This is a genomic window from Veillonella sp. 20925_1_51 (genome assembly GCF_041431445.1).
Lineage (GTDB): Bacteria > Bacillota > Negativicutes > Veillonellales > Veillonellaceae > Veillonella > Veillonella nakazawae.
Genome location: NZ_JAPVXT010000004.1, coordinates 115343 through 173013 on the forward strand (window position 1 = coordinate 115343; position 57671 = coordinate 173013).

The 57671-nt window shown below is 38.8% G+C and carries 57 protein-coding genes and 4 tRNA genes (2 of these 61 running past the window's edge); 49 read left to right on the forward strand and 12 right to left on the reverse strand.

The window, feature by feature from the left end; all coding sequences use genetic code 11:
• Both O3607_RS05890 and O3607_RS05895 read right to left on the reverse strand, forming a co-directional pair.
• On the reverse strand, positions 1–788 hold the 5' portion of the coding sequence (locus tag O3607_RS05890) for an FprA family A-type flavoprotein (RefSeq protein WP_371443543.1). Its footprint begins 448 nt before the window's first position; only the first 788 of its 1236 coding nucleotides appear in the window; its start codon is at positions 786–788; its stop codon lies beyond the left edge, outside the window.
• Between the two features lie 162 nt (positions 789–950).
• Positions 951–4691, reverse strand: a complete 3741-nt coding sequence (locus O3607_RS05895; RefSeq protein WP_371443544.1) for a phosphoribosylformylglycinamidine synthase — start codon at positions 4689–4691, stop codon at positions 951–953.
• Between the two features lie 268 nt (positions 4692–4959).
• On the opposite strand from O3607_RS05895, the gene O3607_RS05900 reads away from it, so the two are divergent.
• The 18 genes from O3607_RS05900 to O3607_RS05985 all read left to right on the forward strand — a co-directional run bounded on the left by O3607_RS05900 (position 4960) and on the right by O3607_RS05985 (position 23304).
• Positions 4960–5865: a LysR family transcriptional regulator gene (locus tag O3607_RS05900; RefSeq protein ID WP_024064082.1), complete on the forward strand. Its 906-nt coding sequence runs from the start codon at positions 4960–4962 to the stop codon at positions 5863–5865.
• A gap of 247 nt (positions 5866–6112) precedes the next feature.
• The gene (locus O3607_RS05905) at positions 6113–6688 is read left to right on the forward strand and encodes a xanthine phosphoribosyltransferase (RefSeq protein WP_105085269.1); all 576 of its coding nucleotides are present in this window, start codon (positions 6113–6115) and stop codon (positions 6686–6688) included.
• 26 nt (positions 6689–6714) lie between these two features.
• On the forward strand, positions 6715–7161 hold the full coding sequence (locus O3607_RS05910; RefSeq protein ID WP_024064651.1) for a hypothetical protein: 447 nt from the start codon (positions 6715–6717) through the stop codon (positions 7159–7161).
• Between the two features lie 11 nt (positions 7162–7172).
• Entirely contained in the window at positions 7173–7613 is a 441-nt protein-coding gene (locus tag O3607_RS05915) for a hypothetical protein (RefSeq protein WP_024064650.1), read from the forward strand.
• A gap of 435 nt (positions 7614–8048) precedes the next feature.
• A complete protein-coding gene (gene purE, locus O3607_RS05920) occupies positions 8049–8540 on the forward strand; it encodes a 5-(carboxyamino)imidazole ribonucleotide mutase (RefSeq protein ID WP_371443545.1) in 492 nt (163 codons plus the stop codon).
• Between the two features lie 66 nt (positions 8541–8606).
• Positions 8607–9335 carry a phosphoribosylaminoimidazolesuccinocarboxamide synthase gene (purC, locus tag O3607_RS05925; protein ID WP_229025353.1) on the forward strand — a complete coding sequence of 243 codons (729 nt, stop codon included), beginning with the start codon at positions 8607–8609 and terminating at the stop codon, positions 9333–9335.
• Positions 9336–9344: 9 nt separating this feature from the next.
• Entirely contained in the window at positions 9345–10763 is a 1419-nt protein-coding gene (gene purF / locus O3607_RS05930) for an amidophosphoribosyltransferase (protein ID WP_371443546.1), read from the forward strand.
• On the forward strand, positions 10750–11811 hold the full coding sequence (gene purM, locus O3607_RS05935) for a phosphoribosylformylglycinamidine cyclo-ligase (RefSeq protein ID WP_371443547.1): 1062 nt from the start codon (positions 10750–10752) through the stop codon (positions 11809–11811). The genes purF and purM overlap by 14 nt, the downstream gene beginning before the upstream one ends.
• The gene (gene purN, locus O3607_RS05940; RefSeq protein WP_371443548.1) at positions 11804–12421 is read left to right on the forward strand and encodes a phosphoribosylglycinamide formyltransferase; all 618 of its coding nucleotides are present in this window, start codon (positions 11804–11806) and stop codon (positions 12419–12421) included. Before purM ends, purN begins: the two co-directional genes overlap by 8 nt.
• Before the next feature lie 24 nt (positions 12422–12445).
• Positions 12446–13975, forward strand: coding sequence for a bifunctional phosphoribosylaminoimidazolecarboxamide formyltransferase/IMP cyclohydrolase (gene purH / locus O3607_RS05945; protein WP_371443549.1), 1530 nt, complete (start codon positions 12446–12448; stop codon positions 13973–13975).
• A gap of 131 nt (positions 13976–14106) precedes the next feature.
• Complete coding sequence (gene purD / locus O3607_RS05950; protein WP_371443550.1) at positions 14107–15369, forward strand: phosphoribosylamine--glycine ligase; 1263 nt, start codon at positions 14107–14109, stop codon at positions 15367–15369.
• A 298-nt stretch (positions 15370–15667) separates the two neighbouring features.
• On the forward strand, positions 15668–16810 hold the full coding sequence (locus O3607_RS05955; RefSeq protein ID WP_371443551.1) for an isochorismate synthase: 1143 nt from the start codon (positions 15668–15670) through the stop codon (positions 16808–16810).
• Between the two features lie 39 nt (positions 16811–16849).
• Positions 16850–18535, forward strand: a complete 1686-nt coding sequence (gene menD / locus O3607_RS05960) for a 2-succinyl-5-enolpyruvyl-6-hydroxy-3-cyclohexene-1-carboxylic-acid synthase (RefSeq protein ID WP_316066209.1) — start codon at positions 16850–16852, stop codon at positions 18533–18535.
• Positions 18532–19392, forward strand: a complete 861-nt coding sequence (menH, locus tag O3607_RS05965; protein WP_316066210.1) for a 2-succinyl-6-hydroxy-2,4-cyclohexadiene-1-carboxylate synthase — start codon at positions 18532–18534, stop codon at positions 19390–19392. The genes menD and menH overlap by 4 nt, the downstream gene beginning before the upstream one ends.
• 4 nt (positions 19393–19396) lie before the next feature.
• Entirely contained in the window at positions 19397–20239 is an 843-nt protein-coding gene (menB, locus tag O3607_RS05970; RefSeq protein WP_316066211.1) for a 1,4-dihydroxy-2-naphthoyl-CoA synthase, read from the forward strand.
• Positions 20240–20385: 146 nt separating this feature from the next.
• Positions 20386–21771, forward strand: a complete 1386-nt coding sequence (menE, locus tag O3607_RS05975) for an o-succinylbenzoate--CoA ligase (protein ID WP_371443552.1) — start codon at positions 20386–20388, stop codon at positions 21769–21771.
• 7 nt (positions 21772–21778) lie between these two features.
• Positions 21779–22930 carry an o-succinylbenzoate synthase gene (gene menC, locus O3607_RS05980; protein WP_371443553.1) on the forward strand — a complete coding sequence of 384 codons (1152 nt, stop codon included), beginning with the start codon at positions 21779–21781 and terminating at the stop codon, positions 22928–22930.
• Positions 22927–23304, forward strand: a complete 378-nt coding sequence (locus O3607_RS05985; RefSeq protein ID WP_314096733.1) for a PaaI family thioesterase — start codon at positions 22927–22929, stop codon at positions 23302–23304. The genes menC and O3607_RS05985 overlap by 4 nt, the downstream gene beginning before the upstream one ends.
• A 128-nt stretch (positions 23305–23432) precedes the next feature.
• On the opposite strand, the gene O3607_RS05990 is transcribed toward O3607_RS05985, so the two are convergent.
• Entirely contained in the window at positions 23433–24050 is a 618-nt protein-coding gene (locus O3607_RS05990) for a hypothetical protein (protein ID WP_371443554.1), read from the reverse strand.
• 258 nt (positions 24051–24308) lie between these two features.
• Between O3607_RS05990 and O3607_RS05995 the strand changes: the two genes are divergently transcribed.
• The 6 genes from O3607_RS05995 to O3607_RS06020 all read left to right on the forward strand — a co-directional run bounded on the left by O3607_RS05995 (position 24309) and on the right by O3607_RS06020 (position 28347).
• Positions 24309–25523, forward strand: a complete 1215-nt coding sequence (locus tag O3607_RS05995; protein ID WP_227283578.1) for an inverse autotransporter beta domain-containing protein — start codon at positions 24309–24311, stop codon at positions 25521–25523.
• A 374-nt stretch (positions 25524–25897) separates the two neighbouring features.
• Positions 25898–25973: transfer RNA gene (locus O3607_RS06000), tRNA-Asp, on the forward strand.
• 21 nt (positions 25974–25994) lie between these two features.
• A tRNA-Phe gene (locus tag O3607_RS06005) sits at positions 25995–26070 on the forward strand.
• A gap of 12 nt (positions 26071–26082) precedes the next feature.
• Positions 26083–26168, forward strand: a tRNA-Leu gene (locus O3607_RS06010).
• 78 nt (positions 26169–26246) lie between these two features.
• On the forward strand, positions 26247–27695 hold the full coding sequence (locus tag O3607_RS06015) for a hypothetical protein (protein ID WP_371443555.1): 1449 nt from the start codon (positions 26247–26249) through the stop codon (positions 27693–27695).
• Between the two features lie 130 nt (positions 27696–27825).
• Positions 27826–28347, forward strand: a complete 522-nt coding sequence (locus O3607_RS06020) for a DUF4178 domain-containing protein (protein ID WP_178884496.1) — start codon at positions 27826–27828, stop codon at positions 28345–28347.
• Between the two features lie 53 nt (positions 28348–28400).
• Here O3607_RS06020 and O3607_RS06025 read toward each other — a convergent pair whose 3' ends face one another.
• Positions 28401–29774 carry an MFS transporter gene (locus O3607_RS06025; protein ID WP_060924140.1) on the reverse strand — a complete coding sequence of 458 codons (1374 nt, stop codon included), beginning with the start codon at positions 29772–29774 and terminating at the stop codon, positions 28401–28403.
• Positions 29775–30302: 528 nt separating this feature from the next.
• On the opposite strand from O3607_RS06025, the gene relB reads away from it, so the two are divergent.
• The 3 genes from relB to O3607_RS06040 are packed head-to-tail and all read left to right on the forward strand — an operon-like array spanning position 30303 to position 31003.
• Positions 30303–30524 carry a type II toxin-antitoxin system RelB family antitoxin gene (gene relB, locus O3607_RS06030; protein ID WP_005387906.1) on the forward strand — a complete coding sequence of 74 codons (222 nt, stop codon included), beginning with the start codon at positions 30303–30305 and terminating at the stop codon, positions 30522–30524.
• A complete protein-coding gene (locus tag O3607_RS06035) occupies positions 30514–30780 on the forward strand; it encodes a type II toxin-antitoxin system RelE/ParE family toxin (protein ID WP_024066463.1) in 267 nt (88 codons plus the stop codon). Before relB ends, O3607_RS06035 begins: the two co-directional genes overlap by 11 nt.
• Positions 30781–30790: 10 nt before the next feature.
• Positions 30791–31003, forward strand: a complete 213-nt coding sequence (locus O3607_RS06040; RefSeq protein ID WP_024066462.1) for a hypothetical protein — start codon at positions 30791–30793, stop codon at positions 31001–31003.
• Positions 31004–31157: 154 nt separating this feature from the next.
• Here the strand turns inward: O3607_RS06040 and O3607_RS06045 are convergent, their stop codons facing one another.
• A complete protein-coding gene (locus O3607_RS06045) occupies positions 31158–31949 on the reverse strand; it encodes a carbon-nitrogen family hydrolase (RefSeq protein WP_371443556.1) in 792 nt (263 codons plus the stop codon).
• 318 nt (positions 31950–32267) lie between these two features.
• Between O3607_RS06045 and O3607_RS06050 the strand changes: the two genes are divergently transcribed.
• From O3607_RS06050 to O3607_RS06105, 12 genes are all read left to right on the forward strand, one after another.
• Positions 32268–33071, forward strand: coding sequence for a polysaccharide deacetylase family protein (locus tag O3607_RS06050; protein WP_024066460.1), 804 nt, complete (start codon positions 32268–32270; stop codon positions 33069–33071).
• Between the two features lie 11 nt (positions 33072–33082).
• Complete coding sequence (locus O3607_RS06055; protein ID WP_039969603.1) at positions 33083–34021, forward strand: phosphodiester glycosidase family protein; 939 nt, start codon at positions 33083–33085, stop codon at positions 34019–34021.
• A gap of 8 nt (positions 34022–34029) precedes the next feature.
• Positions 34030–34971: a hypothetical protein gene (locus tag O3607_RS06060; protein WP_005387918.1), complete on the forward strand. Its 942-nt coding sequence runs from the start codon at positions 34030–34032 to the stop codon at positions 34969–34971.
• A gap of 69 nt (positions 34972–35040) precedes the next feature.
• Positions 35041–36213, forward strand: coding sequence for a glycosyltransferase family 9 protein (locus O3607_RS06065; RefSeq protein ID WP_371443557.1), 1173 nt, complete (start codon positions 35041–35043; stop codon positions 36211–36213).
• Positions 36200–36526 carry a hypothetical protein gene (locus O3607_RS06070; protein ID WP_005387920.1) on the forward strand — a complete coding sequence of 109 codons (327 nt, stop codon included), beginning with the start codon at positions 36200–36202 and terminating at the stop codon, positions 36524–36526. Before O3607_RS06065 ends, O3607_RS06070 begins: the two co-directional genes overlap by 14 nt.
• A gap of 529 nt (positions 36527–37055) precedes the next feature.
• Positions 37056–38408 carry a pyruvate carboxylase subunit B gene (locus O3607_RS06075; protein WP_060924133.1) on the forward strand — a complete coding sequence of 451 codons (1353 nt, stop codon included), beginning with the start codon at positions 37056–37058 and terminating at the stop codon, positions 38406–38408.
• A 321-nt stretch (positions 38409–38729) separates the two neighbouring features.
• Positions 38730–40070, forward strand: coding sequence for a sensor histidine kinase KdpD (locus O3607_RS06080; protein ID WP_060924132.1), 1341 nt, complete (start codon positions 38730–38732; stop codon positions 40068–40070).
• On the forward strand, positions 40067–40756 hold the full coding sequence (locus O3607_RS06085) for a response regulator transcription factor (protein WP_005387927.1): 690 nt from the start codon (positions 40067–40069) through the stop codon (positions 40754–40756). The genes O3607_RS06080 and O3607_RS06085 overlap by 4 nt, the downstream gene beginning before the upstream one ends.
• Before the next feature lie 663 nt (positions 40757–41419).
• Complete coding sequence (locus tag O3607_RS06090) at positions 41420–42514, forward strand: S1C family serine protease (RefSeq protein ID WP_178884513.1); 1095 nt, start codon at positions 41420–41422, stop codon at positions 42512–42514.
• 337 nt (positions 42515–42851) lie between these two features.
• The gene (locus O3607_RS06095; protein WP_295200764.1) at positions 42852–43181 is read left to right on the forward strand and encodes a PadR family transcriptional regulator; all 330 of its coding nucleotides are present in this window, start codon (positions 42852–42854) and stop codon (positions 43179–43181) included.
• A complete protein-coding gene (locus tag O3607_RS06100; RefSeq protein WP_295200761.1) occupies positions 43168–43743 on the forward strand; it encodes a DUF1700 domain-containing protein in 576 nt (191 codons plus the stop codon). Before O3607_RS06095 ends, O3607_RS06100 begins: the two co-directional genes overlap by 14 nt.
• A 9-nt stretch (positions 43744–43752) precedes the next feature.
• Positions 43753–44199 (forward strand): transcriptional regulator, encoded by a 447-nt coding sequence (locus tag O3607_RS06105; RefSeq protein ID WP_129823790.1) that lies wholly within the window; start codon positions 43753–43755, stop codon positions 44197–44199.
• A 190-nt stretch (positions 44200–44389) separates the two neighbouring features.
• On the opposite strand, the gene pyrE is transcribed toward O3607_RS06105, so the two are convergent.
• Together pyrE and pyrF are read right to left on the reverse strand one after the other, a co-directional pair.
• Positions 44390–44977, reverse strand: coding sequence for an orotate phosphoribosyltransferase (gene pyrE / locus O3607_RS06110; RefSeq protein ID WP_371443558.1), 588 nt, complete (start codon positions 44975–44977; stop codon positions 44390–44392).
• The gene (pyrF, locus tag O3607_RS06115) at positions 44974–45693 is read right to left on the reverse strand and encodes an orotidine-5'-phosphate decarboxylase (protein WP_227283764.1); all 720 of its coding nucleotides are present in this window, start codon (positions 45691–45693) and stop codon (positions 44974–44976) included. Before pyrF ends, pyrE begins: the two co-directional genes overlap by 4 nt.
• A 203-nt stretch (positions 45694–45896) precedes the next feature.
• Between pyrF and O3607_RS06120 the strand changes: the two genes are divergently transcribed.
• Genes O3607_RS06120 through O3607_RS06135 form a run of 4 tightly spaced genes read left to right on the forward strand, consistent with a single transcriptional unit; the run spans position 45897 to position 48985 of the window.
• Positions 45897–46526 (forward strand): 3'-5' exonuclease, encoded by a 630-nt coding sequence (locus tag O3607_RS06120; RefSeq protein WP_005387936.1) that lies wholly within the window; start codon positions 45897–45899, stop codon positions 46524–46526.
• 14 nt (positions 46527–46540) lie between these two features.
• Complete coding sequence (deoC, locus tag O3607_RS06125) at positions 46541–47203, forward strand: deoxyribose-phosphate aldolase (protein WP_295804327.1); 663 nt, start codon at positions 46541–46543, stop codon at positions 47201–47203.
• A 53-nt stretch (positions 47204–47256) separates the two neighbouring features.
• Positions 47257–48558, forward strand: coding sequence for a pyrimidine-nucleoside phosphorylase (locus O3607_RS06130; protein WP_024066041.1), 1302 nt, complete (start codon positions 47257–47259; stop codon positions 48556–48558).
• 10 nt (positions 48559–48568) lie between these two features.
• The gene (locus O3607_RS06135) at positions 48569–48985 is read left to right on the forward strand and encodes a cytidine deaminase (RefSeq protein WP_227283761.1); all 417 of its coding nucleotides are present in this window, start codon (positions 48569–48571) and stop codon (positions 48983–48985) included.
• A gap of 41 nt (positions 48986–49026) precedes the next feature.
• Here O3607_RS06135 and O3607_RS06140 read toward each other — a convergent pair whose 3' ends face one another.
• Together O3607_RS06140 and menA are read right to left on the reverse strand one after the other, a co-directional pair.
• Complete coding sequence (locus O3607_RS06140) at positions 49027–49848, reverse strand: MetQ/NlpA family ABC transporter substrate-binding protein (protein ID WP_039969612.1); 822 nt, start codon at positions 49846–49848, stop codon at positions 49027–49029.
• Between the two features lie 252 nt (positions 49849–50100).
• The gene (gene menA, locus O3607_RS06145) at positions 50101–50997 is read right to left on the reverse strand and encodes a 1,4-dihydroxy-2-naphthoate octaprenyltransferase (protein WP_371443559.1); all 897 of its coding nucleotides are present in this window, start codon (positions 50995–50997) and stop codon (positions 50101–50103) included.
• A 240-nt stretch (positions 50998–51237) separates the two neighbouring features.
• Here menA and O3607_RS06150 point away from each other — a divergent pair, with 240 nt between their 5' ends.
• From O3607_RS06150 to O3607_RS06165, 4 genes are all read left to right on the forward strand, one after another.
• Positions 51238–52182 carry a hypothetical protein gene (locus O3607_RS06150; protein WP_287512094.1) on the forward strand — a complete coding sequence of 315 codons (945 nt, stop codon included), beginning with the start codon at positions 51238–51240 and terminating at the stop codon, positions 52180–52182.
• Position 52183: 1 nt separating this feature from the next.
• Positions 52184–52960, forward strand: coding sequence for a hypothetical protein (locus tag O3607_RS06155; RefSeq protein WP_178884532.1), 777 nt, complete (start codon positions 52184–52186; stop codon positions 52958–52960).
• A 116-nt stretch (positions 52961–53076) separates the two neighbouring features.
• The gene (locus O3607_RS06160) at positions 53077–53448 is read left to right on the forward strand and encodes a RidA family protein (protein ID WP_005387948.1); all 372 of its coding nucleotides are present in this window, start codon (positions 53077–53079) and stop codon (positions 53446–53448) included.
• Between the two features lies 1 nt (position 53449).
• A complete protein-coding gene (locus O3607_RS06165; protein WP_371443560.1) occupies positions 53450–54697 on the forward strand; it encodes a serine dehydratase subunit alpha family protein in 1248 nt (415 codons plus the stop codon).
• A gap of 37 nt (positions 54698–54734) precedes the next feature.
• Here O3607_RS06165 and O3607_RS06170 read toward each other — a convergent pair whose 3' ends face one another.
• On the reverse strand, positions 54735–55922 hold the full coding sequence (locus O3607_RS06170; RefSeq protein WP_316109817.1) for an MFS transporter: 1188 nt from the start codon (positions 55920–55922) through the stop codon (positions 54735–54737).
• 261 nt (positions 55923–56183) lie between these two features.
• Here O3607_RS06170 and O3607_RS06175 point away from each other — a divergent pair, with 261 nt between their 5' ends.
• Positions 56184–56414, forward strand: coding sequence for a hypothetical protein (locus tag O3607_RS06175; RefSeq protein WP_005387959.1), 231 nt, complete (start codon positions 56184–56186; stop codon positions 56412–56414).
• A gap of 307 nt (positions 56415–56721) precedes the next feature.
• On the opposite strand, the gene O3607_RS06180 is transcribed toward O3607_RS06175, so the two are convergent.
• Both O3607_RS06180 and tadA read right to left on the reverse strand, forming a co-directional pair.
• A tRNA-Ser gene (locus O3607_RS06180) sits at positions 56722–56812 on the reverse strand.
• Positions 56766–57311, reverse strand: coding sequence for a tRNA adenosine(34) deaminase TadA (tadA, locus tag O3607_RS06185; RefSeq protein ID WP_197718130.1), 546 nt, complete (start codon positions 57309–57311; stop codon positions 56766–56768). Before tadA ends, O3607_RS06180 begins: the two co-directional genes overlap by 47 nt.
• Positions 57312–57394: 83 nt before the next feature.
• Here tadA and O3607_RS06190 point away from each other — a divergent pair, with 83 nt between their 5' ends.
• Positions 57395–57671, forward strand: partial view of a trimeric intracellular cation channel family protein gene (locus tag O3607_RS06190; RefSeq protein WP_371443561.1) — the 5' portion only. It continues 371 nt past the right edge of the window; 277 of the gene's 648 nt are visible here — the first part of the coding sequence; its start codon is at positions 57395–57397; the stop codon falls past the right edge of the window.

Here is a 57671-nt window from a genome sequence, read left to right on the forward strand (position 1 = left end):
CCGAAGGCAATAACAACACCTTTTTTACAAGCTGTGTAGCTGGACCAGTGCAAGTATTTGCGCAAGATATAATCGATAGTTTCAGGTGTACGCCAGATAGGACCATGAAGTGGAGCAATACGCTTGATGTCAAGACCAGAAACTTTACGGATTGCATTTTGTACTTGAGGACCGTATTTACCAACTATATTTGTGTAGTAACGACGAGCTTCATCTTCGTAGGTAGCAACGTAATCAGTTTGGTCTGCAAAGATGTTACCGTTAACTGTACCGAATGTACCGAAAGCATCTGCAGAGAATAATGTACCAGTAGATTTTTCATATGTACAAGTTACTTCTGGCCAGTGAACCATAGGCATAGTGTAGGAAACAAGAGTATGTTTACCTAGGCAAATTTCATCGCCCTCTTTAACTGTGTAATATTGGTCAGGTTTTGGAGTATTGTAGAATTGTTCAAACATGCGGAATGTTGTAGCGTTACCAACCATTTTACAGTTTGGATAGCGTTCCAATGTGTCTAACAATGTTTGGCAATGATCTGGTTCCATATGGTTTACAATGATGTAATCAAGGTCGCGACCATTCAAAAGATGAGTCAAGTTATCAAAGTATTCTTCGCGAATTTCTGCATCAACAGAGTCTACAACACAAGTTTTTTCATCATCGATGAAATAGCTGTTATAGCTAACACCATTTGGAATAGGGAATAAGTTTTCAAAACGTTCTGTAGTCCAGTCATTACTACCAATCCAGTAGATATTATGGGTCATTTTCTGAGCACAATGCATAATAAAATCCTTTCTTAACTCACATTTGTTATGTATAGGTTTACACGAATTCTCATGTTCGTAAATATATCATCAACTTATAATACTAATATTTTCGAAAAAAATCAATATTGAAAAGCCTACCCCAAGGAGTAGGCTTTCACATGAAAGAATAGTCATAAATTATTTAAAGTATTTTACACCAGATGTAAAGATTGGCATCTCTAATTGACCAGGAATATTTTTGCTAATTCCTGTACCACAGCGTTCGGAGTGTGCCATTTTACCAAATACGCGACCATCAGGACTATAAATACCTTCGATAGCAGCTACAGATTGGTTAGGGTTGAAGCGGCTATCCATGGATGCAATACCATTAAAGTCTACATATTGTGTAGCAATTTGACCAGTTTTATTGAATTCCAATACTTGTTGAGGGGATGCAATGAAGCGACCTTCCCCGTGAGAGATAGGTACAGTGTATATTTCGCCTGCTTTAGCATCGCTCATCCAAGGAGATTTTGTAGAAATAACTTTAGTGTTAACCATACGAGACAAGTGACGACCAATTGTGTTGTACGTCAAAGTAGGATGGTCAGCAGTTAAGGTTTCAATATGGCCACCTGGCAACAAGCCTAATTTGATAAGTGCTTGGAAGCCGTTACAAATACCAAGTACAAGGCCATCTTGTTTGTACAAGAGATTTTCTAGGCCTTCAGCAAGGTATGGATTACGGAAGAGGGTAGCCATAAATTTGCCAGAACCATCTGGTTCATCGCCAGCACTGAAACCACCAGGGAACATAAGAATTTGAGATTCTGCTAATTTAGCTTTGATTACATCGATAGATTCTTTTAATTGTTCTGGTGTTTGATTACGAATGACTACAATATCTGTTTCGGCCCCAGCTCGTTCGAAGGCACGAGCCGCATCAAATTCGCAGTTTGTACCAGGGAATACGGGGATGAGAACCTTTGGTTTGGCACCTAAGGATGTACTGCGAGGTTTAGCGTGTTGATCATGAATGTACGCTACTGCTTCTCCAGAGCCATTTGGAGCATGCATAGGGAATATATCGTTGAGTGGAGCTTCATAAGTTGCTTGGATCTCCTTGAGTGATACGGATTGATCCGCCCATTCAATAACTGGATTTGCTTGTGTTACACCGATTACTTTTAAACCTGGTAACTCTAAGAGATAGTTAACAGCTTTAATGTCTACCTCTACGATAAATGCACCAAGAGCAGGTTGGAAAATACCTCGTTCAGCATATTTATCGAATTTAACACCGATGTTGTTGCCAAGAGCCATTTTTGTTACAGCTTCAGGGATGCCGCCTTGGTCAACTACATAAGCAGAGTAAACACGACCTTTTTCAATTTGTTCTTGCAAGGTATCGCAATTTTCTTTGAAACAATCCCAATCTGGAGTGTCGTCGTACATGCGAGGCACATCGAAGAATACGAGGCGATGATCTACGCCTTTAAGGTCCTGACTTACGATATTGTCTACATGAGCTGTACCAACTGCAAAGGATACGAGCGTAGGAGGAACTGTAAGGTCCATAAATGTACCGCTCATAGAGTCTTTGCCACCAATAGCGCCAATTTCAAGTTCTTTTTGTGCTTTATAAGCACCGAGAAGGGCTGCTACAGGTTTGCCCCAAGATTCCTTAGAGTTAAGGCGTTCAAAGTACTCTTGTAATGTTAAGTATGCATCTTCACGACGACCACCGAGAGCTACTAATTTAGCGACAGATAAAAGTACAGCATATTGTGCGCCATGGTATGGGCTCCAAGCAGATAATTCTGGTACAAAGCCATGTGTCATGATACTAGCTGTAGTAGTTTCACCATTTAATACAGGTAATTTTGCGATCATACCTTGAGTCGGTGTTTTCTGGAATTTGCCACCAAATGGCATGAGCACAGTATTAGCACCCACAGTGCTGTCAAAGCGTTCTGCTAAGCCCTGTTGGGAAGCTGTATTTAAATCGGATACGGCTGCGAGCCATTTTTCTTTAAAGTTATCTGCACTAGAAGAACCACGTAAGAAGTAAGAGCGATCCGCTGGAGCTGTTATTATAGCTTCTTGCTGTTGGCTTGCACCATTTGTATTTAAGAAGTCTCGGCTAATATCTACAATTGTTTCGCCATTCCAGTTCATGACTAGACGATTTGTATCAGTTACATCAGCTACAACTGTACATTCTAAGTTTTCTTCGTCGCAATATGCTTTAAATGCATCTACATCGGTAGCGGAGATAACGCAAGCCATACGTTCTTGAGATTCAGAAATCGCCAATTCTGTACCATCAAGGTCAGCGTATTTTTTAGGCACTAAATCAAGGTTAATAGTTACGCCATCTGTTAATTCGCCGATGGCAACGGATACACCGCCAGCACCAAAGTCATTACAACGTTTGATAAGGGTAGTTACTTCACCACGACGGAAGAGACGTTGAATTTTGCGTTCCGTAAGGGCGTTGCCTTTTTGAACCTCTGCACCACATGTAGAAAGGGATTCTACCGTGTGCTCTTTAGAGGAACCTGTAGCACCACCACAACCATCGCGACCAGTTTTACCACCAAGCAATACTACAACATCGCCTGGAACTGGTACTTCGCGGCGTACTTGATTACGTGGAGCTGCACCGATAACAGCGCCAATTTCCATGCGTTTTGCTACGTATCCAGGATGGTAATATTCTTTTACTTCACCTGTAGCAAGACCGATTTGATTGCCATAAGAGGAATAGCCACGAGCTGCTTCTTGAGTGATTTTCTTTTGTGGTAATTTACCTTCTAATGTATCTTCGAGACTCGTATGTGGATCGCCAGAGCCGGTGATGCGCATTGCTTGGTATACATAGGCGCGGCCGCTCAATGGATCGCGGATACAACCGCCTAAGCAGGTAGCAGCACCGCCGAATGGTTCGATTTCAGTAGGGTGGTTATGGGTTTCATTTTTGAATAATAACAACCATTCTTCAGTCTTTCCGTCTACATCGACAGGAACGATGATAGTACATGCATTGATTTCATCGGATTCATCGAGATTTGTTAAACCACCAGCATGGCGCAATTCTTTTACGGCTAGTGTAGCCATGTCCATGAGGGAACGAGCTTTTTTCTTAGTTGTATAGAGCTCAGCACGACCTTCCATGTATTCTTCGAGGGCTTCTTCAATAGGGCCTGTGAAGCGACTCGCTTCGATAGAGATATCCGTTAACTCTGTCATAAATGTGGTATGACGGCAGTGGTCGGACCAATATGTATCGAAGAGGCGAATTTCTGTAATCGTAGGATCCCGGTGTTCTACCTCTGCATATTGTTGTCTAATCATTTGAAGGTCCGCCAATGTCATAGCAAGACCATAGTTTTTGATAAGTCCTTCTAACTCAGCATCGCTCATTGTCGTAAAGCCATTAATTGTTTCTACTGGTTTTGGGTCCTCTAAATTGAGAGCCAAAGTGTTAGGTAATTCAAGGCTTGCTTCACGAGAATCAACAGGGTTAATGTAGTATGCTTTGATGGCATTTTCTTGTTCTTTTGTGAAAGTACCTTCGATAGCAAATACACGGGCACAGCGAACAATATGGCCAGAAGTAAGGGTTAGCATAGAAATACATTGCTCAGCACTATCGGCGCGTTGATCGTATTGACCTGGTACATATTCAACAGCGAATACGAAACCTTGTACAGCGGGAATTTCTTCTAATACTGTATCCACAGGAGGTTCGGAGAAGATAAGATTTTTTGCAGCCTCTAAATCTTTTGCATCTACATGTTCGATATCATATCGCTCGTAGATGGTTACTCCTGTAGCAGGCATAGATAATTCCTGTTGTAAGGTTTGTAACATGCGTTGTGCTTCTTGGTTGAAAGATTCTCGTTTTGTTACGAATAATCGTTGTATAGCCATTGTAGCCTCCTGTAATGTATATAATTCCCTATGGGATATTGACAAATTAAGTATAGTCGGTCTAGACTTATAAGTAAAGATAATCTTACTTATGAAAAGATTAGAAATACTAATAAATATGAAAGGTTCATGAAGGTCATAGGACCTGGATTTCATGAAGATTTCTACATATTCATTATATATTGAGAGTTCATCGTTATAATATAATAAATGATATGTATAGTTAAAAGTAAGACGTTACTATTAGTATATAACAGAGGTGAATAAAATGGCAGTATCTGCAGATTTATATAGAACCTTTTTAGGGGTAGGCTTATATTTATCCTTTTCTCGTGCCGCAAAAGAACTAGGTGTGTCTCAATCCGCCATCAGTCAAAGCATTAAACAATTAGAAGGGGAACTGAATATGCCTCTTTTCGTGCGTACTACAAAATCTGTAGGATTCACGCCGGAAGGTAAAGAATTGTTTGATACGGTAGCTAAAGCGTTCTCCATCCTTGATAATGGGGTGACTCAATTACAAGAACGTGTTAGCCAAGCTTATGAAAGTTTAAACCTTGCTGCTACAGATACATTATGTCGCCATTTCTTATTACCATATTTCCATAAATGGCAATTGCAAGAAAGTGAAATCGGATTGCATATCATTAATCGTCCATCCCCTGATTGCGTAGAGTTGGTACTCAATAAAGAGGCTCAGTTAGCGGTGGTTAATGATTATGAAGGCTTGCGTGATAATCCTCAATTAGAGGTCACTACATTGGCTACAATTCAAGATGTATTTGTTGGTGGCCCTGACTATAAAGGGGCAGGGTTCTTTGATCAAGGTCGCTTGCTTAACGAGCCTATCTTATTATTACATAAGGGATCTGCAAGCCGTACCTTCTTTGATGAAGTAACACATGGCGCATGCCGTAAACCGCGTTTTGAACTTGGTAGCGTCGATGTATTGCTCGATCTTGTAGAAATTAATATGGGCATTTCCATGTTGCCTAACCATGTGGTGCAACAAAAGATGCAAGAAGGCTCCATCGTGCGTATCGATACAGATATCCCTGTACCGACCCGTGATATTGTACTTGTCCGTTCTCGTTTGGTACCTCAATCTGAAGGGGCTGCGCGCTTCACATCCTTGCTTATTAATCGTGAAAGCACTCGTGATAAGGTCTTATAATTATAAGACACACTTTTTGATAAATTTCAGAAAGTGTGTCTTTTTATATTTTAGACTAATCTTATCTATGCTATATTATATTGTTATAAACCTGTTGAATTTTATAATTCAGAGTTGAAAGTTTTTAAGTCTCTTTGATCGTTATTGTATTAGTCATATTGTTAAGGCTTTTACTTGATATAGGTTGACCCTAAGGGGTTATTTACGTTAAAATTTAAAGATAGTTATACTGCGGAGGTAAGAGCACATGGAATTATTAAAACAACGCATTCGTGAAGAGGGGATTGTCCTCAATAATCGCGTGCTAAAAGTCGATGGTTTTTTAAATCATCAAATCGATCCACAATTGTTTAAAGCAATCGGTAAAGAAATTGCTGATCGTTACCGTGATGCAGGGGTACAACGTATTGTTACTATTGAGGCATCTGGCATTGCATTGGCATTGATGGCTGCGCTTGAACTTGATGTGCCATTAGTATTTGCACGTAAGAAAAAATCTATTCTTATGGTAGACGATGTATATCATAGTGTGGTGTACTCCTACACAAAAGAAGAAAACTACGATATTACTATTTCTAAAAAATTCTTGCCAGCTGGTGAAAAAGTGTTAATCATCGATGACTTCTTGGCATCTGGTGAGGCGGCTATGGGCCTTGCTAAATTGGTAGAAGACGCAGGTGATGAAGTGGTAGGTATGGCTATTGCTATCGAAAAATCCTTCCAACCTGGTCGCGAACGCCTTGAACATGCAGGTTATCGTGTAGAGTCTTTAGTTCGTATTAAAGAATTTAAAGACAATGGTTGTGTATTTATCGAAGACTAATAGTCTGATTATTTGTAGAGGGAATTATGAATCAAAAAGCAGAAAAATTCGACTTACTCATCGCTGACCTAAACAAAGGTGGTAACTCTTGGTTTACAAAGGAAGAAATGACAGATGATCTTCATACAGTCGTTTATCACGGCCGTTTGGATGTTCATGAGCATAGCTTGCCTGTATTCATCGTTGTGGATGATTCTGCATTCTCCTATGCTCGCATAGCTATCACAACAACATCTATTGATGAAAAAGTGATTCCTGCTGTGTTAAAAGAACTTAACACATTAAATCAAGATTATAAAGTATCTAAATACTATGTAAGCAATGAAGATAATAACATCTATATGGATGTATCTGTTCCTGGTTTGACAGAACAGTTTGATCCTACAGTAGTAGTTAATTTATTGCTTGAAGTTGTTCAACCACACTTAGATGCTGTGCATAAAGGCATTCTTAAAGTAGCTGGTTTAGCTTAATAGAGGTTGTTATGAATCCTAAAGCGTTATTATTTGATAAATTTTTAAAAGACGAAGAAATCACATCCTTTGAACGTAAGGATTTTGATGATGAAGACGGTACTGTTGTATACCGTTCTTACATTAAATCCCCGTTGTGGGATATGCCGTTATTTGTCATTCTTGATAACAGTATTTACAGTGTTATTCGTTTAGTGTTGGGCCCTGAAAAGGTAACTGCACAAAACATGGCTGCCTTAAATGCGTTGATCAATCGAGATAATGCGACATACAAAAACTATAAACTTTATATTGATGAACAAGACTCCAGCCTATATTTGGACTGCGTATATATGTGTGGTGATGATGCGTTTGAACCTGCATTAATGTATGCATTAATGTCTTCTATTGTAGATTATGTACCTGAAGCTGTAGGTGAGTTGAAAGCTGCTTTTGAAAGTGGTACTCACTAATCAATAACAAATATAGATTAACTGGCATAATGTTCGGAAATTAAATAAAAGAGGGTGTCCTATCTTTATAGATAGGATACCCTCTTTTTACTGTGTAGAAAACATATATGAATATTATAAAGTAAAGAGTTTACTGAAGGAATGGCTTTGTATAAAATGTGTAGATTTTTGTAATCAACCAATTTGAATAAAGTAGATATAATTGAATTCAATATTTTTAAATAGTTCGGAATATAACGAATAATAAAAATAATTAATTAAATAATATTCGAAAATAGTGTTGATTTTGTAAATGTTAGGTGTTACAATTTGTGTACAAGAAGGAGGTAGCACCGTGAACTATGCAAATCAACAAACTCAAAGCAAGTCTACGGCGGCTATTTGTGCGCATTTGACCCAGTCTGTTTCGGCTGGGCTTTTTTATTAGGAGGATCTATGAAGGTCGGTATTATTATGGGCAGCAAGTCTGACCTAGACACAATGAAAAAGGCATCTGCCGTACTTGATGAATTTAACATTCCTTATGAAATGGTTATTGCTTCAGCTCATCGTACACCTGAAGCTGTAAAGGATTTTGTTACACGACTTGAAGATGAAGGGGCTATCGCTTTTATAGCTGGTGCTGGTGCAGCGGCCCACTTACCAGGTGTAGTAGCTAGCTTCACTACATTGCCTGTTATCGGAATTCCTCTTAATGCAACAGCTTTAAAAGGTATCGATTCCTTGCTTGCTATTGTTCAAATGCCATCTGGTATGCCTGTAGCAACTATGGCTGTAGATGGTGCTAAAAATGCAGCACTTTTTGCAGTCCAAATTGGAGCAGCTTTCAACAAAGAATTGAAAGACCGATATGTACAGTATCGCAAAGATATGGCTGAAAAAGTATTAGCGGACAATGCTAAATTACAAGGTGCCATTAAACTATAATCGTTTGAAGCGTTTACATCATCATTTATACATCTTTGAGTAGATAAGAGTAAAAGGAGACACATCATGGCTAACATCAACTTGGAAACATTAACATTATTGTATGAAGGTAAAGCAAAACAAGTATATCAAACAGATAACAAAGACGAGTACATCGTTCATTACAAAGATGATGCTACTGCATTTAACGGTGAAAAGCATGATACCATCCTTGGCAAAGGCGTATTGAACAATAAAATCTCTTCCTTCTTCTTTGAATTATTGAAGAAAGAAGGCGTACCTACTCACTTCGTTCGTCGCGAAGATGATCGTAATCAAACAGTACTTACATTGAATATCATTCCTCTAGAAGTTATCGTTCGTAACATTGCAGCTGGTTCTATGGCTAAACGCTTTGGCATTGAAGAAGGTACTCCTCTTAAACATCCAATCCTTGAATTCTGCTACAAAAATGATGAATTAGGTGACCCATTTGCTAATGAATCCCAAATCACAGCACTTGGCTGGGCTACTCAAGAACAACTTGATGTAATCTCTACTATCACGTTAAAAGTAAACGATATTTTGAAAAAATTCTTGGCTACTAAAAATGTAACCCTTGTAGATTTTAAATTAGAATTTGGTACACATAATGGTGAAGTATTATTAGGCGATGAAATCTCTCCTGATACATGCCGTTTCTGGGATGCTACAACAGGTGAAAAACTCGACAAAGACCGTTTCCGTCGAGATCTTGGCAATATTGAAGAAGCGTACAAGGAAATGTTATTCCGTCTTACTGGCGAACGCGCCTAAGGGGGCACAATGAACTACGATCCAGTTTTTGATAAATGGCATGAAGAGTGTGGTGTATTCGGTATCTATGATAGAACCGTTGATGTAGCACGCTATGTATATTGGGGCCTCTTTGCGCTCCAACACCGTGGTCAAGAAAGCGCGGGCATTGCCGTTACCGATGGTCATGATGTAGAACTAAAAAAAGGTATGGGCTTGTTGACTGAGGCCATTAAAGAACTACCATCCTTACCAAGCCATATGGGGACTGGTCATGTGCGGTACTCTACAACAGGTTCCAACAATCCACGCAATATCCAACCTTTAGTAATTCATTACCAAGGCGGTCAAATTGCAGTGGCTCACAATGGTAATTTAACGAATGCCCTAGCCATTCGTAAACGTCTTGAAGCGGATGGTTCCATTTTTCAAACGACAATGGATTCTGAGGTTATCGTAAACCTCATTGCTCGCTCTAAAGCTGAGACACAAGAGGAACGCATTGCCGATGCAGCACGTCAAATTGAAGGAGCCTTCTCTCTCGTTATTACTACGAACGACTCCTTGGTAGGTGTGCGTGATCCCCAAGGCTTTAGACCTCTTTGTTTAGGTAAAACGGAAAATGGCTATGTTCTCTCTAGTGAAAGCTGTGCCTTAGATGCTATAAAAGCCGAGTTTATTCGTCACATCGATCCAGGCGAAATGGTAATTATCGATGACTCTGGTGTACGTAGTGTTATCTATGCAGAACCAGAGAAAATTGATAAAAAGCTTTGTGTCTTTGAATATATCTATTTTGCCCGTGGCGATAGCCATATCGATGGTCAATCGGTATATCAATCTCGTCTTAATATGGGGCGTGAATTATATAATGAAACTAAATACGATGCAGATATAGTTATGTCTATTCCTGACTCTGGCACTACAGCTGCACTAGGCTATGCTCGTGCATCGGGCATACCATTTGCAGAAGGCTTAGTGAAAAACCGATATAGCGGTCGTACCTTTATCAAGCCAAATCAAGAGGAACGGGAATTAGCTGTTCATATGAAGCTTAATGCATTGCCCCACATTGTAGGGGGCAAACGGATTGTCCTTATCGATGACTCTATTGTACGCGGTACTACGAGTGGTATTATCGTTAAAATGCTAAAGGAAGCAGGCGCAAAAGAGGTTTACATGTGTGTAAGCTCACCAACAATTGAGTATTCCTGTCACTATGGTATTGATACGTCGGTGCGTAAAGAGCTCATTGCTGCTACACATACAGTAGATGAAATAAAAGATTATATTCATGCTGACAAATTACATTATTTATCTCGTGAAGGCTTATGTCGCGCTGTATCTGATATAGCGCCTAATGATTTATGTTTTGCTTGCTTTAATGGTGATTACAGTGTAGAGGTTCCTGCGGAACAAGAGGAAGGGGTCAAATATGTACTCGAATAAAACTAGTTTAACCTATCGCGATGCAGGCGTTGATATTGATGCAGGTAATCGCGCAGTAGAATTGATGAAAGAATCCGTAAAACGCACCTATACACCTGGTGTTGTAGGTGATTTAGGTGGTTTTGGGGGCCTCTATTCCTTAGCTGGTCACTCTATGTCTGACCCTATGCTCGTATCCGGTACAGATGGGGTAGGTACCAAATTACGTTTAGCTATCATGATGGATAAGCATGATACAATTGGGCAAGATTGCGTAGCCATGAGTGTTAACGATATTCTTGTGCAAGGTGCAACGCCTTTATTCTTCCTCGACTACATTGCAGTGGGTAAACTTGATCCTGTGAAAGTAGCAGATATTGTGCGCGGTGTGGCAGAAGCTTGTGAAGAGTCCGGCTGTGCTTTACTAGGCGGTGAAACTGCTGAAATGGCGGGATTCTACGATAACGATGATTACGATGTGGCTGGTTTTGCCGTTGGTATCGTTGATCGTCCTAAATTGATTACCGGTGAAAGTATCAAAGCTGGCGACGTAATTTTAGGTCTACCATCGTCTGGTGTACATTCTAATGGCTTCTCCTTGGTTCGTAAAATTGTATTTGACCATAAACAATTATCTATGGATACAAAAATTCCAGAGTTTGGTAAAACCTTAGGCGAAGAATTATTGACACCTACTCGTTTATATCCTAAAGCTGTATTGCCATTGATTGAACAACAGCTTGTAAAAGGTATGGTTCATATTACCGGCGGTGGCTTCTACGAAAACATTCCTCGTGTATTGCCAAAAGGTGTTACTGCAGAGGTAGATATCACTACATGGCCACGACTACCTGTATTTACAAAACTACAAGAATGGGGCAATGTTGCCTGGCCTGAAATGTACCGTACGTTCAACATGGGCATTGGTATGATTGTTATCGTTGATCAAAAGGATGTAGAAACAGTTAAAGAAAACCTTTCTAGTCGTGGTGAAACGGTATATGAAATTGGCTGCATTGTAAGTGGTGATGGCCCTGTTGTCCTTAAAGGGGCTGAGTTCGATGCGTAATTCTAAAAAGAGATTAGCCCTCTTTGCCAGTGGTCGTGGTTCTAATGGTGAAGCACTGTATAAGGCCATGCAAGAAGGCTATATTAATGGTGAATTTGTTGTAATCATTACAGATCACGGCAATGCAGGAATTGTGGAACGCTCTAAATCTTGGAATATTCCACTTATTGTTATGGAACGTAGCGACTATGATTCTAAAGCTAGCTTCGAACAGGCTCAACTAGATGCTTTAGAGCCTTATAAGATTGATGGTATCGTCTTGGCAGGCTATATGCGTATTGTAGGTGCTCCTTTGATAGAGCGATATGAACATCGTATATTAAATATTCATCCTGCTCTGTTACCATCGTTTCCAGGCCTTCATGGTCATCAACAAGCCATTGACGGAGGCGTAAAAATTACGGGCTGTACGGTACACTTTGTTGATGTGGGAATGGATACGGGGCCTATCATTATGCAGAATACGGTTCCTGTATTACCCGATGATACAGAGGATACTTTGAGTGATAGATTATTACCTATCGAACATAAAACGTATAAAGAGGCATTGCAACTATTTTGTGAGGATAAGCTCACCATAAAAGGTCGCGTTGTATATATTGAAGATTGATGTGTAAGCAAAGGAAGACGTTAGATGATTAAAAATGCACTTCTTAGTGTTTCTGATAAAACAGGTATTGTAGACTTTGCAAGGGGATTAGTTGAATTAGGTGTAACCATTTATTCCACAGGTGGGACCCTTAAAGCCATAACCGATGCAGGCATTGCAGCAAAAGCAGTTGAGACTTTGACTGGTTTTCCTGAAATGATGGACGGCCGTGTAAAGACATTGCATCCCAAGGTTCATGGTGGTATTTTGGCAATTCGCGATAATACTGAACATCAAAAAGCTATGACTGATCATGGTATTGAACCAATTGACCTAGTAGTAGTCAATCTCTATCCATTCCGTGAAACCATTGCCAAACCAAATGTATCCTTAGAGGAAGCTATTGAAAATATCGATATCGGTGGCCCTACCATGGTGCGCTCTGCTGCGAAGAACCATGCGTACGTGGGTATCGTTGTAAATCCAAATCATTATGATGAAATCTTAGCTATGCTTAAAGAACATGGTGAATTGCCTAAAGAATATCGTTTTTGTCTTGCAAAGGAAGCCTTTGCTCATACTGCAGCTTATGATGTAGCCATTGCTAACTATATGAGTGGTGTCTTAGACGAAGGTCCTACACCACCTGAATATTTAAGTGCTTATGAAAAGGTAACTGACCTTCGGTATGGTGAAAATCCGCATCAAAAAGCAGCATTCTACAAAGAAATTGGCAAAGCTCATGGCATGGGGGCCTTGAAACAACTCCATGGCAAAGAGCTTTCCTATAACAACATCGTAGATATGGAAGCGGCCTGGAATATGGTGTGGGAATTTACCGATCCTGCAGCATGTATCATTAAGCATACAAATCCATGTGGCGCAGCTACAGCAACAACATTGCATGATGCTTATGTAAATGCCTACGAAGCAGACTCTGTATCTGCCTTTGGTGGTATCGTTGCTTTAAACCGTGAAGTAGATGCTGCTACGGCAGAAGAAATGAGTAAAATTTTCTTAGAAGTCATTATGGCACCTGCTTTCACAAAAGAAGCATTAGACATCCTTGAAGGAAAGAAAAATATTCGCCTCATCGAGTTATCTAAACCTGAATCTGGCCAAGTAACAGTGAAAAAGGTTTCTGGTGGTCTATTAGTGCAAACAGAAGATGATATTCAAGAAGACCGCGCTAACTATAAAGTGGTTACAAAGGTACAGCCAACAGAGGAACAATGGAAAGCTCTTGAATTTGCTTGGAAGCTCGTAAAACACGTAAAATCCAATGCGATTTTGATTTCCAATGAAAAACGTACCCTCGGTGTTGGGGCGGGTCAAATGAACCGCGTTGGTTCTGCAAAAATTGCTCTTGAACAAGCTGGTGAAGCCGCTAAAGGGGCCGTATTAGCATCTGATGCATTTTTCCCATTTGGGGATACTGTAGAAACAGCAGTAAAACATGGTATTGCAGCCATTATTCAACCGGGTGGCTCTATTCGAGACGAAGAATCCATCAAGGCGGCCGACGAAGCAGGCATTGCTATGGTATTTACAAGCATTCGTCACTTTAAACATTAATTTGTTTAGCCTGATTGAGGGTTACAGTCGAGCACTAGCTCGTAATCATTGATGTGTAATGATGGTTATAGAGGATATAGGTGCTTACATAAATGATGTATTGATGGCGTTTAGGCGTCGATGGAGGATTTATGAAAGTATGTGTAATCGGTAGCGGCGGCCGCGAACATGCATTGGCATGGCGATTGTCCATCAGCCCTAGCGTAACAAAGGTATATGCCATTCCTGGCAGTGCGGCTATGTCAGATTGTGCAGAGCTAGTCGGTATTGATTGGCAGCAAAGCGATCATTTAATTCGTTTTTTGAAAGATAGTCACGTTGATTTAGTCGTTGTTGGTCCAGAGGCTCCTCTTGTAGCAGGACTAGCAGATGCACTCAATGCAGCTGGAATTCCTGTATTTGGCCCATCTAAAGCAGCTGCTCAACTAGAGGGCTCAAAGGTATTTGCCAAAGACCTTATGAAAAAATATAACATACCGACTGCTGCCTATGGTGTATTCCACAAGGTGGATGAAGCAAAAGAATTTATCGGTCAAACAGGTGCTCCTATCGTGGTGAAAGCTGATGGCTTGGCGGCTGGCAAGGGCGTTGTGGTGGCTATGACCATCGAAGAAGCGAATGCAGCTGTAGAAGACATGCTTAGCGGTAATCGCTTTGGGGACGCTGGTAGCACCGTTGTTATCGAAGAATTCATGGAAGGCGAAGAGGCTAGCTTGCTTGCCTTTGTAGATGGCAAGACGGTAGTGCCTATGATTGCTTCCCAGGATCATAAACGTATCTATGATGGTGATGAAGGCCCTAATACAGGGGGCATGGGCACCTATGCACCAGCGCCAGTGCTCACTGATGCATTGCGGGATGAAGCGATGAAGACAATTTTAGAACCTATGGTAGCTGCCATGGAGAAAGAGGGAATGCCTTATGTGGGCTGTCTCTATGCAGGTCTTATGATTACATCTCAAGGCCCTAAGGTTGTAGAATTTAATGCCCGCTTTGGCGATCCTGAAACACAAGTAGTATTGCCATTACTCGATAGTGACTTAGGTCAAATTATGATGGCTTGTGCCACAGGCACATTAACAGCTAATATGGTGAAATGGAAAGACTCCTCGGCAGCTTGTGTCATTCTTGCTTCTAAAGGGTATCCTGAAACATCCTCCAAGGGTGATATGATTCATGGTGATATTAAACAACATGATACAACCATCGTATTCCACTCTGGTACAAAACTTATTGGAGACGAATATGTCACAAATGGCGGCCGCGTTCTTGGCATTGTAGGTCTTGGTAAAGACCTTAGAACAGCGCTCGATAGAGCTTATGGACGTATAGAACACATTGATTTTGAGGGCATGCAATACCGTACAGATATTGGGGCGAAAGCTTTCAAATAAACTAAAGGTCTTTTAAATTATGTAAATATGTATTTAAAATAGTACAATAGCATTTCAAAAATATAAAAACCTCTACATTTATGCATAGCGCATGTGGTGTAGAGGTTTTTATTTTCTACCTTTTAATGGTTACCTATGTTATAATAATGTAGATATAAAGAGGGCCCATCGACGTGTGATGGCGTTAGGCTCATCTCAAAATTTTGAAACCTATTGATGGCGCCTAATATGTAGAAGTACATCTTCTACATATTAGGTGTTTTTACTATAGTCTATTTTTGTATAGCGACATACAACTATGAAATATAACAAAGAACCGTTAAAACTGAATAGTCCGGTATCATTTTGGATGAATTTCCCCAATGAAGAACGTGTGTTTTGGGTGGATCGCCAAAGTGACCGCATCGTTGTGGGCGCTAAACGTCTAGCGACGGTTAAAGATGATAACGATCGCCATAATTACGCTTATGTATTTTATGGGGATACTTTTTTTGATACTGTAAAAGACCCTAAATGGTCTAATATGGGCCATGAAATGATTGCTTTTACCCATTATTACATCGTAGAAAATGGAGAGTCCTTCTATCTACATGCTGGTGAAAGTGTACCTATTGAGAATTATGAGGTACCTCGAGTTCATCATAACTACAATGAAACCAGTGATGATAAGGCGGATTGGAACCGTTTGATGAATGCTATTGCCAATGGTATTAACAGCGGTGAGATGACTAAGGTCGTCTCCTCTCGTGAGGTCGAATTCACTAGCGAAACACCATATAATGTGTCAAGTATCTTGGCTAACTTAGTGGATAATAATCCTAATTGCTTTATCTTTGGCTATGAAAAGGATGGGCGTACCTTTGTAGGGGCATCGCCAGAAATTTTAGTCCGCCATCGTGGCAGTGAAATATTAAGCTATGCCTTAGCGGGCACTGCTCCAAAGGATGGTCCTAATGCGTGGACTAAGGAACAATTACTAACTAATAAGAAAAATCTTGTAGAACATAATATCGTTCGCGATCGTATCGTGAATACGATGAGACAAATTACTCCACATGTTACGGTGGGGGAAACCGGCATTATGGAGTTGTCGCACCTCTATCATTTGCGTACCATAATTACCGCAAAGGATAGTACAAAATCTCTTGTGGATTGGGCTAAGTTATTACACCCTACACCAGCCCTTGGTGGTGAACCTCGAGAAAAGGCGCTAGCCTTATTACAAGAGTATGAATCTCATGAACGTGGCATGTACGCAGCCCCTTTTGGCTTTATGAAAGATATGGGGGACGGCATCGTTGTAGTTGCTATTCGATCTGCTCTTATCATGGATAATGTATTGTATGCCTATGCAGGATGTGGTGTTGTAGCCGATTCTGATGCGGATGAAGAATACGCTGAAACTAATAATAAAATGCGCACCATTCTTGATGCCTTATAATTGTTTCCGTACCTTTAGGGGTGTTTGAAAGGGAATATAATGAATGAATATATTGCTGCCTTGGTAGACGAGTTCTATCAACTCGGCGTCCGTCATGCGGTGTTTAGCCCTGGTTCTCGTTCTACGACGATGGCCATGCTGTTCAAGGAGCATGAAGGATTTGAAACCTATATGAATATAGATGAGCGCTCTGCTAGTTTTATGGCTCTAGGCATTGCAAAGGCACATAAGGAACCAACTATACTCGTATGTACTTCTGGTTCTGCTGTGGCTCATTATTTGCCAGCTATTTTGGAAGCTCAATATAGCGGGGTACCGCTCATTGTACTATCTGCTGATAGACCTCATACATTATTGCATGTAGGGGCTCCTCAGACTGTAGATCAGCACAAAATCTTTGGCACTGCGGTCAATTATTTTGAAGAATTAGCTGTGCCTCAAGAGGCTCATTACTATACATATCCTCGCCAAGTGGCTCGTAAATCGTATATGAAAGCGATGGATACTAAAAAAGGGCCAGTCCATATTAATGTGCCTCTCTTTGAACCATTGGTGCCAGAATTGAGCCGTAACCATTTTGAGGCTGGTCGCAGTTCCTTTAAAGTGGTTAAGCCAAACTATAGTGACATATTTGCCTGTGGTGAGGGAAATAACTTGCTTGAAAGGTATGAGCGTATCCTTATCCTAGCAGGCCCTCAAATTGATGTAGATGAGGCTGATATGATTCGTTCCTTCGGGGAGGCTTTACAAGCTCCTATTTTGGCGGATCCCCTATCTAATGTACGGGGATGCGGTACATCTAAAGTTGTGATTTCTACATATGATGCGTTGTTAGCAGGGAAAGCTCTTTGGCATGAGTTAAAACCAGATTGTGTGATTCAGTTTGGCCAAATTGTTGTGTCAAAACGAGTGCAACAGATGATTGCTAGCTGGACTGATGTGGAGTACATCGAGGTTAACTCTACAATGGACTCCATGAATCCTACAGGTAAAACTACGATGCATGTGCAAGCTAGTATTGATGTCTTTACCCATGTATATGGAAAAAACAATAACTCTGATACGTACTTAAACATATGGCGACGTTTAGATCAAGCTGGTAAGAAACAACTAAGCTCGACTATCGATGAGCCTCATTGCTTTGAAGGCCGAACCATACGGGAGCTACAAAAACAGATTCCTGAAGATGGACAAATTTTTGTTGCCAATAGTATGACCATTCGGGACTTTGATTACTTCTGGTTTAGTGGAGAATCTAAGGCGGTTCTTTACGGAAATCGAGGCGTCAATGGTATTGATGGCACTATTTCTACGGCTCTAGGGCTAGCAGCAAATGGTAGACCTACATATTTAGTAACTGGGGATTTATCCTTGTTCCATGATTTGAATGGATTGGCTGTAGCTAAAACTCATAATTTAAACTTAACCATTATTTTGCATAATAATGATGGAGGCGGTATTTTTGAATACTTACCTCAAAAGGGGACAAAGCATTTTGACTATTTGTTCTCCACATCACAAGGCTTAGATTACAGTGGGGCTGCCAAACTCTATGGCTGTGGCTACACAAAAATCTCCAGCCCCGATGAGTTGAGTTCTGTATTGGCTAAGATTGGTCAAGAATCAGGCGTTCATATCATTGAAATTCCTACAAATAGGGAATATAGCAGAGAATTGCATAAAAAATATACGAAGGTTTCAGTTGATATGGAGGCATTACTATGAGTCAGTATTTTTGCAGTATTGTAGATAATGCTCTACGCAATCCCGCGCAACGTATGTATTTTGATTTAGGCGACTATCGCTATGGCTTGACTGTGGTAGGCGATGGGGAGCCTATCGTGTGTTTTCATGGATTTTCTGAATCTAGTTATACTTGGGATTCCATTAACTTGCTAGGCTATCGTTTAATCCGTATCGATTTGATTGGTCATGGTGATTCTGATATTCCTGAAGAGGGTGAGGCTTATACAATTCCTAAAATGATAGAGGATTTGCATACTGTTATCTATCATATGGTAGGTGATAGATATTATCTCATGGGCTACTCCATGGGGGCCCGCATAGCGCTTTCTTATGCCTTGGAATATGAAAGTGAAATCAAAGGGCTCATCCTTGAAAGTGGCTCTGTAGGCATCGCCTCTGATGATGAGCGAGCAGAGCGTCGTAAGGCCGATGAAGACCTAGCAATTCGCATCGAAGACCATGATGGTGCTTGGTTTGCTACACGTTGGGCGGAGGCTCCTATTTTTGAAAGTCAAAAGCAACTTTCAGAGGGCGTAGAGGAATTAATCTATCTACGTCGTTCCAATAATAGTACGTACGCCTTAGCCTGTACCTTGCGTGGCTCAGGTCAAGGTGTGATGCTGTATGTGGGGGATAAATTAGAAAAATTCTCTGTTGAAGGCTTATATGTGAGTGGCGCATTAGATACAAAATATACTACAATAGGAAGAGATGTATTTGGCAAGTTGCCAAACTTTAAACATGTCATCGTCGAAGGGGCGGGGCATAATGTACATATAGAAAAACCGCAGATGTTTGAACAAGCGGTATTAGATTTTTTACAGAAGAAAGGTTAAGTCCATGAGCAAATTTGATTGGAAAGTATTGGATCGTAATTATGAAGATGTGATTTACGAAACATATAATGGTATTGCAAAGATTACTATAAATCGCCCACAGGTACGTAACGCGTTCCGTCCTAAAACTGTTATGGAGTTAATCGATGCTTTCACAGTAGCTCGTGAAGATAACGAAGTAGGCGTAATTGTATTGACTGGTGCAAACCACGGTCAAGGTGAAGATAAAGAAGCATTCTGCTCCGGTGGTGATCAAAGTGTACGCGGTCATGGTGGTTATGTAGGCGAAGACAATGTACCTCGTTTGAACGTTCTTGATTTGCAACGTTTAATTCGCGTTATCCCAAAACCTGTTATCGCTATGGTTAATGGTTTTGCTATTGGTGGCGGTCATGTGTTGCACATCGTATGTGACCTTACCATCGCTTCTGAAAATGCTAAATTCGGTCAAACAGGTCCTCGCGTAGGTTCCTTCGACGCTGGTTATGGTGCAGGCTACTTGGCTCGCATGATCGGTCATAAACGCGCACGCGAAGTATGGTTCCTTTGCCGTCAATACACAGCTGCTCAAGCTTATGAAATGGGCATGGTTAACTGTGTCGTACCATTCGACAAATTGGAAGAAGAAACAGTTCAATGGTGTAGCGAAATCCTTGAATTGTCCCCAATGGCATTGCGCATGTTGAAAGGTGCATTCAACGCCGATACTGATGGTCTTGCAGGCTTACAACAATTCGCAGGCGATGCAACATTGATGTACTACACAATCGATGAAGCAAAAGAAGGCCGTGATGCGTTCAAAGAAAAACGTAAACCGAACTTCAAACAATTCCCTAAATTCCCTTAATCGGAATAGAGGTACTAGTCTAGTACTAGGGATGGAATGTATTGTAAAAATGACAAGTGCGCCTCTATATGAGGCGCCTTTCTTGTAATATCTGTGATTATTAATCATTAATCATAAGGCATTATCTTTGGATACGAGGTGAGACGATGGAATGGTTACGGTATGGTGCACAGCACTATCCTGAACGCATATGTATAAACGAATATACCTATAACGATATATACCTTGGCGTACTCCATGTAGCTCGTAAATTAGAGCCCCTACAAGCCTCTCGCATAGCTATCTTATCGGATAACTCCGTGACGATGGCAATCTATGTATTGGCAACTATGCTAGCTCATAAAGAGGTACTATTACTTAATGTACATCTTAAGCCCAGTGAGATAGAAAACCAATTGAAACAATTAGGTATCACTACCGTATTACATAGTAAAGAACGGCGTAATCAACTGCCTAGTTCACTACGTGCCATTGAGTTTGAACCGCTAGAATCCATTCTGTCTAATCTGAATTTAGAGGACACTTTTGATTGGAACTTTGAGGCTACAGACATTGTAGCCATTATGAATACTAGTGCTACAACAGGTCAGTTTAAATCAGTACCCCTTCGATGGGGACAAATTAGAGCTCATGTACAAGCGTCTCAAGAGGTGTTAGGTAAAACCGAACAAGATAATTGGCTTATGGTATTACCTCTGTTCCATGTAAGTGGTTTATCTATCTTGATGCGTTCCCTTTATAATGGTACGGCAGTTACCATATTGCCTAAATACGATGAGATAAAGGTTTTAGAACTCATTGAATCTGAGAAAATCAATATGATGTCTCTCGTGCCTACAATTTTGACTCAATTAGAACCGAAGATTACACATCATACATTACGCGTTATTTTGCTAGGTGGCGAGTTTATTCCTATGGCTCTCATCGATGCTTGTGAAAAGAAATCGCTGCCAATTTACAAGACCTATGGCATGACGGAAACCTTTAGTCAAAGCGTTACATTCGCTGTATTGGATTACCCTCATAAACGAGATTCCGTAGGCAGACCATTACCAGGAATGCAGATTCGCATTGATAATCCTGATGCGGATGGAGTAGGGGAAATCCATTTGACAGGTCCCATGGTTATGACTGGGTATATCGACAAGGAGCCTATTAATGGCGATCTTAATACAGACGATATCGGCTATGTTGATGAAGATGGATTTGTATATATTCTGAATCGCCGCAAAGACATTATCATATCTGGTGGCGAAAATATTTATCCTAAGGAATTAGAGGATTTAGTCTACACATTGCCATCAGTCAAGGAATGTGCCGTTGTACCTGTACCTGATCCTAAATGGGGACAAGTACCAGCACTCTTTATGGCTTTTCACGATGGTGAAAGCATGACGTCTGATGAGATTCTATCCTTTATGACTAATTCTTTGGCGAAGTATAAAATTCCTAAATATGTAAAAATTTTACCTGCATTACCTCGTAATGGCACAGGTAAAATTGTGCGTAATGAACTACGTTTAGAAGATTGAGGCGCCTATGAATGATATTTTAAACTTTAAAAGTATAACTACATATCGTCTCAAGTTGCCAATGAAGTTTAACTTTAAAACCGCTAAGGGTGAGGTAAAGGAACGTGAGACCGTTGTCATTCGTATCGAGGACCAACAAGGTTATGTCGGTTATGGTGAGTGTGTAGCTTTCACAGACCCATTCTATACAGCGGAAACCGTAGATACATGTTGGAAAACATTAGTAGATGATTATATCTTTAATTTGCGCATGATGCGGCCTAAACCGCTTATGACCTATGTACGGCAGTTGCAGTTCTGGCTAAATCGAGATCATATGCCAATGACCATTGCGGCCTTAGAAAATGCCCTTATTAATCTTCATTGTGAGAGACTGGGTGTGAACTCTGTTTCTTATATTATGGGGCAGCCCTTACAAGATACCATTGAAAGTGGTGTTGTTATCGGTGATGTACCGATGGAACAATTGCTAGATGCCGTAGAAGCTCATGTGGCAAATGGTTGTAAGCGCATTAAAATAAAGGTAAATCCTATAGATGGCTATGAACGAATAAGTTTAATTCGCAAACACTATCCCCATTTAGTCTTGGCAGCCGATGCGAATCAAAGCTATTCTTATGATGATATTGATAAGGTCCGTCAATTTAACGATTTGAAGTTAGCTTGTATAGAAGAGCCTTTTGCTATAACAACGCTTCAATCCTATAAGGAGTGGAAGTGGGAACACCTCAATAACGATGATTGGCATATTGAAACGCCTATCTGTTTAGATGAATCTATATTGGGTTATGATGATTTATCCTATGCTATTGAATATGGTTTGATTGATGTACTTAATGTAAAAGTAGGCCGTATGGGAGGTCTCGTACCTACTAAAGCAGCTATTAATCTTTGTAGAGAATTCCATATTCCGTATTGGGTGGGGAGCATGGTAGAGTCGGGCATTTCTAAAATGTTGCACGCTCAACTAGCGGCTCTAGGTGATTCCTATATGGCAGGAGACCTATCTGATTCTAATAGATATTTTGAACGAGATCTCATCTATCCAGATTTAACATTTAAAGATGGGGTTATGCACGTCCCTGGTGGGGATGGACTAGGTGTAACCGTCTTTGATGATAGACTAGAAGCGTATTGTGTGGAGAAACGAACACTATGAATTTAATAGAATCCTTACAAATTGAAGCACCTCGTATGACGAGCGATACTACATGCATTGCAAAAATGAACTTAGGAGAATTCCACAAACAGCCTCAAGGCTATTTAAACGGTGGAGCCACCTTGGCATTTGCTGAAATCATTTCCGGCATGATGAGTAACGAACTCATTGGACCGGATAAATTTGGCGTAGGTCAATCCATTACGGCCAACCACTTGCGCCCTGTACGATGTGAAGGGGCTTTAACAGCTCACGGCACATTACTGGTAAAAGGGAAAACATCCCATGTGTGGCGCTTTGATATGATAGACGATGCAGAGCGACTTATTTCCCAAGTAACCGTAACACTGGCTATTGTGGACTTTGATCGGTAATAGAATAGGTAATAAGCAATAGATAATAGGCAATGATAAAAGGACAGTACATACTATTTTAGTATCTACTGTCCTTTTTAGATTTTGTATAAATTAATAGTTGCTTATTATTTATTACTTTTTATTTGCTATTTACGAGTCACTGTATATAAGTCTTCCATGTCTGGAATATCGTAAATAACCCATGTGCCATCACCTAAGTGACGCATTAAAACTCGGATATCTTTTGTCATGGTTTTTTTATTATTTTGGATTGTTACTGTTACGGTAGCTGTATCTCCATCGTCTTCAGATTTAATGTTTTTAACCTCTACATCATGCGCTTTGAAGAGACGGCCATCCACAAGGCGATCGACCATGGACATGTTGTCATCACTTTGAGCCGTATTACTAGTGTCTGTTGTAGCTGGCTGAGATTTAAAGCTATCTGGATCTTCGATATATTTTCGCATCACATCTTCAATTAAAGATGGACCAAATGTTTTAGCTGCTGCAATAGTAGCTTTGCCAAATGGATTGGATGTATCTATATATTTATTGCCTTCCCGTTCTAATATATTTTTTACAATAGATTTCGTATCTATATGACGTAAGGCTTCATCTGCATCTTTATCTTGTACGGCTTGATGGATAATTTTTAGCGTATAAGCTGGTGTGTGGGGAATGTACCACATGAAATACCACGCAGCTGCTAAGGCACCAACAATAGCAATAATTAAGATGGTTATAAGTGATTTTGATTTCATTGTATTGCTCCAAAGTATTTTATATTACATTCTTATTATTTATATAATATATATTTATTTTATCATAGTCAAAGGTCCTTCACTATAATTATTAATTAGTGATACTTAAAATAATAGAACTTTCAAATATATGCACTAATAAACTATAAAGAATATATATGCTGTAAAGTGGATAAGATATATTATTGCTTTAGTTGACTAAAGGATATATAATAAAAGTATCTTTCATGAAATTTTCATATAAAAGAGGGGTAGATTATGGTTAGTAAAAGGGTTATTATCAAATCTTTAGTATGCACGGCTTTAACGTGTAGCTTTGCTACATGCGCATTAGCAGCAGATAAGGATAATGGGGAAAATGTTCAATCAAGCTGGATGGATCGTACGGATATAGGTATTGGTTTCAAAGGGACTCAGGAAGATTCTTATCATGATTATGCAATGCCTAATAAACAAATGACCGATAATAATCTAAGCTATGATTCACGATTTCATTACCGGAATCATAACTCTAAGCAGAAAATGAACTCAAAGTATTTTATAGAAACATTACAACCCATAAAACAATATGGTAAAGATGGAAAATCCGTGGTGTTTGTACAAGGTCGCTTAGATGGTAATGGTGGCGAAAAAGTTTCCACTACTACATATTGGAATGGGTCGGACGCAGATCTTGGAAGAATTGACGGTCAAGGAAGTTATATTGATAAAGGTGAAGTAGTAGAACATGATACTCTTGGTGTTGTCGGTACTGCTGGTATTGGCTATCGTCGTCTTAGTACACATGAGCATGCCTACGTCGGTGCCAATGTATTCTATGACTATGCTTTTAAGAATAAATTTTCTCGTATTAGTGCAGGATTAGAATATGTAGCTGGTCTAAATACGATTAGTGTCAATGTATACCATGGACTATCAGAAAAAAAGGTGGGACCTTATGACATTAACACACCTTTGCGTCAAGTACCACGGGCAATAGATTTCCATGATAGCCTTAGTACACCACCTGATGGTATTCGTAGAACACCCCGATATTCTTATGAACATGTATTGGATGGCTTTGATATACGGTATACACGAGATTATAAGAATGCTCGTTGGCTATCTAGTTATGTGGAAGGATATCATTGGAAAACAAAAGCACCAGGAGAACATCCAACAGAGATGTTCTATATTGACCAACATAAGTGGCAATCCATACATGGGCTAAAGGTAGGCGCTAAAATGAATGTGACGCCTCATATCTCTGTAGACTTAGGAATTGGTAAAAGTAACATTAGTTCTGTAGAACCTTATGTATCTGTTATGTATACTTTAGGTAAGTCTAGATATGCGTACTTTGGTGGTAAACATAGTGAAAATGCGATGACTTCGGCACGTTCTAAGATGTTTGATAAGGTTAAACGCAGTGATATGAAGGTTGAGTATTATTGGGAACAAGACTTGCGTGATGGTCCTTGGGATCATTTATAATTAGTATCATATCTGTAGAAATACTATATAATAATTAATTTAGTATAGTTATATTTGAATTGGCACCTAAAGTTCCCTTGTAGAATTTTAGGTGCCAATTTTATTATTATCCTTAAGCTGGTTCGTGACAAAGTCACAAATCAGAAAAGCATCCGTTTTATAGGTGATGGTGATTTTAATTTCTATGATTATAGGCATAATTTGAAGTATATTCAAGCATACTGAAAATAAATGGCTAATATTTGCGATTTTTAGTAGATAGTTCTAAATTTCACATATTTTAGAAAAATTCATCAAAAAATTAGAAAAAAGTACTTGCAATAGTAGGTTACCTCATGTTAATATATACGAGTAGTCAACGAGAGTTGATACGCGGCCCCGTGGTGTAGCGGTTAACATGTCGCCCTGTCACGGCGAAGATCGTCAGTTCAAATCTGATCGGGGTCGCCATTTTTTTTTACAAAAAAACGTGCCTCGGTAGCTCAGTTGGTAGAGCAACGGACTGAAAATCCGTGTGTCGACAGTTCGATTCTGTCCTGAGGCACCATTTGTATTCCATGCGGTTGTGGTGGAATGGCAGACACGCCATCTTGAGGGGGTGGTGAGCGTACGCTCGTGAGGGTTCAAGTCCCTCCAACCGCACCAAAATATAAGGACCTACAGTTTGCTGTAGGTCCTTTTTACTATGACTTTAAAAGTTGTAGGTATATATAGGAGAGAGAAATGAATAAAAAATATTTTGTATTGATGCTGCTTTCACTAGCATTATCTAGTCAGTTTAGTTTAGCGGCAACAGTGGACGGAGTAAACCCCAATACCAGTGCTGAACTGAAAAATAATGCAAAGTCAAATCAGCCTGTACAAACTAAAGCTCCTGTGAAATTAGATTTTATTGAGATTATTCCTGGTGCTTTTAAAGCTGTTATAAGGGATAAATCTATAAATCCAAAAAAGCTTTCAATTGAAGATGAAATTACATTAGAACGGAAGGAGAAGGAGCACGCTTCTCAGCGATTAAAAATATCAGAAAAAACTGATTTTGGTAGTGAATACAAAACGTTTGATCCACTTTATAATGATAAGGATGAACAAGCACTAAAAGAAATTAAAAACTATAATACTGAATCAACACGTAATCAAGGTTATTTTATTGGTGGTCGAGAAAAACCTTTACGCATCGTGAGCCCATATATGAAAAAGAATGGTCAAGGAGAGATTAAGCTAACAAATCCCATTAATACTAAAGATTATAGGACGCGTGCTGATCGGGATAAAGCAAATGAAAAGGCAATTCGAGAGTATTTAGATCAAAATAAAGGGCATGATTTATTTACCGTTCGCTCTAAACAGGAAATAAAAGAGTCACTAGAGAGCCTTTTGAAACCTATAGAATTAATTGAGTATCCTATCAATAATCCCAAAGATTATAAAATGATGCCTATGATTCCTGGTTTCCCAAAGAAAATACCTGGTTTTGCAAAAAATATTCATATGCATAGTAATCCAAGTTTTTTTCAAGGCAGGGCTTACATACAACTTACATTTGGAGGTACACCGGAACAATTAAAGCCATATATTGATGAAGCACGTTCTAACTCTAAAGTGGTTATTTTAAAATCTGATTTATCCCATGTGTATGTTAAACAATTTATTGATTCGAAGATGGACTATGCAGATTCCCTATCTGCATTAATCCCAAGGTCGATACTGACTGTAAAGAATACAACTGTGCCGATGGGTAAATTTATACAAGAGCGACAAGACCATCCAATTGATAAATTTGTAGATGAAATATATGAGTTAGAAAATCAAGTGCTAGCAGAATTTAATAAGGTACAGATTGCAGATGAAGACAAAAGTGCAAAGTATAAGAGATATTTTGAAACTCGTAAACGAATAGAAGATGCGCGAGATGCATTAAAGCCTAAACAAGATTATGAAAATAAGCGTGCCAAAGATAAAGTGTATCCAACTTATACTGAAAAAGAAAATCGAAAGCTTCAGCAACAATATTTGCATAGATTGTCATATAATGAAGATTCAGTAGAAATACCTGATAATTATGTATTATATGTATTTGATTTTGGTGGCAGTTGGAATCATCCCTATTCTTTAGGTGCTGCAGTCAGTCCAGATAGTAACTATATCATTTATTTCTGCCAACAAGGTTGATTGTAAAAATAAAAGGTAGCAACAATATATGTTGCTACCTTTTTACTATATCCATATTGGCAGAATTTCATATTATATGTACAATCATAGTAATTAATAATTTAAATTGTTTTGAGAATGAGAGTGTTTTATGAAATTTAACTATGGTGATACATTGCGTATCCGAAATGAGTTATATACGATCCTAGGCAAAATTCGTTACATTGATACTCATAGGAAAATTTGGTATAAGTATAAGTTGGTTAAACATAAGAATAATGCTGAGTTTTGGATCAGTTGGAATGAAAAACATGATGTATATCAGTTTACAAAGTTATGTGGCAAAGTAATACCATCTGATATGAACGTAGTTCATCGAAGTTATCAGATGGCAATAGGTACAAGAGGGGATATAGATATGGATATAGATATTGGTGCTTTCTCTCGTTATGAAGAGTATGAAGATGATAATGGCACTCATATACTTACTATTGAAAAACGGACTCATACGACAGAGTATTCCAAAGGTGTTTATGTTGATAAAAAATATGTGTTGCTTGAAAGCAATGCAGAGATAACTAAGGCTATTCTAGATAAAATGGATACTGTTAAGAAGGTGAGATTCATAGGGCCAATTATTTGGTTTTTGGCAAATTTCTTTAAGAATAAATAAAAGGTAGCAACAATATATGTTGCTACCTTTTGGTTTGCTCTAGAATTTAGTTGTTAGCTGTTTGCTTCAGCTGGTTGTAATTGTTCAAGTTCTGCTTCTTTAGCATCTAATTCTTTTGCGCCAAAGTGTGCAAGTACACAGAATGTAACACAAAGAACACATGCTACCAACAAGAGATAGAAACCTGCATTCCAACCAAATTTATCTGCTAACACACCGAATAGTGTTGTACCAAGGTTGGCACCGACGATGTAACTCATGAAGCCGCGAAGACCAACGGCAGAGCCTACAGCGAATGGAGGTACAATATCCATAGTTTGTACAGATGCTAAGAATTGAGGAATGTAGATTAAGCAACCTACGACAGCAGCAAAGAATGTAACCCATAATAGGGATTCACTTTGCCAATAGCCAAAGATACAGAAGAAGATAATACTTACTGCAATGATTGCTGGTGGCATACGATAACCTTTAAAGAATTTATCGGAAATATAACCTGCAAAAATTGTAGAAGGAATGGCTGCCCATTCGAAGAATAAGAATGCGATGGACATTTCTGCTTTAGAGAAGCCTTTTACTTGTAATAAGTAAATAGGCAACCATGTAAGCATACCGAAACGAATCATGTAAACGAATGTATCAACTAGAGACACATACCAAGCATTTTTATTTTTTAATACATATTGTACAAAAATTTGTCTTGTGCTTAGGTGAGGTGCTTCTGCACTTCTATGTGCTTTATGAGCTGTATCGGCAATGATTTCACTAGTTGGTGGTAAGCCTTCTCGTTCTGGACTTTCTTTAATCAAGAAGCCAATAATAACAGCTACTACAATCGCAATAATTGCAGGAATACCGTAGCTGCCTAATTGCCAGTGATCAGTAGTGGTGAAGTATAACGCAGCAGCTACGATTGGTGCTACGATACCGCCACCAAGATTATGGGAGATATTCCAAATTGCCCCAAAGCGACCACGTTCTTGTTTTGGATACCATTTAGCGAGTGTGATGAAGGATGGGCCTACACCAAAGCCTTGGAAAAAACCATTAAGAACTACTAATACTAAGAAGAAAGCGAGGCTGTCGGCAAAGCTCATAAAAATATTGATTATTGCACAGCAAATAAGACCGAAAGCCATAAATTTTGCAGGGCTAGCTTTGTCAGCAAGACTACTCATGAAGCCTTTACTTAGACCGTAGGCGATAAGCATACCACTAGATAGCAAACCGATTTCCGTTTTGCTCATGTGTAAGATATCTGATAAAAAATGAGTTGATAAGGCAAAGTTGTTACGAACGATATAGTACGCAGCGTAACCAATAAATATACCGGCTAGAGATTGAAATCTATATTTGTAATATAAATTCATAATCATATTCTGTGGAACCGATGGTTTTGCCTCTTTTGGTTGTAGAAATGAAAACATAGTTATTACCTTTCTTTCATAATAACCAAATTCTAGTGCACTGCTAATAATACCATTTATAGACGATTTATGTAAATGATTAATGGTAGTAAATTAAGCGTTGATGTCATAAAATTTATTAATATTACAATTTATATAAATCTTTTGCAAGTATTTATTGGCAAATAAAGAAGATAAAATTTTTATAAAATATTGACAAAGTTATTTTATAATTGTATATTAAAGGTGACATACTGGCGTGTCGTTAAAGGGATTTAGAGAGAGTTAGCCAGACTGACATACGATATAGTTCGAGAGTAACTATATACATAAAAAGGCATGCCGCTGAGAGACGAGAGAAGGGTGGTGTGCCTTTTTTGTATGCCTAATTTGCGTAATTAAATCTATAGTATTATGTATCCATAAATCATTTTTATTCTCTAATTTTTTAAATATAAAATTTTATTAAAATGCAGCTGTTTGTGAGTTTAAGGAATAGACTAAAACCTCCTTATGTAATACAATGTATTACATAAGGAGGTGCTTTATATGGCAAATATTTCAGTCCGTTTAAATGAACAAGAAGAAGAGTTATTTAAAACATATGCCGAGTTTATGGATGAAACACTTTCTACTCTCTTTAAGAAGGCTTTACTAGAAAAGATTGAAGATGAATTTGATCTTAAGGTAGGTCAAAAAGCATTAGCAGAATATAAGCAAGATCCTGTTACTTATTCTGTGGCGGAAATGCGTGCAAAATATGGCTTATAAACTTGAGTTCTCTAAACGATTTGACAAGCAATTTTCTAAACTCGATAAATCAACACAACGTTATCTCTTTAATTGGCTTATCAAGAACGTAGATAATGTAGAAAATCCTAGATATTCAGGAAAATCACTAACAGGTAATAAGACAGGGCTGTGGCGTTATCGCATGGGTAATTATAGAGTGATAGCTGATATTAATGACGGTAGATGTGTTATTTTAGCCTTAGAAGTGGGGCACAGAAAAGATATTTACAAATAGAGGATATACTATGAAATACTTACGTCGTGAACTTAATCAAGTAGAAAAAGAATATTTAAAACAATTTGGACAAGACTCTTTAAACCGTGTCGTTCTACACGATCCAAATACAAAGGATAAACAAGAAGTACAAGATACGATTGATATTCTAAAAGACGCTATGGCAAAAAATAAACCTCTAGAACAAGTTCCAGAAGATATGTGGAAACTTATTGAGTTTTAAAGTATGGCCGTTAATCCAGAACAAACTAGAGTCATCTATTTCTTACATACAGCTCAATAAAAATAAAAGGCACATTGTTTTATGCGCAGACCATCTATATATGTATTATTTAAGATGGTAGTTAAAACAATGTGCCTTCATAATGTATTTTTTGTTATAGGTTGTAGAGTTCAGGTTTGCGATCTCTAAAGATATTAATTTTGTTACGAATGTCTTCGACTACAGCGAGGTCGATGTCTATGGAAGCAATGCCTTCGTTAGTGTCCATTTCGAGTAGGTTGGTACCCCATGGAGCATAGACGGCAGAGTGACCTGTACTTTGAACGCGACCTACTGTGCCGCAGCCGTTTACGGCACAGACAAAGAATTGGTTTTCTATGGCTCGTACTTCATTGAGTACTTGCCAATGACGTAAACGCATCGTAGGCCATTGAGCAGGCACAAATAATAATTCTGTACTTGGCAATGCAGCCATTCTTACGAGCTCAGGAAAACGAATATCATAACAGATGACAGTACTGCAAGGGATTCCGTCTAGCTCGAAATGTGTAGTATGAGTACCGCTAGCAAAGTATTTGTCTTCTTTGGCAGGGCTAAAGCCATGCATTTTGGAATATTCACCTACGAGGGAACCTTCACGATTGTATGCATAAGATGTATTGAATACTAGATCATCTTTTGCTACAGCCACAGATCCGCCTACGATATTCACCTTGTGTTCTTTTGCAAAGGCGGTGAGCAATGATTTTGTTCTTTCCCCATTTCTGTCGGCAATCGTAATTAAATCATCTGATGGGTGAAAGCCTGTGTTCCAAGTTTCAGGTAAAACAATAATATCAGGATTTTCTGTAAGTGATTGAGTGAGTAACTCTTGAACGCGATTGTAGTTATATTCTACGTCGTTTACGTGGACATCCATTTGTATGAGAGTAAGACGTTTTTTCATGGTAAATCCTCTGTGTATTTAAATAGTATAGTTTACGCTATAATAGTATATAATTAGAATATTAAAGCATTATTGAGAGTATTACAATATGACAATGATAATAGTTTAAATACTATTCTTTTGTAGGAATGGATAGAATGGATTTAGATAGTACTAGATGTACAGGTAATCATTGGCATAGGTATTCTAGATGAGCCTGTGTATCCTAGACCTAGAAAATCGATTAATGAGGTACTAGTAAAGCGTTAGTTTTTTACTAATCTTCATAGAAATGTTATAATATTCTGTATATAATTGTGTTCTGATAGAGGAGGACCTATGAAACGGATTCCGTTAGTAACACTATTGGTTGTGGCCTTGGCAATGCTGGTGGCAGGTTGTGGATTGCTTTCACAAAAAACAGAGCCCACTAGTTCAGCGCCACCAGTAAAAGAAGTCAAAATGGTACATCCATCAGGTATTCCTGTTCTTATGTATCATAAAATTGGCGACGATAAAGATAATGATGCGGTTATTCGAGAGGATTTATTCAGAGAACAAATGAAGTTCCTCAAAGATAATGGCTATAATCCACTAACGATGGATCAACTATATGACTATGTCGTAAATGGTGCAGCAGTACCTGAAAAACCAGTTGTATTAACCTTCGATGATGGCTATGCTGATACGTATTCTATCGTATATCCAATCATGAAAGAGTATGGTTTTGCAGCCACTGTGTTTATCAATCCTGGCGATGTAGGCACTCGGTTAACTTGGGATCAAATTCGTGAAATGCATAAGAATGGTATCACCATTTCTAATCATGGGTTCCAACATATCGAAATGGGACAATTGTCTGAAGCTAAACAAATAGAAAATATTACAAAGGCTCAAGAAGCCCTCGCGAAAGAAGTAGGTATCAAGGATAATCCTTGGTTCTGTTACCCTTATGGAGATAAAAATGAATTCACCGATGCTGCCACTAAAAAAGCGGGCATTAAAATGAGTATGGCCATGAAATCTGGCTGGGCTCATACAGGTGATAATCCATATAATATTTTGCGTGTTTGGGTAGGTAATGCGGTAGACATCAAGCATTTTGAAGAACGCATTAGCACTGAACATTTCACTGATTTATAAGGAGAAATACATTGTTCAAAAAGAATTGGGTAAAGTTCATCATCATGGTGTTCCTATTTACCGTTGTAACCTCACCATTCGTGGTGCTCTTTGGACCATTTAATAATGTAAAGCGCGCCGTTATTGGTGCCATATTGCAATCTCGCCATCCTCATTACATTACGTGGCTATTCAGTGAAGATGAATTGCAATCTATTTTGGGCACTGTTGGTGTTGTTAAAAGCCAAGATCTATTCAAGTTTAATGCTCGTGAAGATAAGAGTTTAAACCTTGAAAAAATTCAGTCTGCTCGTTATGTAGGCTATATTCTTGAAATTCCAGATCCTCGTCGTATTGAAGTCGGTACAGCTGCTAATATTCAAGAAAAAGGCGATACTACAAGTAATATTGCGAAGATGAATAATGCGGTAGCTGCTATTAACGGTGGTGGTTTCCACGATCCTAATGGTACTGGTACAGGCCGTTTGCCATATGGCTTTATCTTGCATGATGGTGAATATGTTATCGGTAAAGATGTAGGCCCTGAAGAAGCGGTAGACTTTGTAGGCTTCTCTAAATCTGGTAACCTTATTGCAGGTAACTATGACAAAACACAACTTGGTGATATGAAAGCCATGGAAGGTATTACCTTTGGCCCACCTCTTATCGTAGATGGTAAGAAGATGATTACTGAAGGCGATGGCGGCTGGGGCGTAGGTCCACGTACTGCTATCGGTCAAAAGAAAGATGGTACAGTACTATTCCTCGTAATTGATGGTCGTCAACCAGGTTATTCTCTTGGCGCTACATTACGTGACGTACAAGATATTCTCTATGAAAAAGGTTGCTATATTGCAGCGAATTTAGATGGTGGTTCTAGTTCTACACTATACCTCAATGGTAAAGTAGTAAACAAACCAGCCGATTTGTTAGGGGAACGCATGATCCCAACGGCGTTTATCGTGAAATAGGAGGACACATGAAACCTTTTACGCGTGTACTGAGCGCCTTTGCGGTAGGTATTCTTCTGCAAGGTGGGGTGTACCTATACCTTGATCAATATATGTTTGCACCGACTACGGATTTTAATGTGGCTGGTGCTTCAAAGGATGATACTAAGAACTTTCCTGATGTAAAGGAAGGAACTAAATATGTATCTTATGACCGTCAGTTCATGGCGGTTGTTACTGAAAGCTCTTTAAAAATTTATAAGGCTAATGAAAGCAAGCCTACCACAATAGATTTGAAGGGCCGCTCTATTAGTTACTTTAGTTGGATGCCTGACCGTAACTATGCCATCATGGGGCTATATGATTCTAGAGAGGTTGTTATGGCTCGTCTCAATGCGGATGATCCTGAACATGAAGTAGATACTAAACTTGAAGATTTGCCTCGTAACAGTAAAATCGTAGATGCTGCGTATTCTGAAGCGACAAACGTTGTTTACATGAAGGTAAAGGTTCAAGAACACGCATATCGCATTTATCGTACTGATGCTAACTATGATACGCGTCGCGTTTATATGCAAGCTACAGATATTGGTCATATTGGCGTATTCTATGATGAAGATAGATTCTTCTATGATAATGCCAAGACTGGGGATATCTTCATGTTTAATGGTATTGAAGGTGGTTGGCGTGTTATCAACCCACCAGGACGATTCCGCTTAATCGGTGTTGATATGGATAAAACTATCTATATTGCTCGTGTTGATGAGGATAATAATGCCTTAACTGTTTACACTGGTAAACTCGGTGTAGGCTTCAAACCAGTTTATAAATACAATCATCCAACAACATTCAATGAATTAACATTGTCTGATGTAAAAACTATCATTAAGGATGGTAGTGACGAAACTACGAAGGTAACAGAAGATGATACATCTTCTAAATCTTCTAGTGATAGCAAAAAGAAATCTTAAGAAAAAGCCTTTATAATGATTCATTATAAAGGCTTTATTCCTATACTAGTTTCTACTAAAAGGATATATATGAATATATTATTTGTACGACTCAGCTACATAGGCGATATACTACATGCTACACCTGCAGCACGCTGGATTAAAGAGCACTATCCAGAGGCAAAGATCCATTGGATTGTAACACCTAGTATGGTAGAACTTTTAAAGAACAATCCCTATGTAGATGAAATCATTCCATGGGAACGGGATGAATACGAAGCACATTCTAAAAAACTACATATTCTAACGATGTGGCGCATGTGGTGGGAACTTAGAGATAAGTTGAAACCATATAAATTTGATGTGGCTGTGGATGTACAAGGGCGACTAATAACAGGGCTCGTTTTATTAGCATCAGGTGCACCTATTCGCCTTGGCCTTGGTGGTACAAAAGAACTAAATTGGCTGTTTACAAACTACAAAGTAAAGCCAAGTACGGATCATGTTATTAAGCGATATATAGAGGTAGCAGAATTACTGAATACTGCCGTTACAGAGCATAGTGACCTAAATGTATCCAGTGCTGTTTCTGAGGATAATGTAAAACCTTGTATAGCAAATGGGGTAACTGGTAAAAAGCTATACCACATGGACTTTTTTGTGCCACCTAATTTGCATGTTTGGGCAGAAGAACAGTGGAAATCAATTAGTTATGACACATTTTTGGAGCGTAGCGAAGTAGAAAAGCCACTACGCGTAGGTCTTGTGTTAGGCACGTCCTGGGCGACGAAAGAGTGGCCTCAAGAGAAATGGTATTCTCTTATTAAATCCCTTCAGTATAGAGCTAATTTTGTTTGTTTAGGTGGTCCAAAGGAGGCTACTCAATACAAACCATTAATGGATTCCTTAACAGCTGATGGCCTTGATAAAATTATGCTAAATATGCTGGGGAAAACTACACTTCAAGAGGTAGGGGCTTTAATTGAAAGTTGCGATGTAGTAGTGACTGCTGATACAGGATCATTACATATTGCATTGGCTTTAAATAAACCAGTAGTAGCATTATTTGGCCCTACGGATCCTAAACTGTGGGGTCCATTAACGGGAAACTTTAAGGTTCTTGTTAATGATGAGTTAGAATGCTTAGGTTGTCGTAAACGACGTTGTCCTAAGCCTGATCAATATTGTATGTCTGGTATTGACTCAGTACGCGTGAAAAAGGCGATTTTCGAATTGATAGGAGATAAACATGGCAAAGTTTAAAATTCAAAAAGGTTTATCCGATGCGGATATGATGAAAAACTTTAAAGATACTGAAAATTTTGAAGATACTATGCTAGATATGGAACGTTCTGCAAAGAAACCTGTAGTACATCAAAGTCCAAAACAAAAGGAAGATGCATTTTATCGTGAATTCCTTACAGATAAGGTAGAAACATTAATTGGTAAAATGTTGCTCGACATTAAGATGGAATACTTTAAAGAAGGGGAAGGAGACTTCTCTATCCAAGTCAAAAGAGATGGTAAAAATATTGTTCTTGAAACAGCACCTAAAAAGGTAAAACCTGAAAAATAATATGATAAAGAGCATTTAGTAAAAGAATCTACCTATAAAAGGTAGGTTCTTTTGTATATTTATAAACTATAGAAATACGGGGGTTATTATCAATAAAATTGATAAGGTTATAAGTGTACCGATGATTGTCGAATTACTAGATTTATAAATACCGATATACTTTGAAAGCTTATAAATAATAACTAAAAATTATTACGAAATAAATTTTTGTTTCTCATTAAAAAGAGCAATTAATAAGACGAAGATTTGATTAAAAATACACGTTAAACTCTAGCTTTTTAGCACTTTATTGTGAGTTCCATCACGAAAAAATCATAAAAGAATACATGAAATCATGAGTAAATTGCATAATGTGGTTGTTGACAAAGAATTCTATAAGTAGTCTAATATAAGTATGTCTTAACGATTTGTAGAGTATTTGCCTGTGTGAGCAAGTTCTACAAAAATCGTAAAAAAATAGGTATGAGATAGTTGTGTGGTGGATGTATAAAATTACATACACAAAACTATTTCGATTTGGAGGATTAACATGGCTAAAAAATTAAGAATCTGCGAAACCGTTCTTCGTGACGGTCATCAATCTATTTTGGCAACACGCATGCGTTATGAACAAATGGAACCAGTGCTTGGCCTTTTAGATGAAATTGGTTATGAAGCTCTTGAATGTTGGGGCGGCGCTACTTATGATAGCTGTCTTCGTTTCTTGAATGAAGATCCATGGGAACGCCTTCGCAAATTAAAAGCTAATGTAAAAAATACACCACTACAAATGTTACTTCGTGGCCAAAACTTGTTGGGCTACAAACATTACTCTGATGATGTAGTGGAAGCATTCTGTAAAGCTGCTGTAAAAAATGGTATTGACCGTATTCGTATCTTCGACGCATTGAATGACCCTCGCAACATGGAAGCTGCTATTAAGTACTCCAAAAAAGCAGGTGCACACGTTCAATCCGCTATGGTATACACAATCTCCCCAGTTCATACAACTGAAAGCTTCTTGAAAGTAGCTGAAACATTGGTAGAAATGGGTACTGATTCCCTTTGTATCAAAGATATGTCCGGTTTGTTAGGACCTGCTGATGCATATGATTTGGTTTCCACATTCAAAAAACGTTTTGGTGAATTGCCAATCGACTTGCACAGCCATTTCACTTGCGGTCTTGCAAGCACTACATACTGGGAAGCTGCTAAAGCTGGCGTAGATATCATCGATACTGCTATCTCTCCATTCGCTCATGCAACTAGCCAACCAGCTACTGAAACTATGATCGAAATGTTCAAAGGTACTGAATGGGATCTTGGTCTTGACCTTGATAAATACATTCCATTAGTTGACCACTTCCGTAAAGTAAAACAACAAATCGCTGAAGAATTCAACTTGAAACCAGCTAGCGATGTAATTCCAGCTGTTCGTCGTTACCAAATTCCTGGCGGTATGTTGTCCAATACTCAAAACCAATTGAACGAAATGGGTATGGGCGATCGCTTCTTCGACGTTATGGATGAAATGCCACGCGTTCGTGAAGACTTGGGTTACCCTCCATTGGTAACTCCAACATCCCAAATCGTTGGTACAATGGCTATGATGAACGTTATGATGGGCGACCGTTACAAAATGGTTCCTAACGAAGTTAAAGACCTTGTACGCGGTAAATATGGTGCGTTGCCTGGTAAAATTTCTGACGAAATTCGTCACACTATCATTGGTGATGAAGAACCAATCACTTGCCGTCCAGCAGATCTTATCGAACCTGAATTGGAAGGTTACCGTCAAGATTTAGCTTCCAAAGGCTACAATGGTATCACTGACGAAGACGTATTGACTTACGCTATGTTCCCAGAAGTTGCTATTAACTTCTTCGATGCAAATCGTCGTTAATTCAAATATTAAAAGAGGATTCCTTAGGAATCCTCTTTTTTATGTTTAAAAAGTATTCATCAGCTCTTGTGTCTGATGTCCTAAAAACTACTCATATCATATTAGAATTAATTACCCGGATGCGTGTAGATTGTATTTGAAATTAAAAAACACTAGATAATAAAAGACATATAGAACACACGTAATAACGGCTAATTATAAACTGACAATGAAGAAAATATGAAGGTTAAATCACTTTTTTACGCTTTTTACTTGCTTTAAGTATTAAAAATAGCGTAAACTATAAGAAGTATCTAATATTTATGATATTGAGGTAACCCTGTGAATTTACAAATACGGATTTGGATATCCAATGTTGTGCTCTTTGTAGTGCCTATTTTGATAGCAATTATCTTATTTTTGCTATACTTTACAGGTCTGCGCATATTGGCTAATGCCGGTTACTATTTGCGTATTGAGCAGGAACAACAGTTTAAAAGTGTCAGTCGAATCACTGAAACAATTACCTTTTATGGTTTAGAAAACAACTTAATAGATAGCTTAGTAAAGCCTAGCTATAGTCTACTTGATCCAAAGGAAGTATATGTAGAGGTACTAGATCAAGGTAATATGGTGTACAGTTATGGTAATCCTCAAATCTATAGCGCTTCTGCTATTGTTGGTCTTATTGATGTAAACCCCGAATTACAAGGTATTGTATACCAGTCCAATAATACATTTGTCTATGAAATGCGGAAATACGATGGGCGTCATGCTTACGTATATCATATTGCTATAAAGCGCGCTACTCATGGTAGTGATAGCTTAATGGAATCTGTATCCTTCTACATAATCATAGTTGCTATATTGCTGTTTATTGTTACATTTTTTGCTATTAACCGATTTGTTACACGCTTTATCATGATTCATGTTAAGAATATGACAAAATCCTTAGAAATGGCTAATCGTCAAATTGAAATGGAACAGGAGCAACAAAAAGAGTTACTAGCAGGGATATCCCATGATATTCGAACGCCGTTAACAGCTATTAAAGCGTATGCAGAAGGTGTTCGCGATGGTATTGCACCAACAGAAGAACAACAAAAACGCTACATGGGAATTATCTTAAAACGAGCTAATGATTTAGATTCGATGTTAGAGGAGTTATTCCTCATTACAACTTTGAATTATAAAAAAGAGTCGCGTCCATCTGAACGAATTGAACTCGGTCAATATGTACGTGATTTTGTAGAAGATCATTTGGCTCCTTATCAAACAAGAGGTCTAGAAATTAAATTCCGTATAGCAGCGGAAAATGCTTTCATTAATGCAAACCCACAATTGTTACAACGTGTGTTACAAAATGTGTTGAACAATAGTGCTAAGTATAAAATGGCCGATGTTGGTCATTGTGTTATTGATGTAACTAGTGATGATGATTTTGTATACTGTGTTATCAGTGATGATGGCCCAGGGGTACCACCAGAATCGCTAGAACGTCTAATGCGTCCATTCTACCGTGTAGATTCATCTCGTACGAATCCACAAGAAGGTAGTGGTCTTGGATTGTCGATTATTCGTCGAATTATGGAAATCTTTGAGGGCCGAGTTGTGATTGAAAATGTAAGACCACATGGTCTACGTATTATATTAGAATTTCCTAAACAAGGAGAAGAATCATGAGTGAACATATCTTAATTATTGAAGACGATTTGGATATCGCCAATATTGAGCGTGATTATTTGATGGTGGCAGGTTATGATGTAACTATTATGACTAATGGTACTGAGGGTATTGAGGCTGCCTTAAATACTCCTGTAGATCTTATCATCCTTGATGTTATGTTGCCAGAAATGGATGGTTTTGAAGTTTGCCGCCAAATTCGTGACAAGGTTCGTGTACCAATTGTTATGGTAACAGCTCGTCTCGATGATATCGATAAAATCCGTGGTCTCGGCGTAGGTGCTGATGACTATATTGAAAAACCATTCTCTCCATCTGTATTGATTGCAAAAATTAAAGCTATGTTGGCACAATATAAACGCTTAACAGAGCGCGATGCAATGGAAACCAATGCGATTCAATCTGGAGAAATCCGTCTTGATCCTAAGATGATGAAAGTTTGGGTAAACGAAAAAGAAGTTCACCTTAAAAAGAAAGAATTCCAGTTATTAGAATTCTTGATGCGCAATCGTGATATCGTATTTAGTAAAGAAGAATTATACTCTCGCGTGTGGGGCCTTGATTCCTATGGTGATTATGCAACTGTAGCGGTTCATATCAACCGTTTACGTGAAGAAATTGAAGATAATCCATCCGATAGTAAGCACATCATTACTGTATGGGGCGTTGGTTATAAATTTGTTTGATAACTGAAATCACTTTCATATTACGCTCACGTTTTTGGTGGCTGTTGATAAAATATGAGTTTATAGGAAGTTATTATATAGATATAATCAAAGATTTAAAAATTGTTTATATACTTCCTTTGATAGTTTAGATATTCCATGTATACTTATCTAAGTAAGGCTGACTTTTGATTCTAGATAAGAAACAACTAAACTTCTCTCTCTTAATAAGTTCTCTCTCAACTTATCTAGATCACATATACTCTCTCTCAACAGTCCTTACACTCTCAAACTATATGCATAAAGGGCATTCCTAGCGACGGCTAGTGAATGCCCTTTATGTTTTATATGGTACATTTTTATATAGATATGTTTTTATGTAATTTCTCTACAGTTGAATCGCATTGAAATTCGATTTGCTCTTAACGTATTACAAGATACATATTATTTATAGAAATTATATTTTTATAATAGATGTAATAAATTGTTATCTTGCAATGTAATGTCTTGCGTACTATAATAGGTTCATCAAAAATTGATTTTATAAAATTGATTTTGGTGAAAGTAGATATATACTGCTATATTACATTGTTGTTACAGTGTGTATTCGATTGCGATTGGCAGTTTATATGATAAGGAACATAACACTAAGAAATCATTAAGAGATGATATAAGGAGATATGCATGAATTTTTCAAAATATAAGAAATCAATTATTGCCTGTGTGCTAGCTCTTGGTATTGGTGTAGGTGGTGGATACTATTTCTTTGGTAATCCTGTTACACATCAAACAACTGTGAAGGAGCAAACTAAACAAACTAAACCTATTACAGATACACGTAATACATACGTAGTTCAAGCGGCAAAAGAATCTGGCCCAGCTGTAGTGGGGATTACCACTCAAGTTTTCCAAAAGGATATTTTTAACCGTACTATCTATGCTGGAGAGGGTGTAGGCTCTGGTGTATTGATTGATAATGATGGACATATCGTAACAAATAATCACGTTGTAGCTGGTGCTAAAAATGGAGAGGTTACAGTTTCCTTGTCCAATGGATCTACCGTCACAGGTACAGTTATCGGTACAGATGCCCAAACAGACTTAGCTGTTGTTAAAATCGATCCACCAAAGGATATTCAACCTATAAAAATTGGTGACTCTGATTCCTTGCAAGTAGGGGAACCGGCTATCGCCATTGGTAATCCTTTAGGCCTAGAGTTTAAAGGCTCTGTTACATCTGGTGTAATCAGTGCCTTAGCACGTACTATTGATGATCAAGGGCAACGCTTCCCGTTGATTCAAACAGATGCAGCTATTAATCCAGGTAACTCTGGTGGTGCTCTCATCAATGCGGATGGAGAGTTAATTGGTATTAATAGCTCTAAGATTTCTAAAGAAGGTGTGGAAGGTATGGGATTTGCCATTCCTATTAATTCCGCTATGACCGTTGTAGACTCTATTATTAAAAATGGTAAGGTTGTACGTCCTTATATTGGTGTATGGGCTGTAGATCGTCAAACAGCAGCACGTAACAATGTAAGCTATGAAGGGGAAGGTCTTCTTATTGTCCAACTTGATGCGAATGGTCCTGCTGCAAAGGCTGGTTTAGTAGAAGGCGATACAATTGCTCAAATTGATGGCAAGAATATTAGTACATTGTTAGAATTAAAAGAGCAAATTGACGCTAAGAGCCCTGGTGATACAGTTTTGGTATCTTATACTCACAATGGCAAAATGAAGAGTACACAGCTTAAATTAGGCCAAGCAACTTCAAAATAAATAGCTGATGTTAGAGTAAATAGATTATTTTAAAATCAATGAAAAATCCTCATCCGTTGGATGGGGATTTTTATGTTGTAGCCGAAGTATGTGTGATACATATAGGGTGACATTAGTAAAATTAGAAAAAATTAAGATAGTTTTTGTTTTATAAAAGCAGATATTATCAGTGTTTATAGGTCGTTAAAAGCGTGGATTTATATTTTGCAAAATATATTTTTAACAAGGTACCTTGCATTACGATGTACCTTGTGTTATTATGTATTTGTCAGTACATGATAGTGACCGTAAGAGAGCTTTCACATTGGCAGGTAGGCACAACCTAAAGGGAGGAACTATGCAAGTTCAATTAAAAAAAGGTGTTATGGATATGCTTGTGCTAGCACTATTAACACAAAGTGATCGCTATGGATATGAAATCGTAAGCACCATTTCCGAATATATTGAAATTTCGGAAGGAACGATATATCCATTATTTAATAGATTAAAGAAAGAAAAGTATGTTGAGACCTATTTGAAGGAGTCCTCTACAGGACCATCTCGAAAATATTATCACATCACGGCAGATGGCCGTACAGCATACAATCAGATGCGCCAAGAATGGGATGAATTTTCTGGCGTCATCAATATCCTGTTGAGAGGAGTCGACTATAATGGACAAAAATAGTTTTTTAGAAGCACTGCGCAATATATTCAAAAAGGCGCGCGTTGCTGATGTAGAGAGTATTATAGAGGTTTATGAAGAACACTTTGCTGTAGGCTATGAAAAAGGTCTTACAGATAGTGAAATTATTAAATCTTTGGGAACTCCAGAGGAAATCTATACATCTTATGTAGATGCAGGCATTATTACAGATACATTAGGCCAAGATGGTGGTGCCGGTAAATCTGTAAATATGCAAGAAATCTATGCTCGCTTTGATGACTACAAAGAACGTTTATTACCACAATTACCAGGTATGGCTAAAAAAGCATCCAAAACATTGGTATCTATTGGAAGTGGTTTGTCATATATTGTAGGGGTTTTACTATTTATTATTACACCTGCCATCTTATATTTACTCGGAAGCTCATGGCAACCGTTTGAGAATGTAACGGCATTTCCTGCATTATCATTGGTAACTTTAGTTGCACTTGGTGGTGTAGGTCTCTTTGGGGGCCTTACATGTATCTTTATTGGTATTGAACTTCGTGGTGTACGCGAACGTTATTTCAGCAATGTAGATTAAGGAGGACCTATGAGACGAATTATAATTGCTGCCATTCTAACTGTAATCAGTGCTGTAGGGGTAGGCACATCCTTTGCTGTAAATGATTTACCAAATTTTGGTGAATGGATGAAAACCAATGAACAACAGTTTAGAAAACCACATAGACATGATGGTTCTAATATGCATATGGACCAACATATGATGGATGGAAATAATCAAATGATGCCTCAAGATGGTATGGGGCCAAATAATGGTCAACATATGTACCAAAATTGTCAAAACCAAATGATACCTCAAGATGGTATGGGGCCAAATAATGGTCAACATATGTATCAAAATGGGCAAATGCCTCCGCAAGGTCAAATAGGGCAACAAGGTCAACCTGGCCAAATGCCTCAAGGGGGGCAACCAAATGGTAATGCGCCTCAACCACCTGTGGAACAAGGTGCACCACAGACTACTCAAAATCAATAGTATTCTATTGATTCTTTTCTCTCACAACACTTTTAGAGTGCGTGGTCATGAAAGTGCATTCATGGCCACCGTAGAGCCATACACTCTACGTGATACATTCGTATCAGAATCTCTCTCTTACACACAATAACTACACACAAACAAAAAGAGCTCCTCAGTGAAGGAGCTCTTTTTGTATCTGTTTATAATTTTATTTAATGTGTTTAGAACCACGTTCTGTCATAGCTACGCCATCTTTACAAAGAGGGCATTCTTCCTGTTTATATGTAGGAACTTCGAGGTTAAGCAATGCTTGTACTTTTTCATGAGGTACGCCGAATTCTGCTTTACCACCAGAGCGGTTAACAAGCAAACCTACACCTACGATTTCACCACCGGCTTGGTTTACAACATTTACTACTTCTTGTACAGAACCACCAGTAGTTACGATGTCTTCAACGATAAGTACGCGTGTGCCTGGCTCAATTTTAAAGCCACGGCGCAATGTCATAACACCTTTTTCGCGTTCTGTGAAAATTGCACGTGTGCCAAGTGCTTTACCCACTTCGTGAGCTAGTAAGATGCCACCAGTCATAGGGCCAATAACAAGCTCAACGTTTTGATCACGGAAGCGTTCAGCTAATTCTTTACAAAGTGCTTCTGTATATTTTGGATGTTGCAATACATTGAATTTTTCAACGTACATTGGGCTGTGGAGTCCAGATGTCAAAAGGAAGTGACCTTCTAAAATAGCTTGAGTGTCGATCAATAATTGTTTTGCTTCTTGTTCTGTCATCATTTGGATACATTCTCCATTTCTTCAATAATTAAACGAACTGCTTCACGAGGATTTTCAGCTTGTGTAATAGGACGGCCGATAACGAGGCGAGATGCGCCATCTTGTAATGCGCTAGCAGGAGTAGCAACGCGTTTTTGGTCGTCTGTTGTTGCAAAGGAAGGACGAATACCAGGTGTTACGATGAGGAAATCATCGCCACATGCTTCGCGAATCATTTTAGCTTCTAAGGCGGAGCACACAACACCATCCATCCCACAATCTTTAGCGAGCTTAGCAAGGCGAATTACTTGGTCGGAAATAGGTAGTTGGCCACCGATAGCAGTCCAAGATTCATCGTCGAAACTAGTTAGAGCAGTGATAGCCAATAATTTTGGTCGCTCAACGCCTAGTGTTTCACCGCTTTCACGAGCTGCCTCTACAGCGGCTTTCATCATGACAGGGCCACCTTGACCATGCAAAGTGATTAAACTAGCGCCGAGACGTGTTAAGGAAGAAACTCCATGGGCTACGGTGTTTGGAATGTCGTGCAATTTCAAATCAAGAAATATTTGTTTGTTTTGCTCTTGTAAAAAGCGAATTGTTTTTGCTCCTTCGGCGTAGAATAGCTCCATTCCGACCTTGTAAAAGCTAACCGAATCACCGAGGGATAATACGATTTCTTTTACAGCATCCATCGTGGATACGTCAAGGGCAACGATTAATCTGTCATCTGCCATGTTGCAACCTCCATACTACATATATATCTAAATAATTTTCACATACAGAGGGCCCATCTGTCAATTAAAATTGATGTGAAAGCGGTGACTATTAGTCACCCTTGAATAGTAGATTATAGACTGTTTCATGCTATAATAAATGGAGAAAATGAATATAATTCTTATATATAAATTTTGAAACATATAGATTTGAAAGGAGTCCTATGTTAGATTTTGTTGCATTAGACTTTGAAACAGCTAATAAATTTAAAAATAGTGCGTGCTCCTTGGCGGTTATTACCGTAAAGGATGGACAGATTATAAAAAAGGCATACAGCCTTATTAAACCACCATTTATGAGCTTCGATGATGAATGTATTGAAATTCATGGCATTCAACCAAAGGATGTTATCCACGAGAAAACATTTGATCAATTGTGGAATGCTATCTACGAAAATCACTTAAAAGGGAATATCATGGTAGCTCACAATGCAAAATTCGATATGAATGTATTGCGTGCTACACTGGATTACTATAAAATCCCTTGGCCTGATCTTGATTATGCATGTACGGTGAAACTTTCACGTGCAGTATGGCCAGATTTAGTAAACCATAAGCTAAACACGATGGCCGCATATATCGGGGTTGAGTTTAAACATCACTACGCATTAGATGATGCGGAAACATGTGCTAAGGTTGTATTAGAGGCGGCTAAAGCTAAGGGCGTTAATAGCTTGCCAGATTTATTGAAGGCTACAGGTGTACCACTAGAACCATTTATTGATGACAAAAATCGCGCTGCTCAAGAGGCTTTACATAAAGAACCTGAGCCAGAGCAAATGTCGTTCTTTTAGTAAGGAGAGACACTATGTTAGGTAAAGAATTATTATCTTATGTGGATCATACACTATTGCGTCCTACAGCTACATGGGATGATATTAAAGAAAGTTGTGATGCTGGCGTAGCCTATAAAACAGCATCTGTATGTATTCCACCGGACTTTGTAGCTTCCGCCCATGAAGCGTACCCAGACCTTAATGTATGTACTGTTATTGGTTTTCCTTTAGGCTATGAAACGACAGAGGTTAAGGTGGCTGAAACAAAACAAGCCCTTGCAGAAGGGGCCTCTGAAATCGATATGGTAATAAATCTTGGCGATGTAAAGCAAGGCGATTTTGAGGCTGTAACGAATGAAATCGGGGCCCTTAAAGAGGCTTGTGGCGATAAAATCTTAAAGGTTATTATCGAAACTTGTTATCTTACCGACTCTGAAAAGGTGGCCCTCTGTAAATGTATCACCAATGGTGGGGCAGACTACATTAAAACTTCTACTGGTTTTGGTAGCGGTGGCGCTAGCCTTGAAGACATTCGTTTATTCAAGAAGCATATCGGTCCTAATGTAAAAATTAAGGCTGCCGGTGGTATTCGTTCTATCTCTGACATGAAAGCCTATATTGCAGAAGGTTGCAGCCGTATCGGCGCCAGTGCAGCAGTAGAACTACTTAAAGATCATTTAGACGAAGAAGTATAATAGAAAACCACCTAGGCCGTGCCTAGGTGGTTTCTTAGAATGGCGGTATAACCATGCGGATGTATGATATTATTCTAAAAAAACGGTCTAATTTACCCTTAACAGATGAGGAACTTCGTTTTCTTATCTCAGGCTATGTAAATGGGGACATCCCTGACTATCAAGTGAGTGCCTTATTGATGACCATTGTATTTAATGGGATGAATGCTCGTGAACTAGGCACATTGACTATGGCAATGGCACAATCGGGGCACATGGTAGATTTGTCCAATATTGATGGGATAACAGTAGATAAGCATAGTACTGGTGGTGTAGGGGATAAGACAACTCTTATCATAGGACCCTTGGTAGCTGCTTGTGGAGGCAAGGTGGCGAAAATGTCTGGTCGTGGTTTAGGGCATACGGGCGGCACTATCGATAAGATGGAATCTATACCAAATTTACAGGTGTCACTAGACCAAGAAGCATTTATGAATCAAGTAAATCGAATCGGCCTTGCCGTTATCGGACAATCTGAAGGGCTGGCACCTGCAGATAAGAAACTATATGCTTTGCGTGATGTAACAGGCACCGTAGATAGTATCCCTCTAATTGCATCCTCTGTAATGAGTAAAAAATTAGCCTCTGGGGCACAAGCTATTTTATTGGATGTAAAGGTTGGTAGTGGCGCCTTTATGAAAACCATAGATGATGCTCGCGCATTGGCGAAAGCTATGGTAGATATTGGAACGGAAAATGGCCGCTCTGTTAAGGCTGTTTTAACCGATATGGACCGACCACTAGGTCACGCCATTGGTAATGCTTTGGAAATTCGTGAGGTTATTAACACATTGAAAGGCCATGGCCCAGAGGATTTAACTCATGAATGTCTTATCATGGCAGCCCATATGCTCGTGTTGAGCCAAATTTGTGATTATGAAACTGCTCTCAGTCGCGTACAACAGGCCCTTAATTCGGGAGCCGCTCTTGAACGATTGCGCATGATGATTGATGCCCAAGGTGGAGATAGCCGTGTTCTTGATGATGAAAGTTTACTAGCCATCGGGAAATTCACTTATGATGTTACAGCGCCTCAAGACGGTTATATTACACACATGAATACAGAACAATGTGGTATTGCATCTGTTATGCTCGGGGCTGGTCGCACCGTTAAGGATGGTCCTATCGATTATAGTGCAGGCATAGTAATGCACAAGAAAACCGGTGATGCTGTTAGGGCTGGTGAAAGCATAGCTACCTTATATGCTTCTCATGAAAGTTTGCTCGTAAATGCGGCTAAAACATACTTAGAGGCAATTACTTTTGGTAAAACAGCACCAGTGGTGGTAGATACGATTCTTGATATGGTGGAATGAGGATATCCATATGATAGAAAAGGAAACTGATATGACGGAACAGGAAATTCAAAAGCTTATTGATCGTGCCATAGTAGCTCGTGAGAAAACCTATAGTCCCTATTCCCATTTTGGAGTGGGTGCAGCCCTTCTGTGTGAGGATGGGGCAATCTATGAAGGTTGCAATATAGAAAATGCATCTTATGGTTTAACTAACTGTGCAGAACGAACTGCTATATTTAAAGCCGTATCAGAAGGTCGTACAAATTTTAAGGCCCTCGCCGTAGTTGCTGATACGGAAGGGCCTTGTGCACCTTGTGGTGCCTGTCGTCAAGTGATTTCTGAATTTGACATACCACAGATTATCTTGGCTAATCTAAAAGGAAATTATAAAGTTATTAGTCTTGATGAGTTATTACCATTTAGATTTGGTGCGGACAGCTTATAGTAAAAAAGAGACCACCGATGTGGTCTCTTTTTTGTTATACCTTAGAATGCAGGAACAATTGCACCTTGATATTTATCTTCAATGAATTTTTTGATTTCAGGGGTATGAAGAGCTTCCATCAATTTTTTGATGCGAGGATCGCTTTCATTGCCTTTAAGTACAGTTACGATGTTTACGTAAGGGGAATCTTTAGATTCGATTGCCAATGCATCTTTACTAGGGTTAAGACCTGCATTTAATGCATAGTTTGTGTTAATAGCTGCTAAAGCTACATCGTCAAGAGAACGAGGTATTTGAGCTGCTTCTAATTCAACAAATTGGTAACCATTAGGATTGGAAGTGATATCTTGAATTGTAGATAAGATATTGCTGGAGTCTTTCAATGTGATAAGACCTTCTTTTTGCAATAACAATAATGCACGACCACCGTTTGTAGGGTCATTAGGGATAGCGATTTTAGCGCCTTTAGGAAGATCTTTTAAATCTTTGATTTGACGGGAATATAAGCCCATTGGCTCAAGGTGAACACCACCAACAGATACTAATGGAAGGTTATGAGCTTTTGCGAACTCATCCATGTAAGGTACATGTTGGAAGAAGTTTGCATCGATTTCTTTATCACCCAAAGCAAGGTTTGGTGTGTTGTAATCAGTAAATTCTGTGATTTGTAAATCAATACCATCTTTTGCCAAGATAGGTTTAACTTGTTCCAAAATTTCTGCGTGAGGTACTGCTGTAGCACCAATTTTTAATACTTGTTTGCCGTTGTTAGCAGCTTGTTTGTTATTGTCATTACCGCAACCAGCGATCAATAAAGCACCGCCAAGGATTACAGTAGCTGCTAATGCTAAAAATTTTCTCATTAGACACACTCCTTTTACAACCATTTCATATAAAATATTACATTTATAGTACTAAATTATTTCCTATCTATCAAGAAGGAATTATTACGAGTTCTCCATAGCTTAAAGTTATACCAAAAAGAGATTTCCAAACTAGTATCTATAAATAGTTGATAGTGTTTGGAAATCTCTCTTTATTTTATGTAACTGTATTTAATGTATGTACGTATTGGTAAACACTTATTTGCTAATAATTGTATCTATGGTTCAACCTTATTTACCTATGATAAGTCCAATGGACCACATGATTTGGTAAATCATTGCAGCCCCTGCAGTTGTACCCATAGCTTTGTCGAGTAGGAACTCATCTGTTTTAGTAGTTAAGGTATGTACTGTTTTGAAAGCTAGTGGTGCTGCGAGAAAGGCGAAGAGGGAGAACCATGTCATGTGACCTACGATGATCCATGCAAGGATCCAAATGAAATTGAATAAGTAAGTGATGCTCATCAAACTGAGGGCACGTTCACGACCCAATACGATTGGTAATGTACGACGACCATGGCTTTCATCATTTCGAATATCACGAATGTTATTCGTGAGCATAATGGAACCAACGAGCAATGTAGATGGAATAGCAGGGATTAATAATGCTAAAGATAAGTCTCGCGTCCATGCATAGCCTGTAATGAGGACGATGGCAAAACCCATAGCGATACCGGAGGAAATTTCACCAAATGGTGTGCGAGAAATTGGTTTTGGCCCACCAGAGTAGAGAAAACTGATGAGAATGCAAAGAAAACCAGCTGGAATATAGTACCAAGTGATAGTTGCCGATAGATAAAGACCGATGATAATAGGTATAACCATGAGTACCTTAATCATGGTAACGATGAGCTCTGGTGTAATGGCACCACGGGTGATAGAACCAGCATTGCCGACCTTCTGCCCCGCATCGAGACCAGATTTAAAATCTTTATATTCATTCCATAAATTAGCAACAATTTGAGCTGTTACAACAGCTAAAAATATTAAAATCGTATGGAAAATGGCGAGACCTGTACCCTTTACGGCACCAAATGCGTAATAACTAAAGGCTGCACCTAAAATGGTAGGCCCTAAAGCGGCCGCTAATGTACGAGGCCTAGTGAGTGGAATTATTTCTTGTATCATAATAAAAGCACACTAAGTGTGCACTCCTTTCTATTTCTCATACTCTATGTTTACATATCTATTTAAGTATTGTATAGCAGAACTGATAGGTTGTAAATTACACTATACAGTTATACATCTCTATATAGTATAATAATTAATATATGCAGTATAGATTATCTTTTTGAAATCTTATAGATGCAGTACAGGTTATGAATATAATCTGTATACATAGTGTATTGTTAAATCGTGAGGTGTCTTATGAGAGCTCTCAATAAAAAATTGATGACATTGGCTTGTGCGACGTGCTTGACTGTTGGCATGGGTGCAGTGGCATATGCTGATACAGTAGATTTAGGATATGGCTTGTATGGCAATACGTCTCCTACAGTGAAAGCAGTAGAGGTAATACATGTTCCTACGGATGCAAAACTGCGAAATAATGAGCAAAGCCAAATGATTTCAGCTGCAAATAAAGCGGCTATGGATGCTGTTAATGTTAACTTTAAATTGCATGCTCCAGTTCCTGTCGCACCTATGAAGGGCGATATTTTAGATGGATTTTCCTACTATCAATTACAAGGAACTGATAAACAAGGTCACCATGTAGGTGAATTACTGGTTATCAACTATTCTAAAAATGCCATAGATCAAGTAATAGGAATGGCTAAGACTGTTGTGGCGAAGGGCACAGATGTAAAAACTGCTGCGGAAAATTCTTCTGATTCTAAATCGGTAGAGTTTTATTCTAAAGAGTTAGCTCAAGAAAAATTACAAAATTTAAAAGGTAACACCATTGAAGGTGCTAAATTAGCTAAAGACTTAAAAATGATAAATGATAAGTTACCTACTCAAATTATGGGTGCCTTTGATAAAATGCTTGCCACAGATAAGAAATCATCTCCTAAAAGTATAGAAGAATTCCGTTCTTATGTAGACTTTATGGCAAAACAAGTGAGCCTAGATGCAACGCATGTGGCCTATAAACCTGTGCAAACACGCTATGGTACAGCTGTGACAGGTGATTTACGCGGTAGTCTTATATATGATGGATTTAGAAGCACCGACTCCTTAATTGGTTATGCTGTTCCTACCGATAAAGGTGTATCTTTACAGCTTTTACTGTCTGATGATTCTAGCCATGATTATTGGGCTAATGAGTTGAATCATATGTATCAAACACAATCTCTCAAGGGAGGTAAATAATATGAAATCTTTGAAAGTATTGGCTTGTGCAGCCTGTTTATTAGGTACTGTATCTGGCGTAGGTTTCGCTAAGGATGTGCAAACTATTGCAGGTTCTATGGTAGTGCCTAACAATGTAAATGTTGTTTCTGCATCTAAAACAAATACACGTGATTTTGTAGAAAAACAATTGAATGAGAACCCTTCAAAATCTTCAATGGCAAATATGATGGCCAAGGAGCTTCTTCAAAACTTTGGCACTACTTTTGACGTATACCAATTAAAAGGTGCTGACAAAACAGGTCAAAAGGATGCGTTAGTAGTAGCTGTAGATGTTAAACAAATAGCACAGCAAGTGGCTAAAGATAAGACAAATGATCCTATGTTTGTAGCTGCAATGGCAGCTCTAGATAAAGGTCAAATTGATCCTGTTACAGAGCAACTCATGCTAGGTGCCATTAACAAGCAAATTCCAACTACTACAACTGTAGTCCCTTTAAATGATCCGAAACGTTATGCTAATCTTAAGACTCGGTCAGGTGAACTGCTTATAAAACCTAGAACGCTTACCGTAGAAAATGCGGAACAAGTACATCCTGTGGCTGGTACAAAATATCAAACTTATGCAGCAAGTTCTCGCTTGTTATATGCGGATGGAAATGTACAAACTCCGCTTTATGCAAATACTGCATTTGTGTTAAAGCCAGGCAAACCGGTACTATACGTAGGTGTAACAACTGATGTACAACGGGATTATTTCAAAACGATATTTGACAACGCCTTCAAATCTATTAAATAATTTATGATAGATATGCTTTCACGAAGTATGTCATTTACAAGGTAATTACTAATGTGAGTATGGCGGCATTAGAATGATCTATATTATTTTCAATTATATTTTAAAGGAGAATTATTATGAACACAATTCACACAGACAAAGCTCCAGCAGCAGTAGGTCCTTACTCTCAAGCTAAAGTAGTACGCGGTTTATTATTCGCTTCTGGTCAAATTCCACTCGATCCTGCAACTGGTTCCATTGTTGCAAGTGGTATCGTAGAGCAAACTGAACAAGTATGTAAAAACATTGATGCTGTATTGGCTGCAGCAGGTTCTGACTTCTCTGAAGTTATTAAAACTACTTGTTTCTTGGCTGATATTGCTGACTTCAAAGCATTTAACGAAGTGTATGCTAAATATTTCACTTCTAAACCAGCTCGTTCTTGCGTAGCAGTAAAAGACCTTCCATTGGGTGCTTTGGTAGAAGTGGAAATTATTGCGGAAGTATAAGATGGATTATATTTCCTTATTACAATCAGAGATGCGTCCTGCCTTCGGGTGCACTGAGCCGATTGCATTGGCTTATGCGGCTGCGAAGGCAGTCTCTGTTTTAGATGAGTTTCCTAACCATATTCACGCACGATGCAGCGCGAATATTATTAAAAATGTAAAATCCGTAGTCATTCCTAACTCTGGTGGGCGAAAGGGCCTTCAAGCGGCTGCTACCCTTGGTGCTATCGTAGGTCATCCTGAGCGTGAGCTAGAGGTATTAGAATCTGCTACAGATGAAGATCGTAAATGGCTTGGCACATTGCTAGATGCTAACTTCTGTACGGTCTCACTCGCTGAAGGTGTAGATAATCTTTATATTGAAATCACTGCTGAAACAGATGAACATACAGCAGTGGTTCGCATTGAAAATGACCATACGAATGTAACCTATGTTGCTGTAGATGGTGAGATTGTGTCTGAAACAATCAATGAAATTCAGAAAGCAGCCAAAACCGAATATGCAATGACCTTTGATAGCATTTACGAATTTTCTAAAACGGCAGATATTTCTGGCATCATTCCTCAAATCAAACAGCAAGTAGAATACAATACGGCTATTTCTCGAGAAGGTTTGTCTAATGATTATGGCTCCAATATTGGCCAGCTCTTGTTGTTGGATGAAGAAAACCCGTCTCTAGAAACAAAATGTAAAGCTCGTGCAGCGGCTGGATCCGATGCGCGTATGAGTGGGTGTCCATTGCCTGTTGTAATTTGCTCTGGCTCTGGTAACCAAGGCTTAACAGTATCGGTACCTATCATTACGACTGCCGAGGAACTTGGTAAAAGTGATGATGAACTTTATCGAGCGCTAGTCTTTGCTAACTTGTTAACACTATACGTTAAATCTGGCATTGGTAAATTGTCCGCATACTGCGGCGTTGTATCTGCTGGTGTTGTAAGTGTAGCAGGTATTGCCTTCTTGAAAGGTGATAGCAAGGATATCATTGAGAATACCTTAGTAAATGGTCTTGCCAGCTTATCCGGTATCGTTTGTGACGGAGCAAAACCATCCTGTGCAGGTAAAATTGCTATCTCCCTTGATGGCGCGTTTATGGGATATAAACAAGCACGTCTTAACAAGAACTACCAAAAAGGCGATGGCCTTGTAGCATACTCCGTTGATGATACCATACGCAGTATCGGCACTGTGGCTCAAGGTATGAAAGAAACGGACGTAGTTATCTTGAATGAAATGCTAAAACACTAATTTAGCTAAAAATATAAGCCCCCGTAAGGGGGCTTTTTTAGTGTAATTTTTTAGGATCTTTAAGTATCAATGATGCCCCAAGGCCCATTACGAGGAATGGCACGAGTGTCATCATAGCTACCGGTAAGGAGTAGGTATCTGCTAGGTTACCTACGACAGGAGCAATGACACCGCCGATGGTTTGGCTCACGCCAAGAGTGATACCCGATGCAAAGCCGATACTTTTGGCTAGATATGTTTGGCCTAGTACGATAACTGGGCTGTAGCTAATTGCTTTGGCAGCACCAATCATGAGTAGTAGCAAGTAGGCTATAGGCATCATGATGAGTGGTGAGAAGGTTGGAACCTCTGTTAATAGGAACATAGCGGGTAACCAAACTAATAGGGATAGTCTGATAATCTTGATAGGACCATATTTATCGCCCAATAGACCGCCAATATAGGTCATGAAGATGCCAATACTAAAGAATACAGTCAAGGCAAAGCTACCTTGTTCTGGGCTTGTACCGAGCTCACGAGTCCAGAAAATCGGAATAAACGCATTGATAACGCGGAAGTTTACTGATTGGCTCAAGATAATAATGAACAAGATGCCAAAGTATTTCCAGTAGTTCTTCAGCGGTTTCGACGCCACTGTTGGATTTTCAGTAGCTACTGCTTGGTCGATAGTACGTGCATGAGCTACGATATGAGGCATTAGTATGAACAATATAGTAAATATAATAATACCTACTACGGTGAAAGCTGCCAATCCATGAGGCCCAACTGTATAAGCAATGGCACCTGCAAAGAGTGGACCAAAGGCGAAGCCTGAGCTGCCGCCGATAGCAAAGGTGCCCATGGCCTTACCTTTCTTGCCACCACCGAGACGGTTCATAATCTTCGCACCTTCAGGATGGAAGATGGAAGATCCAACGCCAGCTAATGTGGCACAAACGAGGAGGCTTTCATAAGAGGTAACAAAGCCCATCATACCTGTACTACATGCAGATAATAAAACGCCGAAGGCAATGAGCCGCGGTTGATTGATCTTGTCCGAAATATAACCTAGTAAAGGCTGTAATAATGATGATAATGCTGTATTAGCTAAGATGAGAAAACCTGCTTGCTCTAAGCTCAGTCCATAGGTATAAATGAACAGAGGTAAGAGGGCAGGCAACACACTTTGACAGGAGTCGTTGATCATGTGACTCACTGTAATGAGATAAGGGTAATATTTTTTCATAGTAGTGTCCCCTTGAGTCTATTTAATAGCAGTAATTATATCTTGTGTATATTATAACTCATAAAGTTACTAAAGTATTGATAAATATAGATACAAAAAAGCGCTAACCATTAGTGATCTGTGCTTTTTGTTTACGCCAAATACTTTATAAATAGTGTTTATTTTGTACTAAAAAAAGGCCTAGTCATGACTAGGCCTTATATTGTATCTTATTTTAACACTATGTATAATGAACTTAAATGATATGGAAAGAGTGGTAAAATGTTATCTCTTATATTAATAAAACTAAATGAAGAAAAAGCTATATATGAGTTCCACCCTAACGCTAGTGCTGAGTATGGCATAATAGAATTAGATCGTAAAAGCAATGTGGCTATTGTTAAAGAACCATTGCAAGGTAGTGAGTGGCATACAGTACACGCTTTAAATAAATTGGAGGAATACGGAAGTTTAAACTCATTTCCTAAAGAAGAAAGATTATATTGGTATTAAGAGTTATGCAACATGTATAACTCTTTTTTATAAGCATTTTACGCCCTTTCATGTGTGATGATTGGGCACATTTTTATTGGTGTAAAATAAAACACCCTACTAATATAGCAAGGTGTAAGAGATGATTATATGATTTTGTAAAATGTCATGGGGCAATAAATGGGGCAAATACCACCATATAATAGAGAATGATTGATACACAAAATTCACTCAATAATATAAGAAAACCTAGATAACATCTGTATTATGTGTATCTAGGTGTATCTAGGTTTATCTATTGTATCTCTATCATTATCATTTAAAAGAATGGCAGAGGAGGAGGGATTTGAACCCCCGCGCCGGTTGCCCGACCTACCGCATTTCGAGTGCGGACCCTTCAGCCTCTTGGGTACTCCTCCGTGCTTTACGGCGCTCTTTAAAGAAGTCTTTCATAATTTGGCTACATTCATCACCAAGCACACCAGATGCTAGTTCTGGTTCATGATTTAAACCAGGATGAGAGAGCACATTGAATAGCGATTCCACGGCGCCTCCTTTGTAATCACTTGCACCATATACAACACGGTCTATACGACTGTTAATAATGGCTCCAGCGCACATCGGACACGGCTCTATCGTAACATACAGGGTACAACCAGTCAACCGCCAGCGCTTGAGAACATCGCATGCTTCGCGGATTACGAGGACCTCTGCATGGGCCGTTGCATCATGATCGAGTTCACGACGATTGTGGTGGCGCGAAACAATGGTATTATCTTTTACGAGAATGGCACCGATAGGGATTTCTCCAAGTTCATAAGCCTTTCGAGCTTCTTCCATGGCTATGGCCATAAAATATTCGTCCCGTGTGCGTTCATCCATATTTTCAATGTCTGTAGGTGTAATGTCTTTTGTCATTGGCATACCTCTTCATGTATAATATCTTACATAAAGTCTATCATAGTGTACGCAGTTATGCGAATAGATTATTTGGGGGAATTATGGACATTATTTGGTATATATTTGATATGATTGGCACCATTGCCTTTGCTGTATCCGGTGCACTCGTTGGGGTATCCCGGAAGATGGATATATTTGGTATGACTGTCCTTGCATTGGCTACTGCTATTGGTGGTGGTATTGTACGGGACGTGTTGCTCGGCTATTTTCCGCCGAATTCATTGCGAAATATAGTGTATGTTACCGTTGTTTTAGCGGTAACTGTTATCGTGTTCTTGATTTATAACAGCCGATATCGCAAGCATGCGATGGGACCTC

Coding starts and splice junctions, on each gene's coding strand:
- O3607_RS06015 (WP_371443555.1), top strand. CDS start 26,247: ATGAATAAAAAATATTTTGTATTGATGCTGCTTTCACTAGCATTATCT.
- O3607_RS05995 (WP_227283578.1), top strand. CDS start 24,309: ATGGTTAGTAAAAGGGTTATTATCAAATCTTTAGTATGCACGGCTTTA.
- purE (WP_371443545.1), top strand. CDS start 8,049: ATGAAGGTCGGTATTATTATGGGCAGCAAGTCTGACCTAGACACAATG.
- O3607_RS06140 (WP_039969612.1), bottom strand. CDS start 49,848: ATGAGAAAATTTTTAGCATTAGCAGCTACTGTAATCCTTGGCGGTGCT.
- O3607_RS06040 (WP_024066462.1), top strand. CDS start 30,791: ATGAAATACTTACGTCGTGAACTTAATCAAGTAGAAAAAGAATATTTA.
- O3607_RS06165 (WP_371443560.1), top strand. CDS start 53,450: ATGGATTATATTTCCTTATTACAATCAGAGATGCGTCCTGCCTTCGGG.
- tadA (WP_197718130.1), bottom strand. CDS start 57,311: ATGACAAAAGACATTACACCTACAGACATTGAAAATATGGATGAACGC.
- purC (WP_229025353.1), top strand. CDS start 8,607: ATGGCTAACATCAACTTGGAAACATTAACATTATTGTATGAAGGTAAA.
- O3607_RS06025 (WP_060924140.1), bottom strand. CDS start 29,774: ATGTTTTCATTTCTACAACCAAAAGAGGCAAAACCATCGGTTCCACAG.
- menA (WP_371443559.1), bottom strand. CDS start 50,997: ATGATACAAGAAATAATTCCACTCACTAGGCCTCGTACATTAGCGGCC.
- O3607_RS06035 (WP_024066463.1), top strand. CDS start 30,514: ATGGCTTATAAACTTGAGTTCTCTAAACGATTTGACAAGCAATTTTCT.
- O3607_RS06050 (WP_024066460.1), top strand. CDS start 32,268: ATGAAACGGATTCCGTTAGTAACACTATTGGTTGTGGCCTTGGCAATG.
- O3607_RS06120 (WP_005387936.1), top strand. CDS start 45,897: ATGTTAGATTTTGTTGCATTAGACTTTGAAACAGCTAATAAATTTAAA.
- O3607_RS05905 (WP_105085269.1), top strand. CDS start 6,113: ATGGAATTATTAAAACAACGCATTCGTGAAGAGGGGATTGTCCTCAAT.
- O3607_RS05910 (WP_024064651.1), top strand. CDS start 6,715: ATGAATCAAAAAGCAGAAAAATTCGACTTACTCATCGCTGACCTAAAC.
- O3607_RS06070 (WP_005387920.1), top strand. CDS start 36,200: ATGGCAAAGTTTAAAATTCAAAAAGGTTTATCCGATGCGGATATGATG.
- purH (WP_371443549.1), top strand. CDS start 12,446: ATGATTAAAAATGCACTTCTTAGTGTTTCTGATAAAACAGGTATTGTA.
- purM (WP_371443547.1), top strand. CDS start 10,750: ATGTACTCGAATAAAACTAGTTTAACCTATCGCGATGCAGGCGTTGAT.
- relB (WP_005387906.1), top strand. CDS start 30,303: ATGGCAAATATTTCAGTCCGTTTAAATGAACAAGAAGAAGAGTTATTT.
- O3607_RS06170 (WP_316109817.1), bottom strand. CDS start 55,922: ATGAAAAAATATTACCCTTATCTCATTACAGTGAGTCACATGATCAAC.
- menD (WP_316066209.1), top strand. CDS start 16,850: ATGAATGAATATATTGCTGCCTTGGTAGACGAGTTCTATCAACTCGGC.
- deoC (WP_295804327.1), top strand. CDS start 46,541: ATGTTAGGTAAAGAATTATTATCTTATGTGGATCATACACTATTGCGT.
- O3607_RS05915 (WP_024064650.1), top strand. CDS start 7,173: ATGAATCCTAAAGCGTTATTATTTGATAAATTTTTAAAAGACGAAGAA.
- pyrF (WP_227283764.1), bottom strand. CDS start 45,693: ATGGCAGATGACAGATTAATCGTTGCCCTTGACGTATCCACGATGGAT.
- O3607_RS06085 (WP_005387927.1), top strand. CDS start 40,067: ATGAGTGAACATATCTTAATTATTGAAGACGATTTGGATATCGCCAAT.
- O3607_RS06135 (WP_227283761.1), top strand. CDS start 48,569: ATGATAGAAAAGGAAACTGATATGACGGAACAGGAAATTCAAAAGCTT.
- O3607_RS06130 (WP_024066041.1), top strand. CDS start 47,257: ATGCGGATGTATGATATTATTCTAAAAAAACGGTCTAATTTACCCTTA.
- O3607_RS05985 (WP_314096733.1), top strand. CDS start 22,927: ATGAATTTAATAGAATCCTTACAAATTGAAGCACCTCGTATGACGAGC.
- pyrE (WP_371443558.1), bottom strand. CDS start 44,977: ATGATGACAGAACAAGAAGCAAAACAATTATTGATCGACACTCAAGCT.
- menB (WP_316066211.1), top strand. CDS start 19,397: ATGAGCAAATTTGATTGGAAAGTATTGGATCGTAATTATGAAGATGTG.
- O3607_RS06100 (WP_295200761.1), top strand. CDS start 43,168: ATGGACAAAAATAGTTTTTTAGAAGCACTGCGCAATATATTCAAAAAG.
- O3607_RS06150 (WP_287512094.1), top strand. CDS start 51,238: ATGAGAGCTCTCAATAAAAAATTGATGACATTGGCTTGTGCGACGTGC.
- O3607_RS06175 (WP_005387959.1), top strand. CDS start 56,184: ATGTTATCTCTTATATTAATAAAACTAAATGAAGAAAAAGCTATATAT.
- menC (WP_371443553.1), top strand. CDS start 21,779: ATGAATGATATTTTAAACTTTAAAAGTATAACTACATATCGTCTCAAG.
- O3607_RS06045 (WP_371443556.1), bottom strand. CDS start 31,949: ATGAAAAAACGTCTTACTCTCATACAAATGGATGTCCACGTAAACGAC.
- O3607_RS05990 (WP_371443554.1), bottom strand. CDS start 24,050: ATGAAATCAAAATCACTTATAACCATCTTAATTATTGCTATTGTTGGT.
- purF (WP_371443546.1), top strand. CDS start 9,345: ATGAACTACGATCCAGTTTTTGATAAATGGCATGAAGAGTGTGGTGTA.
- O3607_RS06075 (WP_060924133.1), top strand. CDS start 37,056: ATGGCTAAAAAATTAAGAATCTGCGAAACCGTTCTTCGTGACGGTCAT.
- O3607_RS05955 (WP_371443551.1), top strand. CDS start 15,668: ATGAAATATAACAAAGAACCGTTAAAACTGAATAGTCCGGTATCATTT.
- O3607_RS06155 (WP_178884532.1), top strand. CDS start 52,184: ATGAAATCTTTGAAAGTATTGGCTTGTGCAGCCTGTTTATTAGGTACT.
- O3607_RS06095 (WP_295200764.1), top strand. CDS start 42,852: ATGCAAGTTCAATTAAAAAAAGGTGTTATGGATATGCTTGTGCTAGCA.
- O3607_RS06060 (WP_005387918.1), top strand. CDS start 34,030: ATGAAACCTTTTACGCGTGTACTGAGCGCCTTTGCGGTAGGTATTCTT.
- O3607_RS06020 (WP_178884496.1), top strand. CDS start 27,826: ATGAAATTTAACTATGGTGATACATTGCGTATCCGAAATGAGTTATAT.
- O3607_RS06090 (WP_178884513.1), top strand. CDS start 41,420: ATGAATTTTTCAAAATATAAGAAATCAATTATTGCCTGTGTGCTAGCT.
- purN (WP_371443548.1), top strand. CDS start 11,804: ATGCGTAATTCTAAAAAGAGATTAGCCCTCTTTGCCAGTGGTCGTGGT.
- O3607_RS06160 (WP_005387948.1), top strand. CDS start 53,077: ATGAACACAATTCACACAGACAAAGCTCCAGCAGCAGTAGGTCCTTAC.
- O3607_RS05895 (WP_371443544.1), bottom strand. CDS start 4,691: ATGGCTATACAACGATTATTCGTAACAAAACGAGAATCTTTCAACCAA.
- menH (WP_316066210.1), top strand. CDS start 18,532: ATGAGTCAGTATTTTTGCAGTATTGTAGATAATGCTCTACGCAATCCC.
- O3607_RS06065 (WP_371443557.1), top strand. CDS start 35,041: ATGAATATATTATTTGTACGACTCAGCTACATAGGCGATATACTACAT.
- O3607_RS06105 (WP_129823790.1), top strand. CDS start 43,753: ATGAGACGAATTATAATTGCTGCCATTCTAACTGTAATCAGTGCTGTA.
- purD (WP_371443550.1), top strand. CDS start 14,107: ATGAAAGTATGTGTAATCGGTAGCGGCGGCCGCGAACATGCATTGGCA.
- menE (WP_371443552.1), top strand. CDS start 20,386: ATGGAATGGTTACGGTATGGTGCACAGCACTATCCTGAACGCATATGT.
- O3607_RS05900 (WP_024064082.1), top strand. CDS start 4,960: ATGGCAGTATCTGCAGATTTATATAGAACCTTTTTAGGGGTAGGCTTA.